At 44.7% G+C, this 57671-nt stretch carries 36 protein-coding genes and 2 pseudogenes (1 of these 38 only partly in view); 22 read left to right on the top strand and 16 right to left on the bottom strand.

The window, feature by feature from the left end; all coding sequences use genetic code 11:
* The 7 genes and pseudogenes from QUA27_RS16410 to QUA27_RS16380 all read left to right on the top strand — a co-directional run.
* Positions 1-3809: part of a trifunctional serine/threonine-protein kinase/ATP-binding protein/sensor histidine kinase coding region (locus QUA27_RS16410; RefSeq protein ID WP_333069114.1), annotated on the top strand (this coding region is incomplete at its 5' end). Its footprint begins 64 nt before the window's first position; the window shows 3809 of its 3873 annotated nt.
* 194 nt (positions 3810-4003) lie between these two features.
* Entirely contained in the window at positions 4004-10264 is a 6261-nt protein-coding gene (locus QUA27_RS16405) for an AAA family ATPase (RefSeq protein WP_333069113.1), read from the top strand.
* A gap of 127 nt (positions 10265-10391) precedes the next feature.
* Complete coding sequence (locus QUA27_RS16400) at positions 10392-13109, top strand: hybrid sensor histidine kinase/response regulator (RefSeq protein WP_333069112.1); 2718 nt, start codon at positions 10392-10394, stop codon at positions 13107-13109.
* A gap of 7 nt (positions 13110-13116) precedes the next feature.
* A complete protein-coding gene (locus QUA27_RS16395; protein WP_445251518.1) occupies positions 13117-14406 on the top strand; it encodes a hybrid sensor histidine kinase/response regulator in 1290 nt (429 codons plus the stop codon).
* A gap of 90 nt (positions 14407-14496) precedes the next feature.
* On the top strand, positions 14497-19920 hold the full coding sequence (locus QUA27_RS16390; RefSeq protein WP_333069110.1) for a trifunctional serine/threonine-protein kinase/ATP-binding protein/sensor histidine kinase: 5424 nt from the start codon (positions 14497-14499) through the stop codon (positions 19918-19920).
* A gap of 28 nt (positions 19921-19948) precedes the next feature.
* A pseudogene (locus tag QUA27_RS16385) lies at positions 19949-20128 on the top strand (ATP-binding protein); the annotation flags it as partial.
* A 78-nt stretch (positions 20129-20206) separates the two neighbouring features.
* Entirely contained in the window at positions 20207-26053 is a 5847-nt protein-coding gene (locus QUA27_RS16380; RefSeq protein WP_333069109.1) for a trifunctional serine/threonine-protein kinase/ATP-binding protein/sensor histidine kinase, read from the top strand.
* A 128-nt stretch (positions 26054-26181) separates the two neighbouring features.
* Here QUA27_RS16380 and QUA27_RS16375 read toward each other — a convergent pair whose 3' ends face one another.
* Together QUA27_RS16375 and QUA27_RS16370 are read right to left on the bottom strand one after the other, a co-directional pair.
* Positions 26182-28404 carry a sensor histidine kinase gene (locus QUA27_RS16375; protein ID WP_333069108.1) on the bottom strand — a complete coding sequence of 741 codons (2223 nt, stop codon included), beginning with the start codon at positions 28402-28404 and terminating at the stop codon, positions 26182-26184.
* A 412-nt stretch (positions 28405-28816) separates the two neighbouring features.
* The gene (locus QUA27_RS16370; RefSeq protein ID WP_333069107.1) at positions 28817-30295 is read right to left on the bottom strand and encodes a leucyl aminopeptidase; all 1479 of its coding nucleotides are present in this window, start codon (positions 30293-30295) and stop codon (positions 28817-28819) included.
* Positions 30296-30632: 337 nt separating this feature from the next.
* On the opposite strand from QUA27_RS16370, the gene QUA27_RS16365 reads away from it, so the two are divergent.
* Positions 30633-32834 carry a transglycosylase SLT domain-containing protein gene (locus QUA27_RS16365; RefSeq protein WP_333069106.1) on the top strand — a complete coding sequence of 734 codons (2202 nt, stop codon included), beginning with the start codon at positions 30633-30635 and terminating at the stop codon, positions 32832-32834.
* A gap of 143 nt (positions 32835-32977) precedes the next feature.
* Here QUA27_RS16365 and QUA27_RS16360 read toward each other — a convergent pair whose 3' ends face one another.
* The gene (locus tag QUA27_RS16360; RefSeq protein ID WP_333069105.1) at positions 32978-33475 is read right to left on the bottom strand and encodes a pentapeptide repeat-containing protein; all 498 of its coding nucleotides are present in this window, start codon (positions 33473-33475) and stop codon (positions 32978-32980) included.
* A gap of 109 nt (positions 33476-33584) precedes the next feature.
* On the opposite strand from QUA27_RS16360, the gene QUA27_RS16355 reads away from it, so the two are divergent.
* Positions 33585-33953 (top strand): phage holin family protein, encoded by a 369-nt coding sequence (locus tag QUA27_RS16355; RefSeq protein WP_333069104.1) that lies wholly within the window; start codon positions 33585-33587, stop codon positions 33951-33953.
* Between the two features lie 4 nt (positions 33954-33957).
* On the opposite strand, the gene QUA27_RS16350 is transcribed toward QUA27_RS16355, so the two are convergent.
* On the bottom strand, positions 33958-34746 hold the full coding sequence (locus QUA27_RS16350; RefSeq protein ID WP_333069103.1) for a cobalamin biosynthesis protein: 789 nt from the start codon (positions 34744-34746) through the stop codon (positions 33958-33960).
* Between the two features lie 120 nt (positions 34747-34866).
* Between QUA27_RS16350 and QUA27_RS16345 the strand changes: the two genes are divergently transcribed.
* Both QUA27_RS16345 and QUA27_RS16340 read left to right on the top strand, forming a co-directional pair.
* Positions 34867-35004 carry a hypothetical protein gene (locus QUA27_RS16345; RefSeq protein WP_333069102.1) on the top strand — a complete coding sequence of 46 codons (138 nt, stop codon included), beginning with the start codon at positions 34867-34869 and terminating at the stop codon, positions 35002-35004.
* A 12-nt stretch (positions 35005-35016) separates the two neighbouring features.
* Complete coding sequence (locus QUA27_RS16340; RefSeq protein ID WP_333069101.1) at positions 35017-35232, top strand: hypothetical protein; 216 nt, start codon at positions 35017-35019, stop codon at positions 35230-35232.
* A gap of 113 nt (positions 35233-35345) precedes the next feature.
* On the opposite strand, the pseudogene QUA27_RS16335 reads toward QUA27_RS16340, so the two are convergent.
* Positions 35346-35526, bottom strand: a pseudogene (locus QUA27_RS16335) (TetR/AcrR family transcriptional regulator); the annotation flags it as partial.
* Positions 35527-35601: 75 nt separating this feature from the next.
* Between QUA27_RS16335 and QUA27_RS16330 the strand changes: the two are divergent.
* The gene (locus QUA27_RS16330) at positions 35602-35964 is read left to right on the top strand and encodes a hypothetical protein (protein ID WP_333069100.1); all 363 of its coding nucleotides are present in this window, start codon (positions 35602-35604) and stop codon (positions 35962-35964) included.
* Between the two features lie 8 nt (positions 35965-35972).
* On the opposite strand, the gene QUA27_RS16325 is transcribed toward QUA27_RS16330, so the two are convergent.
* A complete protein-coding gene (locus QUA27_RS16325) occupies positions 35973-36494 on the bottom strand; it encodes a GNAT family N-acetyltransferase (protein WP_333069099.1) in 522 nt (173 codons plus the stop codon).
* Positions 36495-36518: 24 nt separating this feature from the next.
* On the bottom strand, positions 36519-37136 hold the full coding sequence (locus tag QUA27_RS16320; protein WP_015175723.1) for a TetR/AcrR family transcriptional regulator: 618 nt from the start codon (positions 37134-37136) through the stop codon (positions 36519-36521).
* Positions 37137-37418: 282 nt separating this feature from the next.
* Between QUA27_RS16320 and QUA27_RS16315 the strand changes: the two genes are divergently transcribed.
* From QUA27_RS16315 to QUA27_RS16305, 3 genes are all read left to right on the top strand, one after another.
* Entirely contained in the window at positions 37419-39014 is a 1596-nt protein-coding gene (locus tag QUA27_RS16315) for a M16 family metallopeptidase (protein ID WP_333069097.1), read from the top strand.
* A gap of 255 nt (positions 39015-39269) precedes the next feature.
* Positions 39270-40751, top strand: a complete 1482-nt coding sequence (locus QUA27_RS16310; RefSeq protein ID WP_333069096.1) for a M16 family metallopeptidase — start codon at positions 39270-39272, stop codon at positions 40749-40751.
* A gap of 799 nt (positions 40752-41550) precedes the next feature.
* Complete coding sequence (locus tag QUA27_RS16305; protein ID WP_333069093.1) at positions 41551-42795, top strand: geranylgeranyl reductase family protein; 1245 nt, start codon at positions 41551-41553, stop codon at positions 42793-42795.
* Here the strand turns inward: QUA27_RS16305 and QUA27_RS16300 are convergent.
* From QUA27_RS16300 to QUA27_RS16290, 3 genes are all read right to left on the bottom strand, one after another.
* Positions 42792-43208, bottom strand: coding sequence for a hypothetical protein (locus QUA27_RS16300; RefSeq protein WP_445251517.1), 417 nt, complete (start codon positions 43206-43208; stop codon positions 42792-42794). The two genes, QUA27_RS16305 and QUA27_RS16300, sit on opposite strands and share 4 nt — an antisense overlap.
* Positions 43209-43332: 124 nt before the next feature.
* Entirely contained in the window at positions 43333-44724 is a 1392-nt protein-coding gene (asnS, locus tag QUA27_RS16295) for an asparagine--tRNA ligase (RefSeq protein ID WP_333069092.1), read from the bottom strand.
* A gap of 116 nt (positions 44725-44840) precedes the next feature.
* The gene (locus QUA27_RS16290; RefSeq protein WP_333069090.1) at positions 44841-45206 is read right to left on the bottom strand and encodes a sll0565 family protein; all 366 of its coding nucleotides are present in this window, start codon (positions 45204-45206) and stop codon (positions 44841-44843) included.
* Between the two features lie 208 nt (positions 45207-45414).
* On the opposite strand from QUA27_RS16290, the gene QUA27_RS16285 reads away from it, so the two are divergent.
* Entirely contained in the window at positions 45415-45690 is a 276-nt protein-coding gene (locus tag QUA27_RS16285) for a DUF6439 family protein (RefSeq protein ID WP_333056391.1), read from the top strand.
* Positions 45691-45936: 246 nt separating this feature from the next.
* On the opposite strand, the gene QUA27_RS16280 is transcribed toward QUA27_RS16285, so the two are convergent.
* The gene (locus QUA27_RS16280) at positions 45937-46425 is read right to left on the bottom strand and encodes an ATP-binding protein (RefSeq protein WP_333069089.1); all 489 of its coding nucleotides are present in this window, start codon (positions 46423-46425) and stop codon (positions 45937-45939) included.
* Positions 46426-46842: 417 nt separating this feature from the next.
* Complete coding sequence (locus tag QUA27_RS16275) at positions 46843-47019, bottom strand: hypothetical protein (protein WP_333069088.1); 177 nt, start codon at positions 47017-47019, stop codon at positions 46843-46845.
* A 103-nt stretch (positions 47020-47122) separates the two neighbouring features.
* On the opposite strand from QUA27_RS16275, the gene QUA27_RS16270 reads away from it, so the two are divergent.
* From QUA27_RS16270 to QUA27_RS16260, 4 genes are all read left to right on the top strand, one after another.
* A complete protein-coding gene (locus QUA27_RS16270) occupies positions 47123-48031 on the top strand; it encodes an alpha/beta fold hydrolase (protein ID WP_333069086.1) in 909 nt (302 codons plus the stop codon).
* 128 nt (positions 48032-48159) lie between these two features.
* Positions 48160-49146, top strand: a complete 987-nt coding sequence (locus tag QUA27_RS16265; protein WP_333069084.1) for an aldo/keto reductase — start codon at positions 48160-48162, stop codon at positions 49144-49146.
* 260 nt (positions 49147-49406) lie between these two features.
* A complete protein-coding gene (locus tag QUA27_RS27430; protein WP_445251516.1) occupies positions 49407-49715 on the top strand; it encodes a transposase in 309 nt (102 codons plus the stop codon).
* Entirely contained in the window at positions 49715-50260 is a 546-nt protein-coding gene (locus QUA27_RS16260) for a transposase (protein ID WP_333069083.1), read from the top strand. Before QUA27_RS27430 ends, QUA27_RS16260 begins: the two co-directional genes overlap by 1 nt.
* A gap of 143 nt (positions 50261-50403) precedes the next feature.
* On the opposite strand, the gene QUA27_RS16255 is transcribed toward QUA27_RS16260, so the two are convergent.
* Both QUA27_RS16255 and QUA27_RS16250 read right to left on the bottom strand, forming a co-directional pair.
* Complete coding sequence (locus tag QUA27_RS16255) at positions 50404-50544, bottom strand: hypothetical protein (protein WP_333029071.1); 141 nt, start codon at positions 50542-50544, stop codon at positions 50404-50406.
* Positions 50545-50652: 108 nt separating this feature from the next.
* On the bottom strand, positions 50653-52344 hold the full coding sequence (locus QUA27_RS16250; RefSeq protein WP_333069081.1) for a transglutaminase domain-containing protein: 1692 nt from the start codon (positions 52342-52344) through the stop codon (positions 50653-50655).
* A gap of 422 nt (positions 52345-52766) precedes the next feature.
* Here QUA27_RS16250 and QUA27_RS16245 point away from each other — a divergent pair, with 422 nt between their 5' ends.
* Positions 52767-53633 carry a DUF928 domain-containing protein gene (locus tag QUA27_RS16245; protein WP_333069080.1) on the top strand — a complete coding sequence of 289 codons (867 nt, stop codon included), beginning with the start codon at positions 52767-52769 and terminating at the stop codon, positions 53631-53633.
* Positions 53634-54065: 432 nt separating this feature from the next.
* Complete coding sequence (locus QUA27_RS16240) at positions 54066-56225, top strand: ShlB/FhaC/HecB family hemolysin secretion/activation protein (protein ID WP_333069078.1); 2160 nt, start codon at positions 54066-54068, stop codon at positions 56223-56225.
* Positions 56226-56330: 105 nt separating this feature from the next.
* Here the strand turns inward: QUA27_RS16240 and QUA27_RS16235 are convergent, their stop codons facing one another.
* On the bottom strand, positions 56331-56729 hold the full coding sequence (locus tag QUA27_RS16235; protein ID WP_333069077.1) for an alr0857 family protein: 399 nt from the start codon (positions 56727-56729) through the stop codon (positions 56331-56333).
* A gap of 247 nt (positions 56730-56976) precedes the next feature.
* Positions 56977-57492 carry an HNH endonuclease gene (locus QUA27_RS16230; RefSeq protein WP_333069075.1) on the bottom strand — a complete coding sequence of 172 codons (516 nt, stop codon included), beginning with the start codon at positions 57490-57492 and terminating at the stop codon, positions 56977-56979.
* Positions 57493-57671 lie beyond the last annotated feature (179 nt).

Here is a 57671-nt window from a genome sequence, read left to right as displayed (position 1 = left end):
TGAATTTGTTGGTAGCAGATACGCTAAATTGTAAATCATCCCTTGCCCAACCTTTGACAAAATTAATATATCAAAAAACTCAGGGGAATCCTTTCTTTTCTACTCAGTTTCTCAAGGCATTACATGACGATAAGCTAATTAGTTTTAATTGGGAGATACGGCATTGGCAGTGTGATATTGCCCAAGTCACACCCTTAGCGTTCACTGATGATGTCGTTGAATTCATGGCATTGCAATTGCAGAAGTTGCCGCCAGAAACTCAGGAGGTTCTCACATTAGCTGCGTGTATAGGAGCGCAGTTTGATTTGAATACGTTAGTAATTGTCAGTGAGAAATCTGCGGGAATGACGGCTACGGCTTTATGGAAAGCATTGCAGGAAGGTTTGGTGATTCCCACGACAAAAATCTATAAGTTCTTTACCCAATTGGATAGTGATGAAGTTTTCAAAGCTTCAGCTAATCCCACTTATCGATTTTTACACGATCGAGTGCAACAAGCTGCCTATTCTCTGATTCCCGATGAGCAAAAAACCGCAACTCACCTCAAAATAGGACGGTTACTGCTAGAAAATTTATCGAAGATTGAGCTAGAGGAAAAACTGTTCGATCTTGTAGGGCATTTGAATTTAGGAATTGAGTTAATTGCTCAATCAAGGGAACGGCAAGAATTAGCTCAACTGAATTTGCAAGCTGGAGTGAAGGCGAGAAATTCCACAGCTTACGCCGCAGCAAGGGTTTATTTGCAAACGGGGATTGAGTTACTGACAGCTAACTGCTGCCAACATCAGTATGAATTAACTTTGAATCTGTATGTGGCATCGGCTGAAGTTGCCTATCTGAATGGTGACTTTGAGGAAATGGAACAGATGGCAGCACTGGTGTTGCGATCCGCTCAAACCATACTAGACCGAGTGAAAATTTATGAGATCCAAATCAGCGCACTGACAGCCCAGAGTCAGATGTTGGAAGCAATATCTGTCGGCAAAAATGCGCTGGTAGAATTAGGGGTTGAGTTCTCATCTGAACCTGATGAAGCCTTGACAGGCAAAGCACTACAAACCCTTGGCGCTCGCCTTCAGGGTAAACAGATTTCAGAACTGATTAACCTCCCTGCGATGAGCGACTCAGAGACAATTGCAGCGATGCAACTATTAGCCATGTTGTTTTCAGCGATTTTTTCAGCCTCTCCTGCCTTGCTACCTCTGTATTGCTCCACAATGGTGAGTCTATCTCTCCAATTTGGAAATGCGCCCGCATCAACAATCGGATATGTAGGTTATGGCATGGTGTTATCTGCTTTTTTAGGAGAAGTAAAAACAGGTTATGATTTCGGGCGATTGGCACTGAACTTAGTCAATCAGTTGAATGTACGGGAATTTAAGTCCTCGGCTTTACTGTTTTTTGGCGCTTTCCTCCAGCATCGTCAAGAACCACTGAGGGCAGTAATACCAACTCTCAAAGATAGCTATTTAGCGGGGATGGAAACAGGTGATTTCCTCAATGCTGGCTACAGTATAGCTATTTGTTTTTACGATCATCTATTCGGTGGAGTGGCTCTGGACGATTGGGTACTAGAAATAAAAAATTACTGTGTTGTCTTAGCGACTCTAAAGCAAGATTCTCCTCTGGCTTACCTAAAGGCAACACAACAGACGGCGCAGAACTTAACGGAAATTGTCAACCAACCGGATTTATTAATTGGTACTGCCTACGATGAAACTGTGATGTTTCCTAAGCAGTATCAAAATAACGAACTCACTGTCCTTGCTGTTGTTTATATCTATAAACTGATGCTTGCCTATATTTTTGGCAACTACACCCATGCCCTAGACTACCTTACCCAAGCTAACCGCTATTTGATGGGAGCGACAGGAATGATTCAAATTCCTGTTTTTCATTTCTATGCTGGCTTAACCTACCTGGCACTATGCTCTATGGAGTCAGAAATTGAGCAAGCAAACACTCTTAGCAGGATGGAAATTCATCAAACGAATATTACTCAATGGGCGCATCATGCCCCCATGAATCACCAACATAAAGTTGACTTAATCAAGGCAGAAAAATGTCGAGTGTTAGGACACAAAGCAGAAGCAAGTGAGCTATACGACAAGGCAATTTCTGGAGCCAAAGCCAACGAATACATCCAAGAAGAAGCACTGGCCAATGAACTAGCCGCCAACTTTTACCTCGACTGGGGTAAACAGCGCATTGCCCAGGAATACATGACAAACGCCTACTATGGCTATGCTCGTTGGGGCGCTAAAGCCAAAGTCGCCGACTTAGAAAAACGCTATCCTCAACTACTGGCTCCCATCTTCCAGCAAACCCGTTCTCCCCTCTCCCCTCACGAAACGATCTTCACATTGGGAAGTGTGACTTCCACCAGTTCTCCCAGTTCCAGCAGTAGCAGCGTCTCTGTAGCTTTAGATTTAGCTGCGATTCTCAAAGCTTCCCAAACTCTTTCTGCCGAAATCGAATTGGAAAAACTGCTGGCATCGTTGCTGAGAATCGTCATCGAAAATGCGGGGGCTGATAAATGCGTGTTAATGCTCTTGCAAGACTCGCGCCTGCTAATCAAAGGGTCAATTAGCGTGGGGATGGAGCCAGTCGTGTTGCAGCGCTTTCTGGTTGAAGACAGTCAAGAAATTCCTCTGAAGCTAGTTTACAAAGTCAAGCACGATAGGCGAACTGTTGTACTGATTGATGCGACGACCGATCCTACTTTAGCCAATGACCCATACATCATGCGTCAGCAGCCTAGGAGTATCTTGTGCAGCCCGATTTTGCATCAAGGTAAATTGATAGGCATTTTATATCTAGAAAATAATTTAGCGGCGGGGGCGTTCACGAGCGATCGCGTTGAAGTGCTGAATCTAATTTGCTCTCAAGCTGCCATTTCTTTGGAAAATGCCCGTCTTTATCAAGAATCCCAACAAGCTCTTACAGACCTCAAACAGGCACAACTAAAAATAGTCCAAAGTGAAAAAATGTCGGCATTGGGCAATTTAGTAGCTGGGGTCGCTCACGAAATCAACAACCCTGTAGGCTTCCTTGCTGGCAACATTACCCCTGCTTTAGATTACATTAATGATTTGTTTGGATTGCTCGATCTATTTGAGCAAGAATATCCTAATTACACTGCGGCAATTCAAGAGGAAATTGAAGCGATAGACCTCGATTATATCCGGGAAGACTTACCAAAGTTAGTGGGTTCAATGAGGGAAGGAGTGAAGCGAATCAAAGGCATCAGCACCAGTCTTCGCATCTTTTCCCGTGGCGATAGCGCTCGCCCCGTCCCCTGCAATATCCACGACGGGATTGATAGCACAATTATGATCCTCAAACATCGCCTCAAAGCTTCGGACACACGCCCAGAGATTCAAGTCATCAAGAAATACGGTGATTTGCCGAAAGTAGAGTGCTATGCAGGTCAGCTAAATCAAGTTTTTATGAATCTGTTGAGTAATGCGATCGATGCCCTGGATGAATCAAATAGTGGACGGAGCTTTGCAGAGATTAAAGCGACTCCTAATAAAATTACGATCGAGACTGAATTATCGGGCGATCGGCAGCAAGTTGTGATTCGCATCAAAGACAATGGGGTTGGCATTAATGAGGCGGTGCGAGAGAAGATTTTTGAGGATTTATTTACGACGAAGGAAGTCGGTAAAGGCACAGGGTTGGGATTGGCGATCGCACGGCAGATTGTTGTTGAGAAACACTCTGGTATTTTAGAAGTAAATTCAGCGTTAGGTCAAGGTGCAGAGTTTTTGATAACAATTCCCGTCAAGACAATAGAATCAAGATAGTTGTGATGCAGCAATGAATGACATCCTCCTGTGGTTCGTCCGCAGATCTCGTGCTGGGAAAGGTTGATATTAGAACAATATAGACCATTAGCCAATAAAGTTAAAAACATTAGTATCAATTGGGATGTTTCCCGATCTGATTGATAAGCTATAACTATAAGGTGTAGCCACAGAATTTTTTTGAGGACAGGAAAATGGATGTCATCACTCACCTACCTGGGTATCAGATCGCAGAACAAATCTATGCAGGCTCTCGCACCCTCGTTTATCGGGGTGTTCGAGAGAGCGATCGCACTCCTGTTGTCATCAAACTACTACGAAACGAATACCCGAATTTCAACGAATTTGTCGGGTTTCGCAATCAGTACACCATTGCTAAAAATCTTAACTTCCCCAGTATAGTTAAACCTCTGACTCTAGAAGTATACCATAATAGCTATGCCTTAGTCATGGAGGACTTTGGAGGAATTTCCCTATCTAATTATCTCCATATCGCCACTGATAAAAACCAACCTGCTAAATCTTTATCTTTAACAGAATTTCTAAATTTGGCACTGCAACTAACAGACATTCTCCACTATCTCTACCAAAACCGAGTCATTCACAAAGATATTAAACCCGCTAATATTCTGATTAATCCCGACACTAAACAAATAAAACTAATTGATTTCAGTATTGCATCTCTGCTACCACGAGAAACTCAAGAAATTCAGAATCCCCACATCCTTGAAGGGACATTAGCCTATCTCTCTCCCGAACAAACCGGACGAATGAATCGGGGTATTGACTATCGTAGCGACTTTTATGCCCTCGGTGTCACTTTTTATGAATTATTGACAGGACATTTACCATTTATCTCTGATGACCCGATGGAACTGGTGCATTGCCATCTCGCCAAAGAGTCAATACCGATACATCAAATTCATCCAAAAATCCCCATAGTTTTATCGCATATAGTCAGTAAATTGATGACCAAAAATGCTGAAAACCGCTATCAAAGTGCATTAGGATTAAAACATGATTTAGAAATTTGTTTAGCTCACTTAGAAAAAACTGGTAACATTGAAGCTTTTGATTTAGGAAAGGAAGATATTACAGACAGGTTCCTGATACCAGAAAAACTGTACGGTAGAGAAAAAGAAGTCGATCGTCTATTAGCTGCCTTTGAAAGAGTCAGCACAGGCAGTACAGAAATGATGCTAGTAGCAGGTTTTTCTGGAATTGGCAAAACCGCAGTCGTGAATGAAGTTCACAAGCCAATTATCCGACAACGTGGCTATTTCATCAAAGGCAAATACGACCAGTTCCAGCGCAATATTCCCTTAAACGCATTTGTGCTAGCCTTCAGGGATTTAATGGGGCAATTAATATCAGAATCAGATGCTCAATTACAAATATGGAAAAACAAGATTTTGACAGCATTTAGCGACAATGGACAAGTCTTGATTGATGTAATTCCTGAGCTAGAACGCATCATTGGTAAACAGCAAATAGCACCAGAAATATCGGGAAGTGCCGCCCAAAATCGCTTTAATCTGCTGATGCAGAAATTTGTGCAAGTATTTACGCAAGCCGAACATCCTTTAGTAATGTTTTTAGATGATTTGCAGTGGGCAGATTCGGCATCCTTGAAATTGTTGCAACTGTTGATGGAAGATACGGCACATTTATTGGTGTTAGGTGCTTATCGAGATAATGAAGTGTCTCCTACTCATCCATTTATTTTGACGGTGGATGAGATTATTAAATCCGGGGCAACGGTGAATACAATTACTTTGGCTCCTTTGCAACAAGATGACATTAATCAATTGATTTCAGATACTCTTAGTTGCGGATTAGAGATTGGCCAACCTCTGAAAAAACTGGTGTATCAAAAAACTCAAGGTAATCCCTTTTTTGCTAGGCAATTCCTGAAGGCTTTACATGACGATGGGCTGATTACTTTTGAGCCCCCTGTGTCCCCCACCCCCGTTTTATCCCCCCTTACCAAGGCGGGAAAGACGGGGGTACAAGGGGGGTGGCAGTGCGATATTGCTCAAGTGAAAGCCTTGGCAATTACTGATGATGTGGTAGAGTTTATGGCACTGCAATTGCAGAAAATGCCGTTTCCTACTCAGGAAATGCTTAAATTAGCCGCTTGTATTGGGTCCCAGTTTGATTTAGCTACTTTGGCAATCGTCAGTGAAAAGTCGGCGGAAGTTGCGGCTACTGCTTTATGGAAATCTTTGCAAGAAGGTTTGATTATTCCGACTACGGAAGCTTATAAGTTCTTTACTCAATCTGATAATGAGTCGGCTTCTAGTGCAGCGGCTAATCCGACTTATCGGTTTTTGCACGATCGCGTCCAGCAAGCTGCCTATTCTCTGATTCCAAACGAGCGCAAGCAAGCAACACATCTACAGATCGGTCAACTACTTTTAAGAAATACTGTTTTGGCAGAGCGTGAGGAAATCTTATTCGAGATTGCCAATCAACTAAATCGCGGTCGCTACTTATTAAACGATCCAGAAGAAAAGGAAAGATTGAGCCAATTAAACTTATTGGCAGGACGAAAAGCTAAAACTTCTACGGCATATACTGTTGCCTGTGAGTATATAACTACTGGCATGGAATTATTGAGAGAAAACAGTTGGAATATTCAATATAAATTATGCTTTGCGCTCCACAAAGAACGGGTTGAAGTTGAATATTTGAATGGCAGTATTGAGGCATCACAAATCTGGATCGATCGCACTCTCGAACGGGCAAAAACAGCCCTAGAAAAGGCAGAAATTTACAACTTGGCAATTATTCAATATACCCTACGAGCTGACTATCCAGAAGCTATTGCTGCGGGGATTAAAGCTTTATCTTTATTTGGTATTGATATTACCGATGAGGATTTTGAGGTGGTACGCGATCGCGAAATTGCGACTGCTCAAGCCATTTTAGAAAGCCGAGGGATTGCTTCTCTCAGTGATTTACCCATGATGACCGATCCTGAGAAAAAAATGGCTACAAAGTTAGCTATTGCTATGGGCCCGCCCACCTATCGATCGCATCAGCGTCTGTGGTCAGTCATTTGTGCCAAGGCTGTTAATTTGTGTTTGGAGTATGGTAATACGCCTGAAATAGGCTATATTTACCCAGCCTACGGTGGCTTACGTGGTTATGCTTTAAATAACTATCAAAATACAGGTGAGTTAATCGATTTAACGCTGCAATTAATGCCCAAGTTTAATAATAGTTCGGCTGAAAGTGTAGCCTATTTAATGATTGGTAGTTCTCTCCGTCATTGGTCTCACCCTCTTAAGTTAGCTAGCCAAGATTACAAAAAATCCTATCAAATTGGTTGGGAATCAAGCAATTTACAATATGCTGCTTATGCTTTTGGACACAATATGTACTGTCGTTTTTACCAGGGAGTAGAGCTGAATGAATTAGAGGCAGAAATTAATCAATCGCTGGCTTTTGCTCAACAGCAAAAAAATCAATGGTCTATCGATCTACTAACTGGTGGTCAAATGCTTGTAGCCAAGTTGATAGGAACAAAAACTTGGTCGAAAACTATAGAAACTGAGTATCTCCAACGCTGCCAAAAACATAAAAACTGGCAAGTTATCTGTATTTATAATATTCTTAAAAGCCAAATCCTCTACCTCTGCGATTGCCCAGAGTCAGCTTTAGAATCTGCCGAAAAAGCTGAAGCTGAGATTGTTAATGTTGCTCCCCAAGGCTTACTTCCCTATGCCAGACATCGCTTTATCTATGCTCTATTGTTATGCCAACGTTACGATCGAATACCACAGGCGAAACAATCCGATCTGTGGCAAAAGTTGATAGAGTATAAACAGCAATTAGCTGTTTGGGCGCAAAACTGCTCGGAGAATTTTAGCCCTGCCTCCGAGCTAATTTCAGCAGAAATGGCGCGTATTTCTGGAGATAAGTTATCGGCAATTGAACTGTACGAGCGCGCCATTTCCCTCGCAAAAGAGCATCAATTTCTCCACGAAGAAGCACTAGCTAATGAACTTGCAGCCAAATTCTATCTTAATTGGGGTAAAGAAAAATTCGCTCAAGCCTACATGATTGAGGCCTATTACTGTTATGCCCGATGGGGAGCCCAAGCCAAAGTTGCCGATTTAGAACAACGTTATCCTCAACTTCTCGATCCTCTCCTTCAGCCACCCCAATGGTCTACCTCTATCAAGGAAACTCTTACCCTGGAAACGATGGCTTATAACCGCTCTTCTAGCACAGCCTCGGAAGTTCTAGATTTGGCAACTCTGCTTAAGGCATCTCAAGCGGTTTCAGGGGAAATTGAACTCGATAAACTCTTGACTACTCTGTTACAAATAGTGATGACAAATGCTGGGGCAAGTAAATGTGTCTTACTGCTAAAACAAGATATTGAGTTACAGGTAGCAGCCTTTGTAGAAGAGGGACAAGAACCGCAGCTATTACCACCGATGCCTCTAGAATCAAGTCAGAATGTGGCGATCGCTTTGGTGAATACTGTTAAGCGGAGTTTGAGACCTCTGGTACTGGTTGATGCTAGGTTATGTACTGAGTTTTCTGGAGATAGTTACATTGAAAAATACCAGCCTAAAAGTGTGCTTTGTAGTCCAATTCTAAATCAAGGTAAGTTGATTGGGATTTTATATTTAGAAAATAATCTGACAATTGGAGCATTTACAAGCGATCGCGTCGAACTGCTCAATCTGCTCTGCTCCCAAGCAGCAATTTCCCTCGAAAATGCCCGCCTCTATCAACAGTCACAACAAGCTTTGACAGAACTCCGTGCCAGCGAAGCCCGCTTCCATAAGATGGCTGACAATATTCCAGGGATGGTCTTTCAATTACAATTGGCTGCTGATGGTGCTAAGTCTATAACCTACGCAAGTTCTGGTTGCATCAATCTGTATGAAGCTGAGTCAGAAATGGTTGTGGCAGGAATCATCAATGTCTTCGATGCAGTTTATGCAGGCGATCGCGCTGATGTTGAACAAGCAATTACCAAATCTGCCCAAACCCTGACCCCATTTAATCATGAATGGCGCAGTGTCACCCCGTCCGGCACGATAAAATGGGTGCAAGCGATATCCCAACCAGAACGACGAGGCGATGGGTCAACTGTATGGGATGGTGTTGTCTTTGATGTGAGCGATCGTAAACGCAGCGAAGCTGAATATAAAGCTGCGGAAGCAGCCCTGCAAATTTCCGAACAGAACCTCCGCACTATCTTCAATAACGTCAGTAGTGCCATCATAATTCACGATCTGGATGGCAAGGTGCTCGATGTTAATAACCGAGTGCTAGAAATGTTTGATGTGGAGCGAGAGCAAGCGCTGCAATGCTCGATATTGGATGACTATTCTACACCGGATAATCCGTTCCATCTGGTAGAAGACTGGTGGAGAAGGGTACTAGCCGGGGAAACGATTCAATTTGAGTGGAATGTCAGAAAAATTGATTCTAATACAGTCTTTGAGGTCTATGTCACCCTCAACCGCATCATCCTCGATGGCAAAGCTGTGATTCTTGGTAATGTGCTGGATATTAGCGATCGCAAACGCGCCGAAAATGAACGTCAACAAAAGTCAGAAGCTTTAGAAAAGACTTTACGAGAACTTCAACAAGCTCAAATCCAACTAATCCAAGGTGAAAAAATGTCAGCTTTGGGTAACTTAGTCGCTGGTGTCGCTCATGAAATTAACAACCCTGTCGGCTTCCTGACTGGCAACATTACCCCAGCCTTAGATTACATTAACGATTTGTTTGGATTGATCGATCTAGTGCAACAAAAATATCCCCACCTAGAGCCAGAGATTGAAAAAGAAATCGAAACCATTGAGCTTGACTATATCCGGGAAGACTTACCCAAGTTAATTGAATCGATGCAAGAAGGCGTGAAGCGAATTCAAGACATTAGTATTAGTCTGCGGACATTCTCGCGTGCGGATAGCGATCGCCCCGTAGCCTGTAATATTCACGATGGCATTGATAGCACAATTATGATCCTTAAACATCGTCTGAAAGCCAACGACACTCGCCCCGAAATCCAAGTCATTAGGGACTATGGCAATATCCCAAAAATCGAGTGCTATGCCGGACAATTAAATCAGGTATTTATGAATATTTTGGGAAATGCGATCGATGCTTTGAATGAATTAAATATTGGACGGAGTTATGCCGAAATTAAAGCCCATCCTAACCAAATTCTCGTCAAGACAGAATTATATGCCGATAGAAAACAGGTAGTAATTCGGATCAAAGACAATGGTATTGGCATGAGTGAAACGGTGCGGGAGAAAGTTTTTGATAATTTATTTACTACTAAGAGTGTAGGGAAAGGAACAGGATTGGGATTAGCGATCGCGCGTCAAATTGTAGTAGAAAAACATCACGGACAAATAAAAGTTGATTCTGTCCCTAGAGAGGGGAGTGTGTTTTCGATCACTATCCCTGTTATCTAAGGGAATATAATAGAATTCAATATTATATCAACCCATTTGAAACACTACCCAATTAACGATTGCAAAACATCAGGCTGGCTCACCTTATTTCGGTAAGTTTCCAAGTGAACCATTATCTAGGTCTAACATGAATCAAAATAAAACCATACCTTTAAGACTTGTGCTAGTAGTTCCGTTTGTATTGCAAGTCTTTGCCGCCGTTGGACTGACTGGCTATCTGTCCCTGCGAAATGGACAGATAGCCGTCAATGATGTTTCTAGTCAGTTGCGTGAAGAGATCGGCGATCGCATTAACCAGCAAGTCCTGAACTATTTGGAAAGACCTTATATTGCTGGACAAGCGATCGTCGCGGCTGCTCAAGAGGGGCAGTTAGATTTAACAGATGTCACCAAACTAGAACGGACTTTCTGGCAGTTAGTTAGCCAAGGTACGATCGAATTTATGCAAATTGGCTTGGCTGATGGCACGGGTATCACCTTAGAGAATACACCCAAGGACGGCATCGTTTCTCGTATTGGTTCCAAAGCGAATCTACCTCAGCGTAAAATCTACCAACTGAACGATCGAGGTCAACAAACTAGGTTGGTAGGAACTCAAGCAAAGTTTGACCCCCGGACTCGACCCTGGTATAAAACTGCACAGAAAGCCGGAAAACCAACCTGGTCATCTCAGCCCTATTTAAGCCAGGTGGATAAATTGGTGACAATTTCTCTATCTCAGCCAATCTACGACAACAATCGAGTATTGTTGGGAATTCAAAACTGTAACTTTCGGATTAGCAAGATTCATACCTTTCTCAGTCAGCTAAAGGTGGGTCAAACAGGACAAACATTTATCATCGATCACTCCGGCAACTTGATTGCCAGTTCAAGGATCGAAAATCCTTACATTATTGACCTTAAAAAACAGGATTTGCAACAAATTCCTGCCGTCAAGTCTGAAAATTCTGTAATTAGTGCCACAGCGCAAGCAATCCTCGATCGATTTGGTAACTTTAACGCCATTACACAGAGTCAACAGCTTGATTTTTGGCGGGCAAATCAGCATGAGTTAGTTCAAGTTTCAGCCATTCGAGACGAACGAGGTATCGATTGGCTCAGCGTCATTGTCGTGCCCGAATCAGATTTCATGGCACAAATTGATGCCAACACGCGCACCACTATTCTGCTGTGTTTGGTGGCGTTGGGTTTGGCAACTATTCTGGGCATCTATACTTCTCGCTGGATTACCAGTCCGATTCTGAAATTACAAAAGGCAAGTGAAGCGATCGCATCTGGCGCTCTTGACCAAACAGTGGCAGTTAAAGGGATTGATGAATTAGAAGCCCTGGCTGGTTCCTTTAACCAAATGGCAGGACAATTGCGAACTTCCTTTACAGAACTAGAAACTCGTGTAGAAGAACGCACCGCCGAACTTACTATTGCCAAAGAAGCTGCCGATAATGCCAACCAAGCCAAGAGCGATTTCCTCGCCAACATGAGCCACGAGCTTCGCACACCTCTCAACGGGATTCTCGGCTATGCCCAAATTCTCGAACGTACTAAAACTATACCCGAAAAAGAACGTCATGGTGTAAATATCATCCACCAATGCGGCTCTCATCTACTAACATTAATTAACGATATTTTAGACCTTTCCAAAATCGAAGCCCGCAAACTCGAACTTACCTCCAAAGCCATTCACTTGCCATCTTTCCTGCAAGGAGTAGTAGAAATCTGTCGAGTGCGTTCAGACCAAAAAGGTATAGAGTTCATTTATCAACCAGATACAAACTTACCCACAGGAATTCTAACTGACGAAAAACGACTCCGCCAAGTGCTACTCAATCTCTTAGGAAATTCGATTAAATTCACCGATAAAGGCAGCGTGACCCTCAAGGTAGATGTGATAGAATCAAATGCAGCGATGCCATTGCCTCAGCTTAAATTTCAAGCGATCGATACAGGAGTTGGCATCGCATCTGACCAAGTAAACAAACTATTCCAAGCATTTGAACAAGTAGGCGATCGTAAACGCCACGCGGAAGGCACAGGCTTAGGTTTAGCCATCAGTCAAAGAATTGTGGAATTGATGGGCGGAAAAATTCAAGTTGAAAGCCATCTGGGAATAGGCAGTAACTTCTACTTTGAACTAGCACTGCCGATCGCCACCGACTGGGCACAAAAAAGTTCCGTCAAAGACGGGCGCACAATTATCGGCTATGAAGGGCCACCACGCCACATATTGATCGTGGATGACCGTTGGGAAAATCGGTCAGTATTGGCGAACCTGCTAGAGCCTCTAGGGTTCACATTTACTGAAGCAGAGAATGGTCAAGAAGGCTTAGAAAAAGCTATAGAAAAACTGCCAGATTTAGTTATAACTGACTTAGCGATGCCAGTAATGGATGGCTTTGAAATGCTCAAACAGTTACGAAAATTGGAGGATATCAAGCATTTACAGGTGATAGTATCTTCGGCATCGGTGGCAGAAATAGACCAGCAGAAAAGCTTAGATATGGGTGGAGATGACTTTCTGGCAAAACCCGTTGATGCAGAGGAGTTGTTGACTTTGCTTGCCAAACATTTACAACTCATCTGGAAATATGATGTAACTGAGTTAACAACAAGCAATAATGAAGTATCCACGAAAGAACTAATTCCCCCATCGGCGGCGGACTTGCAAATTTTACTAGAACTGGCACAGGATGGCTTGCTCAGAGAATTGGCAGAAACCGCCGCTCAAATTGGGCAAAAGGATCAGCGCTATCAGCCCTTTATTCAGCAATTAATACAATTAGCTAAGCAATTCCAAACTGAGAAGATCGAGGAATTTATTCAACAACATCTCACTAATAATAGTTAAAAGTTGGATGGCTATGACTATGACCATAGGTTTAACTGGCTTAATTTTAATTGTTGATGATACTCCCACAAATTTGGATGTCATCTCGGAAGCATTGAGTAATGCGGGGTATAAGGTGGCGATCGCTACCAGTGGCGAACGCGCTCTGCAACAAGTTGAGCGGCGACCCCCCGATCTGATTTTACTGGATGTGATGATGCCGGGAATTGATGGATTTGAAACCTGTCAACGCCTTAAAGCTAATTCCAAAACTTGCGATATTCCAGTTATGTTCATGACCGCTCTGGCTGATGTAGACAACAAAATTAAAGGGCTTAACCTTGGTGCAGTAGACTACGTTACCAAGCCCTTCCAAGAACAAGAAGTGTTAGCGCGAGTGAAAACTCATTTACAGTTGCGTCTCTTGACTCAAAACTTAGAACAGCAAGTGGCTCAAAAAACTGCTGAATTAAAAGCAGCTCATATCCAAGTCATTCAACGCGAAAAATTGTCTGCTTTGGGCAACTTGGTGGCTGGTGTTGCCCACGAAATTAATAACCCCGTTGGCTTTATTTCTGGCAATATTCAGCCCGCTTTAGACTACATCAAAGATTTGTTTGGATTGCTGGATTTAGTTCAGCAAGAATCTGCTAATTTAAGTGTGGCAATTCAAGAGGAAATTGAAGCGATCGACCTCGACTACATCCGTGAAGATTTACCTAAGTTAGTTGGCTCGATGCAAGAAGGAGTAAACCGGATTAAAGACATTAGTATCAGCTTGCGGACATTCTCGCGTGCTGATAGCGATCGCCCCGTTGCCTGCAATATCCACGACGGGATGGATAGCACAATTATGATCCTCAAACATCGCCTCAAGGCAAACGACACTCGCCCTGAGATTCGGGTAATTAAAGAGTATGGTGATTTACCGGAAGTAGAATGCTATGCAGGACAGATCAATCAGGTATTTATTAATTTGTTGGCTAATGCGATAGATGCTTTAGAAGAATCAAATACGGGACGTAGTTATGCTGAAATCAAAATTAATCATAATCAAATTATTATCAAGACTGAATTATCGGCAGATCGGCAGAAAGCAATAATTCGTATCAAAGATAACGGTATTGGCATGAGTGAGACGGTGAGGGAGAAGATATTTGACCACTTATTTACAACTAAAGGTGTGGGTAAAGGCACGGGATTGGGATTGGCGATCGCACGGCAGATTGTGGTTGAGAAACACGGCGGTACAATCGAGGTAAATTCTGTATTAGGAGAAGGGACGGAGTTTACGATATCATTGCCTACAAACCGATGAAGTTAATTATGCGATCGGTGCATTTAACTCTTACACACAGAGGCGCACATTAATTTTTAGCAGCCAATATTTGAAATTAGGATAGCCAAAATGAATGCAGGTATAGATTTAACCAGTCCAATTGTCGGATACCGTCTAATCGAGCAACTGTACAGTGGTTCTAAAACCCTAGTTTATCGAGCCAGCCGAGAAACAGACGAGATTCCGGTTGTCATTAAACTATTAAATCGAGACTATCCCAGCTTCAGCGAACTGGTGCAATTCCGCAACCAGTACACCATCGCCAAAAATCTACGTCTGCCGGGAGTCGTTGAACCTTACAATTTAGAGTCCTACCGCCACAGCTATGCCCTAGTAATGGAGGATTTTGGCGGTATTTCTCTGCGAGACTACGCCCAAGAACGCAAGCTGACTCTAGCAGAAATATTGGAAATAGCCATTCAAATAACTGATATCCTTGACGGACTGTACCGCAACAGAGTCATTCACAAAGATATTAAGCCAGCTAACGTTCTGATTCATCCGGAAACCAAACAAATTAAACTCATAGACTTTAGCATCGCCTCGCTACTGCCGAGAGAAACTCAAGAAATTCAAAATCCCAACGTCTTAGAAGGAACCCTCGCCTATATTTCTCCCGAACAAACCGGACGAATGAATCGAGGCATCGACTACCGCACAGACTTTTATTCTCTGGGAGCCACCTTTTACGAAATGCTGGCAGGAAAACTGCCATTTGAATGTGACGACCCCATGGAGTTGGTTCACTGCCATATAGCCAAAAAACCTCCTGCAATAAACAGCCAAGAAATCCCGCAGGTGGTTTCGGATATTGTCATGAAGCTGATGGCAAAAAATGCCGAAAAGCGCTATCAAAGTGCCTTGGGATTGAAGTATGACTTAGAAAAGTGTTGGCAGCAGTGCCAAGGAACTGGAAAAATTGAAAGCTTTGAATTAGGAAAGCGGGATATATGCGATCGCTTCCTGATTCCCGACAAACTCTATGGACGAATAACTGAAGTAAAAACGCTCATAAAAGCCTTTGAAAGAGTCAGCGAAGGTGCAACAGAAATCATGCTAGTTGCAGGTTTTTCAGGAATGGGAAAAACCGCAGTTATCAACGAAGTTCATAAACCCATAGTGCGACAACGTGGTTATTTTATTAAAGGAAAATATGACCAATTTCATCGCAACATTCCCTTCAGCGCCTTTGTGCAAGCATTCCGCGATTTAATGGGGCAATTGCTATCCGAATCAGATGGGCAATTAGAAACATGGAAAAACCAGATATTAACTGCATTAGGAGACAACGGACAAGTCTTAATTGACGTAATTCCTGAGTTAGAAAATATTATCGGTAAACAGCCAGCCGCCCTTGAATTATCGGGAACAGCCGCCCAAAATCGCTTTAATTTCTTATTGCCAAAATTTGTGCAAGTCTTTACCAGTCAAGAACATCCGTTGGTCATGTTTTTAGATGACTTGCAATGGGCCGATTCCGCATCACTGAACTTGCTGAAATTATTGATGCAAGATGCTGGGTATCTCTTAATATTAGGCGCGTATCGAGATAATGAAGTCTTCCCCGTACATCCATTCATTTTAACAGTGGATGAAATTGTAAAAACTGGGGCAACGGTGAATACAATTACTTTACCACCCTTAAGGCAACCTGATATGAATCAGTTGGTGGCAGATACACTGAATTGTGAATCATCTCTAGCCCAGCCTTTAACAAAATTGGTCTATCAAAAAACTCAAGGTAATCCTTTTTTTGCTACTCAGTTTCTCAAAGCATTACATGATGACAAGTTAATTAGCTTTGATTTCGAGATTCAATATTGGCAATGCGATATTGCCCAAGTGAAGGCCTTAGCAATTACTGATGATGTCGTTGAATTCATGGCATTGCAATTACAAAAATTGCCAAGAGAAACTCAGGATAGTCTCAAACTAGCGGCTTGTATAGGGGCGCAGTTTGATTTGAATACCTTAGCAATTGTCAGTGAGAAATCACCAGACAGTAGCGCCACAGCTTTATGGAAAGCCTTGCAGGAAGGTTTGGTAATTCCTACTACCGAAATCTATAAGTTCTTTACCCAATCTGATAGCGAGGAAGTTTTTAATGATTCCGCTAATCCAACTTATCGATTTTTACACGATCGCGTCCAACAAGCGGCTTATTCATTGATTCCTGACGAGCAAAAACAGCAGACCCATTACCATATTGGGCAACTACTCCAACAAAACTTATCAGAGATAGAAAAAGAGGAAAAGCTGTTTGATATTGTCGGGCATTTAAATTTAGGAATTGAGTTCATGACTCAAGCAGAGGAACGGGAAGCCTTAGCCAGATTGAACTTAGCAGCCGGACAGAAAGCCAGAAATTCTACAGCCTATGCAGGCGCCAGAAGTTTTGTAAAAACAGGGCTGGAGTTACTCACAGATAACTGTTGGCAAACTCAGTATGAATTAACCCTGAATCTTTATGTGGCTGCGGCTGAAACGGCTTACTTAAATGCCGATTTTAATGGCATGGAAGAAATGGCAGCCCAGGTTTTGCGATCGGCGAAAACAATACTAGATAAAGTCAAAATATTTGAGATTCAAATCAACGCACTGACAACTCAGAGTCAGATGTTAGAAGCGATCGCTATCGGCACCAATGCCCTAGCACAATTGGGGATTGAACTCCCCTATGAAACTGACGAAGCATTGACACGCATTGCATTAGAAAACCTTGCCAACCAACTGGAGGGAAAACAGATAGAGGAACTGGTTAACCTTCCCGTGATGAGCGATCCTCGGACAATCGCGGCGATGCAATTGTTAGGCATCTTGTTTCCGGCTATTTTTATGGGAAATCCTGCCTTGCAGCCTCTGCTTTGTGCCACAATGGTCAGTATATCACTTCAATTTGGCAATGCACCAGCATCAACAATCGGGTATGTGGGTTATGGCATTGTGCTGTCTGGTTTTTTCGGAGAAATAGAAAAAGGTTATCGGTTTGGGCGAGTAGCACTGAGCTTACTAAATCAGTTGAATTGGCCAGAATTTAAATGTATCACTTTACTTTGGTTTGGCTGTTTTATTCAGCATCGTCAAGAACCACTGAGGGCAACAATCCCAACGGCGAAAGAAGGGTATTTAGTCGGAATGGAAACAGGTGATTTTCTCAATGGTGGCTACTGCGTCAGTAGTTATTTATATAATAATTTTTTTTCAGGGGTAGAGATTGATGATTGGCACGCAGAAATAGAAAATTATTGTGTTGTCTTAACGACTGTGAAGCAATATTCTCCTATGTTTTACGTGAAGATGACACAACAGACGGTGCAGAACTTGAGGGAAATTGTCAATCAACCGGATTTGTTAATCGGTCAGGCTTATGATGAAACCGTGATGTTTCCTCAGCATAATCAGAATAGAGAGCTTACTGCACTCGCTCTTGCCTATAACTACAAACTAATGCTTGCCTATCTCTTTGGTAACTACACCAACGCCCTAGACTACATTGCTCAAGCAAGCCTCTATTTGAGGGTGGCGGCAGCAATGATTCATACTCCGGTTTTCCATTTCTATGCCGGGTTAACCTACTTGGCAGTCTGCTCTACGCAGTCAGAAATTGAGCAAGCGAACAGTCTCGCTTTGGCAGAAACCCATCAAACCACTTTGGCTCAATGGGCACACCAGGCGCCGATGAATCACAAACATAAAATTGACTTGGTAGAAGCAGAAAAATGGCGGGTTTTAGGCAAGAATTATGAAGCTGGAGATTGGTACGATCGCGCAATTGCCGGAGCCAAGAAAAACGAATATATCCAAGAAGAAGCTTTAGCTAACGAACTAGCTGCGAAATTCTACTTAGAGTGGGGGAAAGAAAAAGTTGCACAATCTTACATGATTGAGGCGTATTACTGTTATTCCCGTTGGGGTGCAAAGGCTAAAGTCGCTTATTTAGAACAACACTATCCACAACTACTGAAAGCTATTCTCCAACCTGCTAACTTTGTAATCACATCTGGGACAACAATCAACCCTACCTGGATGGGAAGCCTAGCTAGCGTCAGTAGTAGCGAGAATGTATGGTTAGATTTTCCAGCAGTAATGATGGCGGCACAAGCTATTTCACAAGAAATTGAATTAGAGAAACTGTTAGCCACTTTGATGCAGATTACGCTGGCGAATGGGGGAGCACAAATCGGTTGTTTAGTGCTTCGCCAAGACCGACAATGGTTAGTCGTCGCTCAAACCGCACAAAAGCAGACAAAAATATTAGAAATTCCTCTGGAACAATATCAGGAAATTCCTCATAGCTTGATTTATGCGGTGGCACGAACTCAAGCGACGGCTGTTTTTGACAACTTAAGTATAGCAGACCAATTTGCAGGCGATCGCTATATTATCGCTCATCAACCTAAATCAGTTTTATGTACTCCAATTATTCGGCAAGGAAAACTCGTCGGTATTGTGTACTTAGAAAATAACTTAACACTGGGAGCATTTACTAATGAGCGAGTAGAAATTATCCAGATACTCGCATCTCAAGCGGCGATCTCTATTGATAATGCTCGTTTATATAAACAAATAGAGAAATATTCCCAAAGCTTAGAAGCAGAAGTAGCGCAAAAAACGGAAGATTTAAGCCAAAAAGCTTTTGATTTAGAGCAAGCATTTAAAAACTTACAACAAACCCAATCACAATTAATTCAGAGCGAAAAAATGTCATCTCTCGGTCAACTCGTAGCTGGCATTGCTCACGAAATCAACAATCCAGTAACATTTATTCGTAGTAATGTTGCACATATAGAGGATTATGTCAAAAATTTGCTTATTTTACTTGATATTTATCAACAAGAGTATCCTGAACCCAGTAGAGTAATTCAAGCGAAAATAGAAGAAATGGATTTAGAGTTTATCTGGGAAGATTTAATTAAAATTCTGGCATCTATGAAAGCAGGGAGCGATCGCATTAGCCAAATTATCCTTAGTTTGCGTAACTTTTCCCGCTTAGATGAAGCAGAGATGAAAGCAGTAGATTTACATACCGGAATTGAAAGCACTTTGCTAATTTTACAAACTCGCTTAAGACTGAGCGATGGCAAATCCGAAATACAAGTTATTAAAGATTATGGAAATCTGCCCCATGTCATTTGTTATGCTAGTGAGATAAATCAAGTATTTTTGAGTATTATCAGTAACGCTATTGAGGCTCTTCAATCAATTAATAAAATAGCTCAAAATCCTCTAATTAGGATTCAGACAGAAGTTATAGAAAAAGACAGGGTTAGAATTAAAATCTCTGATAATGGTGCTGGTATCCCGGCGAGTATTCAATCCAGAATATTCGATCCATTTTTTACAACTAAACCAGTGGGTAGCGGTACAGGTTTGGGTTTATCTGTTAGCTATGGTATTGTCAAAAAACATGGCGGTAAATTAACCTGTAATTCTAGAGTTGGAGATGGTACAGAGTTAGCGATCGAGATTCCTATCAGCTATATTAGAGCTTAAAGAAGCATCTTACTGATGCGCCCGTTGAGAGGTAAAACAAAAGATATGCGATCATTTATTTACAACTAAAGGTGTGGGTAAAGGGACGGGATTGGGTTTGGCGATCGCACGTCAAATCGTTGTCGAAAAATATAGCGGTTATATTCACATCAACTCTCGACTGGGAACCGGAACAAAATTTATCATCACTTTACCCACTAATGCCTAACAAAAAAGTTAAGTTTTTTCTCTTCTTCAGACCAATTTAACCGCTCGTTAACCCACCAATTACCAAATAACAACAACCATGAATAACTCTCACCAAAACCGCAACCCAAACACAAGCATTCAAATTCCTAACTATCAAATTCTCCAAACAGTTTATTCAGGAAGTCGCACCTTAGTTTATCGGGCTATCCGTATCAGTGACCGATTACCTGTCGTCATCAAACTGCTGAAAAACGAGTATCCCACCTTTAGCGAGCTGGTGCAATTCCGCAATCAATATACCATTGCTAAAAACCTTTGTCAACCGGGAATTATCCAAACGTATAGTCTCGAACCCTCTCGAAATGGTTATGCATTAGTCATGGAAGACTTTGGGGGAATTTCGCTTCAGGAATGGGCGATTAAAGGGAAAAACGCACTATCTTTGAGAGATTTTTTGGAAATCGCGATCGCTCTTTGCAATACCTTAGATATTCTCTACCGAAAGCGCATCATTCACAAAGACATAAAGCCCAGCAATATCTTAATTAATCCCGAAACCAAACAAGTCAAATTAATTGACTTTAGTATTGCGTCTTTACTTCCAAGAGAAACACCAACTTTGATAAATCCCGATGTATTAGAAGGGACACTTGCTTATATTTCCCCAGAACAAACTGGTCGAATGAATCGGGGGATTGACTACCGAACAGACTTTTATTCTTTGGGTGTGACTTTCTACGAATTACTGACAGGGAAATTACCATTTGAATCAAATGACCCAATGGAGTTGGTACATTGTCATATTGCCAAAGCAGCACCATTAGTACATGAAAATAACCCACAACTCCCCTCGGTAGTCTCAGAGATTGTCAGTAAATTGATGGCAAAAAACGCCGAATATAGATATCAAAGTGCATTAGGAGTGAAATACGATCTAGAAAAATGTTTACATCAACTACAAAAAACTGACACAATTCAGAGCTTTAAAATTGCACAACGGGATAGGAGCGATCGCTTCATCATCCCCGACAAACTCTACGGACGAGAAACCGAAGCAAAAACTTTACTGCAAGCATTTGAGCGAGTCAGTCTTGGTGCAACAGAAATGATGCTGGTAGCAGGTTTTTCGGGTATTGGTAAAACCGCCGTTGTCAATGAAGTTCATAAACCAATTGTTCGGCAACGCGGTTATTTTATCAAAGGAAAATTTGACCAATTTCAACGCAATATTCCCTTCTCAGCTTTTGTCCAAGCATTTCGGGATTTAATGGGGCAATTGTTAACCGAAAGTGATGTCCAACTAGAGCAATGGAAAAATCAAATATTAGAAACTGTCGGAAACAACGGTCAGGTAATTATTGAAGTCATTCCCGAATTAGAAAAAATCATTGGTGAACAACCACCAGCAGTAGAATTATCAGGAACTGCTGCCCAAAATCGCTTTAATTTATTGTTTCAAAAATTTACCCAAGTCTTTACTAGCGCCGAACATCCATTAGTGATATTTTTAGATGATTTACAATGGGCTGATTCAGCATCATTAAAGTTGATGCACCTATTAATGGTTGATACAGATCATCTTTTCATCATTGGTGCCTATCGGGATAACGAAGTCAATCCAGCCCATCCATTAATGCTGACTTTGAGCGAAATTCAAAAAAACCAAGCAGCAATTAATACTATTACTTTAACACCCCTTAGTCAATCCCAAATCAATCAATTAGTCGCTGATACGTTAAAAATAAACGAAACTTTGGCATTACCACTTTCACAATTAGTCTATCAAAAAACTAAAGGCAACCCATTTTTTGCCACCCAATTTCTCAAAGCCCTACACGAAGAAAATCTCATTCAATTTAACTTGGAGTTAGGCTGTTGGCAATGCGATCTGTCCGCAATTAATCAACAAGCATTGACCGATGATGTTGTAGAATTTATGGCGTTGCAGTTAGAGAAGTTACCCTTAGTCACCCAGAATATTCTGAAGTTAGCCGCTTGTATTGGCAATCAGTTCGATCTAGCAACATTAGCAATTGTTTCAGAACGATCGGAAGTAGAAACCGCAGCTAATTTATGGAAAACATTGCAAGAAGGTTTGATTTTACCGATCGGTGATGTTTATAAATTTTATGTAGGGGCAGAAAGTCAAGTCGTTACGTTAGAAAAATCTCAAAATGTTACCTACAAATTTTTACACGATCGCGTTCAACAAGCAGCCTATTCCCTAATTCCCGACCACCAAAAACAGGCGACTCATTACCAAATCGGACAACTGCTGCTGCAACAGATTTCCACACAAGCAAGAGAAGACCGTATTTTTGAAATCGTCAATCAATTAAATTATGGCATTTATTTAATTAGCGAACAAACGTCACGAAATCAACTAGCCCAACTTAACCTCCTCGCCTGTCGCAAAGCCAAAACTGCTACCGCCTATCAAGCAGCGGGTGAATATGCCGCATTAGGATTATCTTGTTTGGGAGAAAGTGCTTGGCAACAACAGTATGAAATGAGCCTCGCTTTTCATGAATTAGCTGCGGAAGTGGCAATGCTATGCGGTGACTTTGAAGCGATGGAACAGTTTATCGATATTGTCACCGAACAAGCACATTCTTTACTAGAACAGGTCAATGTTTACCGGATTAGAATTCAAGGTAAGACTTCCCAGCGCCAACTCAATGAAGTGCTGGCGATCGGCATTAATATCTTGCAACAGTTGGGCGCAACCATCACCGAATCACCCACACCCGCAGATATTCAAAAGTCAATCCAAGAAATTAGCGAACTGATTGGCGATCGCCAAATTGCAGATTTTGTCTACCTCCCTGTGATGACAGATGCGAACAAAATCGCCATTATCCAGATTGCCAGCAGCATCATGTCAGCAGCTTACACCTGTGGATCTCTGTTATATCCATTACTAGCTACCTTGTTAGTCAAATTATTCCTGCGGCACGGCAATATATCTGTTTCTGCTACTAACTATGCTTGTTACAGTCTGGTTCTCTGTAATATGCAGAAAAATATAGATTTAGCCGCACAGTTTGGAAAGTTGGCATTGAATTTGGCGGCAAAATTTGATGATAAAGCAACTAAACTGGAAGTATTTTTCCTGCTGGCAAGTTATATCCTCCACCGCAAATCTCACCTTAAAGAAATGTTACCCCTCTTGAGTGAGAGTTATACCCTTGGGCTAGAAGTAGGAAACCTGGAATACGCTGGATATGCTGTTCACAATTTCTGCTTAATTTCTTCTTGGTGCGGTCAACCCCTTGCTAAATTGGAGCAAGATACACGCACTTACTACAATGCTTTAGTGCAACTGAAGCAATGGGGAACAGCTAATTACTGTCTGATATATTGGCAAGTGACTTTAAATTTACTAGGTTTAGGAGAGCATCCCAGCATTTTGTCTGGTTCGGCTCTCCAAGAGACTGAATTTCTCCCCCTGCTGCGGTCTGCAAATGATATATGTGGATTATATATTTTCTACTCATATAAGTTGACTCTTTGCTTTTTGTTTGGCGAAGTTGAGCCAGCTAATAACAATGCCCTTGAGTGCAGAAACTATTTCATGTCGGGTGCGGGAACAGTTGCCGAACCGGCTTTTTATTTATATGATTCTTTGGTAGCCCTAGCACTGTTAAGTCAATCTTCAGAAGAGTTATCAAACGCATTAGAGCGGGTGGCACAAAACCAAACGCAGTTAAAGCACTGGGCGCACTATGCTTCGATGAATCACCAGCACAAGGTTGATTTAGTCGAAGCGGAAAAATGTCGAGTTTTTGGACAAAAAGCCGAAGCCATTGAGTTATACGACAAGGCAATTTTGGGAGCCAAAGAAAACGAATATATCCAAGAAGAAGCCTTAGCCAACGAACTCGCCGCTATATTTTATCTCCACTGGGATAAAGAAAAAATCGCCCAAATATATATGCAAGAAGCATACTACTGCTACGCCCGTTGGGGTGCAAAAGCCAAAGTAGCCGACTTAGAAAAACGCTATCCCCAATTACTGGCGCCCATATTACAGCAAACCCGTTCTCATCTCTCCACTCACGAAACTATCTTCACTTTGGGGAGTATTACCTCCACCAGTTCTGCCACATCCAGTAGTAGTGTTTCTGTGGCTTTAGATTTAGCTGCTATTCTCAAAGCTTCCCAAGCAATATCCGGTGAAATCGAACTCGAAAAGCTACTTTCATCGTTGCTTTCAATTGTCATCGAAAATGCGGGGGCTGATAAATGCGTGTTCATGCTCTTGCGAGACGATCGCCTGCTGATCAAAGGGTCAATTACTGTAGGGAAAGAGCCTGTCGTGTTGCAGCGCCTTCTGGTTGAAGAGAGTCAAGAAATTCCCCTGAAGCTGATTTACAAAGTCAAGCGTGACAGGCAGACTGTTGTGCTACTTGATGCCAGTGCCGATCTTACTTTAGCCAATGACCCGTATATCATGCGTCAGCAGCCGAAGAGTATCTTGTGTAGCCCGATTTTGCATCAAGGTAAGTTGATGGGCATTTTATATCTAGAGAATAATTTAGCAACGGGGGCGTTCACTAGCGATCGCATTGAACTACTTAACTTACTCTGCGCTCAAGCAGCAATTTCCTTAGAAAATTCTCGACTTTACGAGCGAGCGCAGAACTATGCTCAACAGCTAGAAGAGTCTCTGGAAGAGTTAAAAAATAGTGAAGCCCGCTTTCAGAAACTTGCCAATAACGTGCCTGGCTTGATTTATCAGATTCGGATTCAAGCCGATGGTTCTGCTTCAGTGCCCTACGTCAGTTCTGGATGTCAAACACTCTATGAAGTGGCGGCAGAGGATGTGATGCTAGGAAAATACAGCCTACGCGATTTTGAACATCCCGACGATCGAGCAGAGGGGTTTCGGGCAGTTATCGAGTCCGCTCAAACGCTCACCCCATTTCAACATGAGTGGCGGATTATTACTCCCAGTGGGAAAGTGAAATGGGTGAAAGCCGCTGCTCAGCCAGAACGTAGAGAAGACGGAGAAACCGTTTGGGATGGAATGCTGATTGATATTACCGATCGCAAGCAAGCAGAAGCAGGTGTGATTCAAAAATCACAGGAACTCGAACAGACTCTGGCAGATTTGCAGAACACCCAACTGCAAATGGTGCAAAGCGAAAAAATGGCATCACTGGGAAATCTGGTAGCAGGTGTTGCTCATGAAATCAATAACCCCGTCGGCTTTATTTGGGGCAATTTGAATGAAACCCAGCAAACGGTGCAAGACTTAGTGGAGCATCTCAATCTCAATCGCGATCGCGCCTCAGAAACAGAGCTTGCAGACCATGCCGAAGATATCGATTTAGACTATATCATCGAAGACTGGCCTAAAATGATTGACTCCATGAAAGTGGGATGTAATCGCATTAAAAGTATCAGCACTTCGCTCCGCACCTTTTCTAGAGCTGACAAAGACTATAAAGCGCCCTTCAACATCCACGAGGGCATAGATAGTACGCTCTTAATTCTCAAATATCGATTGAAAGCGAACGATGAGCGACCCGCCATTGAAGTAGTGAAAGACTACGGCAATATTCCGGCGATCGAATGCTTCCCCGGACAGCTTAACCAGGTGTTTATGAACATTCTCGCCAATGCGATCGATGCGTTAGATGAATCAAATACTGGTCGAAGTTTTGCGGAAATTCAGGCGAATCCCAACCGCATTACAATTACAACCTCACTAGAAGATAACCAGGTAAAAATTACCATTACTGATAATGGAAAGGGTATGAGTGAATCAGTCAAAGAGAAAATATTCGATCATTTGTTTACGACGAAAGCGGTAGGGAAAGGAACGGGATTAGGATTGGCGATCGCCCGGTTAATTGTAGTTGAGCAACACTTTGGTATGATCGAAGTCAACTCAACTTTAGGTCGCGGTACAGAATTTATAATTTCGCTGCCATGTTGAGCATTAGCTGGGTAATTTATAGCCTATTTGCGAATTTTTCTTAAAATTGAAATTTTTTTACACCCCACTTTACAATTTATAGTGAGCGATAAATTCTGCCAAAGTCTTGATACTTCCGTCGGACTAATTCATAAAGGAATCTCGATCGCAAATTCCGTACCTTCTCCTACGGTGGAACGGCAACTCAAGGCTCCGGCGTGTTTTTCCGCGACAATTCGGTAACTGATGGCTAACCCTAAACCAGTGCCTTTTCCCATCGGTTTTGTCGTGAAAAACGGGTCAAATAATCGACTCCGCACGTCTTCTGTCATGCCGATCGCATTATCGGCAATGCGGATGCAAATACTATTTTCGTTCAGGGCTTCTGTGCGAATCCTAATAGTTGGTTTCCAATCGTCGCCGCCGGCTACAGATCGCCTTTTTTGGTTGCAAGCATCTTCCAAGGCGTCAATACTGTTGCTAAGCAGATTCATAAATACCTGATTGAGCTGACCTGCATAACATTCTATTAAAGGGAGTTGACCGTAATCTTTGATAATTTTTATTTCTGGATAGTCGCCTCTGGCTCGAAGTTTGTTGTGCAATATTAAGAGGGTATTATCTATGCCTTCGTGAAGGTTAGTAGGTTTTTTTACCGAGTCGTCTAAACGCGAGAAATTTCGCAAGCTCAGAACTATTTCGCGAATGCGATCTGCTCCCATTTTCATCGAAGATAATATTTTTAGTAAATCTTCTGTCAGAAATTCTAAATCGATATTGTCAATACATTCTTGGACTTCTACCACGGGCTGAGGATAATGTTTTTGGTAAAGTTTCACAAGCTGCAACAAGTCTCTGATATATTGGCTGGCGTAGGAAATGTTGCCGTAGATAAAACTGACAGGGTTATTAATTTCGTGAGCTACTCCAGCTACCATTTGACCGAGACTTGACATTTTTTCGGTATGAATTAGGTGAGCTTGAGTTTCTCGAAGTTCTTTGAGAGCGATTTCTAGCTGCTGGGCTCTGTTGTTGGCGATCGCCTCGGAGAGCCGCAAAGCATCCTCCGCTGCTTTGCGCTCTGTCATGTCAAAAATGGCACCGTTGAGGGATAAAACTTCACCGTCTGCGTTGAAAAGGGCTTGACCTTTCTCTGCAACCCACCGCACATTTCCGTCGCAGTGCATCAGGCGATATTCGATGATGTAAGGTTGTTTTGTCTTAATAGCCCGATCGATAATTGTCTCGATCTGCTCAGCGTCATCGGGATGAACTATACTCGGAAAAGCCTGCACTGGTTTTTGCATAAAGTTAGCTGCAGGATAGCCGGAAATAGCTTCTATGCCACTGCTGATAAAAGTTAGGCTCGATCGCCCAGCAGCACTGCATCGGTAAACTGCACCGGGAATGCTAGAAACTAATGACCTAAATTCTTCTTCCCTTTCTCGCAAAGCTGCCTCAATCCGCTTGCGTTCGCTAATGTCACGAGCAAACGCGCACTGATATTCTTTGCCGTTAAATTCCAAATGGTTGATCGTAATTTCTACCGGAAAAATGCGACCGTACTTAGTGAGGTGGTGAACTTCAATATTAACTGAACCGCAGCGTTTTAAGACTTTCCAGTGCAAACTCCAAGCACTTTGGGGAAAATCTGGATTGATGTCGTGCACTGTCATCGAGAGCAATTCTGCAGCAGAATATCCCAATGAAGTGCACGCAGCGTCGTTGACGTACAAAAATTTACCGTCGGGCCCGATCCAGAATATCGCATCTGCCGATCGGTCGATCGCAAACTGAGTCAGTTGCAACTTTTCTTCAACTCGGTGGCGATCGGCAATTTCTTTTTCTAACTGTTGATTAAGCGAATTGAGAGCTAAAGCGCGATCGACAATAGTATCCGAAGGGTAAAAATGGAGGGCTTGTTTTGCCAATTCTTCTTTCTCTATATCATGCTGCTGCTGATTTTGTTCTACCTGTTTTAACGACTGTTGTTGAAGTTTTTCTTTTTGATTGAAACCAGACTCGGCAAGTGCTTTGGGCATGAGGGCAAGGGCGACTGCGACTAAAAACCACGCAATCAAAGCACTTGCAGCTTTGAGAGTTACTGACAGCCAATATATCGAGTGCCACAGCGTCCAAACTTCCGTCAATTTAGCAGCGCCCCAGGCAAAAAAAACAACGGCAAATACCCGGAAAATCTTGCGGTGAGAACCTTGGCGGGTAAAATAAACTAAAGATAGGGCGATCGAGCAATAAGCCAGTGCCGTCAGCGAGTCAAAAACAGCGTACAATCGCAACTCCGGCACCACGTTGCAGGCGAATGTAGAAGATACAGCAAGTGTGGAAAAAAAAATTGTTAATTGTTCTTGCATAAAGTTCAAGAAAAAATTTATCTGTACCAATGCAAATCAGATCAAATCTAATTATTTGATTTCGGCTAGGGAAATATTTACATAATTATATACTTTTTTCATTTTTTATGAAACAGCTATTTTTTCAGGAAATGTCAAAACTGTCGAGGTTGGGCCCTGGGAACGAAGCTTTTGCCAAGTATGAGCAATGGTGAGCGTCACGGCTAGCAACGCTTACGTTCCTCCCTGTAACGGAATAAATAGGTTCGCCTACCTCTTGATTCAGAAACATTTAAATTGTTAATGATCGCTATTAAATTTTCTTTTAGATTACTTAAGCAGTGAGCCAGGGGTTAAAAACCCCTGGCTCACAGATGGACTAACAGACTTTTAAGGCAGAGAAAATCTCAATTTTTGGGCTGGAAATCCACAATTAAGCGCCGCCCAGGGCCCACTGCACCAAAGTCCGAACTCCAAAACCGGTAGCCCCAGGGCCATTGTAACCATTTTCTTTGTCAGTCCAAACCGGGCCGGCAATATCTAAATGCGCCCATGCAGTATCCTTTACAAACTGCTTCAAAAATAGCGCCGCCGTAATCGAACCGCCGGGACGCGGGCCTGTGTTTTTCATGTCGGCGTGCAATGCTTTCAAGCCCTCAAAATACTTCTCTTCCATCGGCATTCGCCAAAATTTTTCGCCTGCCAATTCTGAGGCGGCGACTATTTCGGCAGCGACGCTATCTTGAGGACTCCACAAACCCGCGATATCGTCGCCTAAAGCAATTACGCAGGCCCCGGTTAGAGTTGCTAAATCGACAATCGCGTCAACTCCTAATTTATCAGCAAATACCAAAGCATCAGCCAGGGTTAAACGACCTTCAGCGTCGGTATTGTTGACTTCAATTGTTTTGCCGTTGGAAGCTGTAAGGATGTCTCCAGGGCGCATGGCACGGCCGCTGATCATGTTTTCAGTGACGGCGCTGATAAAGTGAACTTCTACATCTGGTTTGATGTGTCCGATCGCCTTTGCCGCTCCCAAAGTAGCCGCAGCGCCGCCCATATCTATTTTCATCATTTCAATGCCGCTGCCGGCTCCTTTGATGTTCAAACCGCCGGAATCAAAGGTCAATCCTTTGCCGACAATTGCTATTTTGCGGCGCGGTGTGCCTTCGGGTTTGTAAGTTAAGTGGATGAATTTGGGCGGTAAATCAGATGCTAGGGCCACGCCGAGAAAGGCTCCCATGCCTAGTTTTTCACAGTCTTCCCGCTCCAGTATTTCTAATTCTAAACCGCATTCGGCAGCCAGACTTTGAGCAGTTTCTGCCATGGTAATTGGGGTGACAAAATTGGCCGGCGCTGCGACTAATTCCCGTGCTAAAATAACTCCGGCAGTGATTTGACGGGCGCGGGCGATCGCACTTTCGGTACCGGCAAAACCGAGCAAATGAATTTGTTCGAGTTGCGGGCTTTTGTCTTCCTGTTCCGATTTGAAACGGTTGTCTTGATTCAAGGAGAGTTCTACACCTTCGACGATCGCGCTTGCTGTAACATCCGGCGCGTTTTTCCATACAGGAAAGCTAATTCCGAGGGTTTTGCATTTCTCCTTTTTGGCTAACTTGGCGCAAACGCCTGCTGCTTGCCGCACGGTGTCTAATTTTAAGTCCTCTGTTTTGCCCAAACCGACGATCGCAATTTTGCGAATGGGATTATTGCCGCCGACGCGGGTGATGGCGCTCGTACCCACTTTGCCCTTAAAATCTACTTCCAGTAGCAGCTCTTTCAAAGTGCCTGCCAGCTTTTCATCTAATTGTGCCAGATCGCCCGTGAGTTCCAGGGCGTCCTCAAATAGACCAATTGCCAAGGCGTCTCCGGTCCAAACAGAGCGGGGCGTATCGGTGACTAGAAATTCCATGTTTTGATTTACACTTTAGATTTTAGATTTTAGATTGTACTTTGTACTTGGTGGTTTGTGGTTTTTCCTTTGTGCGGGCAAATAGATCGATCGCACAAATTTTCCGCTCCACATCAAAATAAATTCTGCTACTATATCAGCCAAGTCCGCCTGCTATCGGATCTTCCACCAATCTCAATCATCTATTTGGGGGTCGGCTGTCCGTTTTTGCCCCACTCTTAACATTTATTTCTCGTTAAACAGGTCTCCTGCCTGTGATGGCGTGGAACACCCATCCTGCCTCTGATGGCTTTTGACAAACGATCGGTTATCTATTGTTATTCTCTTAAATTTTCCCATGCTAAAACGACGCCGGGCCCGATTTTCTGTTTTAATCAGCGTTTCAGTTTGCGTTATTGCGATCGGCTCTTTGGTTGCTGCGATGAAATGGATGGGTTTTGGCTCTGTCCAGAAGGCTCAGCAGCCCCTGAATGCAGCGAATTCCGAATCGGAAGTCAAGATGCTGGTATCGCTGTCACCGAGCGAGCGATCGGCAAAATTAGTTGAACTCGCAGCCAGTCAGTCTGAAAGTACGAACCCGCAGCAGGAAATCTCCCCTCAAAGCCGCGCCCGCTACCTGCTTGCCAGCGATTTAATCCAGCAAGGAAATGCGGCCAAAGCATTAAAATTATTGGACAAATTAGAGCAAGAATATCCGGTTTTAGCTGCTCACATTGCCCTAAAAAGAGCGCAAGCTTACCAATTGAGCGGCGACAAAGGCAAAGCCCAAAAAGCTTGGCAGGAACTCCTCAAAAACTATCCGAGCGACCCCGTAGCAGCAGAAGCTTTATATGTTTTAGGCAAGTCAAAACCGGAATATTGGCAACAGGCAATTAGTGAATTTCCTGGTCATCCCCGCAGCGTAGAAATTGCCCTCCGCAAGTTAAAAGAAAATCCTAATCAGCCGCAGTTGATGCTGCTCGTAGCAAAACACGGTCATTATGTCAAAGACTACGGGACAATTTTGGAACAACTTGTGCAGCGAAACAGCGCCGCTTTGAAACCGGAAGATTGGGAAGAAATTGCCTTTGGCTATTGGGAAAAACAAGATTACGGCAAAGGAGCTATTGCTTACGGGAAAGCTCCCCGCAACGCCAAAAATCTTTACCGAAAAGCTCGCGGTTTGTGGCTCGACGGAAAAATCCCGGAATCGAGAATTGCCTATCAAGAATTAGTGCGCGAGTTTCCCGATGCCGAAGATACTGGTTTGGGTTTAATTCGGCTATCGCGGCTGAGCGAACCGAAAGAAGCGATCGTTTTGCTCGATCGAGTTATTAGCAAATTTCCCAATTATGCCCCCGAAGCTTTGTTAGATAAATCCCAACTTCTCGACAAAGCACGCAGCGGTCAATCCGCCTCAGATACCCGCAAGTTGCTCTTGACAAAATACAATAATTCTGATAAAGCCGGCGAACTGCGGTGGACGATCGCCCAGCAGTTTGCCAAAGGCGGAGATTTAAAATCAGCTTGGCAGTGGGCGAGAGAATTAACCACCCACAATCCCGACAGCGAACAAGCTCCAGAAGCCGCATTCTGGGTCGGGAAATGGGCACAGCAACTCGGCCGCCAACAAGATGCCAAGACTGCATTTGACTACACTATATTACGCTATCCAGAATCCTATTTTGCGTGGCGATCGGCTGTACTTCTGGGCTGGCCCGTAGGCGACTTTACCACAGTCCGAGATTTGTCTCCCAATGTAGTGCGGCCGCCTCAGCGCCCCGAACCAACGGCCGGTTCTCCTGCGTTGAAAGAACTCTATCAATTAGGTCAAGATAGAGATGCCTGGACGCTGTGGCAAATAGAATTTATCGATCGCGTAGAACCAAGTATTGCGGAACAGTTTACCGACGGTTTAATGCGAGTTGCAGTCGGAGACAATTTAGACGGTTTGTGGATGGTTAGTAGTTTGCGGCAGCGCGATAAACCCGATGATAGAACCCAATACCTCGATCTCAGACAGCAACCGATTTATTGGCAAGCACTTTATCCTTTTCCTTACTTAGAAAGCATTGTCAAATGGTCGCAAGAACGCAAAATAAATCCAGTATTAGTAACCGCATTAATCCGTCAAGAATCCCGATTTATGCCTGCAATCAAATCATCAGTTGGCGCCACTGGTTTAATGCAAGTAATGCCCGAAACAGCAGCTTGGGTGGCTGACAAAATCAGCCTCAAAAAGTATTCCTTGGAGAATGTGGACGACAACGTTAAACTCGGTACGTGGTATTTGGATCACACTCACGACGAGTACAAGAATAACTCGATGTTAGCTGTGGCGAGTTATAATGCCGGTCCGAATGCAGTATCAGATTGGTTGAAGAGGTTTAATTTTAGTGACCCGGATGCTTTTGCGGAAAAAATTCCCTTTCCTGAAACGAAAGGATACGTAAAATCGGTGTTTGAAAATTACTGGAATTATCTGCGGATTTACAATCCAGAAGTTAATCAGTTAATGAGTGAGCATTATGCAGCAGCTCAGAAAAAAGCAAAGCCTTAGTAATTCTAGTTGAGGCTGTCAGGAACGGAATCTCCGGCCCTTTCCACAAACACCTTTATTTTGTGTATTGATTTTGTGGGGTGGGCTTCTAGCCCGCCCCTACCAATATTCCAGAAAGTGAAATTATGGAATGATACAATAAATCAGCGGCATCCCAAGGAATCACGAGTAGAAATCCCTGTTTGAGAATTAATACCGCTGGCTTTTGTGCACAATTCTTTAACTTGTGAGCCGTCCATAATTGCGTCGGTAAAGTCAGCGCCGGTAATATCAACTCCGTCAAAAGTAGAACGCAGCAAAATTGTTTCCGCTAAAATTGCATCACTTAAATCGGCATTAGTAAATTTAACTTGATCTATCATTGCATTAGTTAAATTGGCGCCGTGCAAATTCGCCTGCGTCATCACCGAAGCGCTCATAATTGCTCCCCGCAAATCGGCATTAGAAAAATTAGTCAAATCCATATTAGCGTTAGAAAACTCAGCGGACCGCAACATTTGACCGGAAAAATCGCGTCTTGTCAATTCGGCGTTGCTAAAGGACAACGGCGGAGCGTAATATTTAGATTGAGCTTGGGCTGGCTGCGGCAGGATGAAGATAGTTAGCGCCAAAAGGAATGCTGCTAGTTGCCGGATTTTCATAAGTCTGATATTCTCGCAAGGTGGGTATTTCGTAGTGTATCCCGAACTTTGGTCGATAGACTAAACAGTTACAATCTTAATTAATAGTGATGGAGATGGAAAAAAAGATATGCTAAGTTTTTTCTTAACTTGGATAGTAGCAGCGGTTTCGCTAATCATTACCGCTAACATTGTACCAGGTATTGCGGTGGTTAGCTTTCCGGCGGCGATGCTGGCTGCTGTTGTTATCGGATTGGTGAACGCGGTTGTCAGACCGATTCTTACATTGCTGACGCTGCCTTTGACCATTATTACTTTAGGTTTGTTTTTATTCGTTGTGAATGCAATTTCGCTTTCCCTGGCTTCGTGGTTGGCGGGTGCGTTCAATATCGGCTTTGTGGTTAGCGGTTTTTGGCCAGCTTTGTTTGGTTCGATTGTTTTATCATTTGTTTCTGGGTTGATTGGTCGATTTGTGAATGCCAATACTTTGTCTCAGTAATACATTATCCCAGATACTCGATCGGGGAAACTGCAACGGCTACTGTTACAGCAGAACCCCCCCTAACCCCCCCTTGTAAAGAGGGGGGATTTTGAGTGCGAAATATTTTTTTAGGTACTAAGAGGGGATGTGAACCGCAGATGAACGCAGATGAACGCAGATGGTGGATGGATATCTGCGTATCTTTGTGTTCATCTGCGGTTAAAATTTCTTCGATCGCACAAAGTGCCGCAGCTTCTGCTACGCTGGGCGTCCCGACTGCTTTTGCTGCAATATTTGAAGGATTGGGGACTTCTACGGAACTTAAAATGTCAGCCGCAAAGGTTTTTAATGGCCAATTTCGCTCTTGACAAAGTTCTAACAAGCCGACTTCACCTGCTTTAGTGTCTATTGTAGCAATACCTGCGATCGCACTTTCGGCTAAATGATCGGCACGGCATACTTGTTTAATTGCTGTTTCGATTAATTCTCGCCCTGTTCCGCGTTCGCAACCTATCCCTATCCACAACACTCTCGGATGCCACTGAACTTTTGGCAAAGCAGATTCCGGGGAAAATCTTCTCTGCGTGAAACTAATCCAAATTCTGGCTTTGATAGTTGATAGATTTTCCCCATCCCAATACAAAGAATGTTTTGCGGGCAGACTGTTTTGCCACAAAGTAGAACCAACTTCTTGAATTACTTCGACAGTTTCCCCTCTAGCCATAGCCGCCGCCACTCCTGTCCAGTCACCTTCCCCGCGCTGCCAGCCACTGGGAATGTCTAGCATATCTAAAGTAAATTCATCGCTCATTATTCAGTTATCTATTCTGTAGTTTCACTGCGACCGCAATCTTAAAAAAAATTTAACACTTTGTTTATTAAAAGTTTTGCTACAACTGTAGCATAAAATACAAAAAATCCAACATTTAAGATGGTAGAACTAAATCAGTTACTGTTAAAGTTTGAAAGCAACCTCAAATGGGAAGGAGTGATAAAAGAATGGATAGAGCGCCGGGAAAGTTGGGTTAGCGATGTGGCAGCATCAGTTAACCTGACATATCTAGCATAACTGCTAGTTGAATTGGAATCTTCTAACTTGCAGTGGGAATCGGTAGATATGCAGTCGCCAGAGCGTCGTAACCGTTGGGTAGAAGAATGTATTGGAGCATCGATTGTTCAAGAAGTATCAAGTTTATTGCTGGAACTTGAAACCAATACCAATTGGGAAGCGGTGACTGATGAATGGCAGCAGAATCGCGATAAATGGGTACAGCAAATGCACAAGTTTAAGGATTAGTTTCGAGGCGTCAGAATAGGTATAAATGCGTTTTTATAACCTAATATTTTCTAATGACTAATCGCTAATTCTTCCTCTTTCTGCAAAACCCTATTCTGAAAAATCTCTGCGAGTCATTCAGCCCTTTCCTGCATTTGCTGCCGAGAAGCATTCGGCTCCCTAATCGTATTTTGACTGAAGGGCGCGACTGCAAACATTCCCAAAAATACCTGAGCGACAATTTTCGGATTCATCTTTGGATAAACTTGTTTTTCCATCGCCGTTTCCAAATAAAGCCTCAGCCACATCGCTCATTATAAAAAACCAACAGTCTAAATCAATAAAATTTGTCCAAAAATAGCACAAACTGCAAACAAAACCCAATTTAATATGGTAGAATTAAACCAATTACTGTTAGAGTTTCAAGCCCACCTAAGCAGGGACGCAGTGACGGAAGAATGGAAAGAACGTCGCGACTGTTGGATGAGCGAGGTGTCAGCAGCAAGTGACGAAAAACACCTAGCGAAATTGCTAGCTGAATTAGAATCCAATTTTCAGCGAGAAGCGGTACAAAGTCTTTGGAAAATGATCCGTGAAAGTTGGGTAGAAGAATGTCATATAGCATCCACGCTGGAAGAAGTATCAAGTCTATTGCTAGAACTTGAAAGCAATACAACTTGGGAAGTAGTGACGGATGAATGGCAGGATAATCGGGAGAAGTGGGTGCAAAAGATGTACGAATTTATAGAGTAATAATTCACTTAATCAAAATCCACTTTCATTGTGAATGATGTCCCTCCTGTGCGGTTGATTGTCTCGCTTCCGTCAATTACTTTAAATCCACAGCGCTCGTACAAACTCAGGGCCCGATTTGAGCTTCTGACACTCAGGGAGACCGATCGATAAGATGCCTTTGCCGCTGACAGCAAACGAGCCAGCAACTGCGTTCCTACACCCTGATTTGTATATTCTGGAAGAACGGCGATCGCCAATTCCGGGATAGTATCGTCAACCCAGCCAAAGCCCTTGTCATCCCCTGTAAACAAACGCAGCCAGGCGGCTCCTACTGGCTGGCTCCCGTTCAATTCGATTGCTGCGAAGCCCAAATCGCTTGCACGTCCCCAATTCTGGACATATTTCGCAATTAAAGGATGATTGACAACAGCTTGCACCGTTGATTCACCTTCTTCTGCCATGTGCGCCGCTTCATACAGCATTTGCCAGAGAAAAGGCTCGTCTTCCTGCGTTAGCGGCCGAATAGAATAGTGCAAAACTTTGCTCATAACAAGTTTTCCCTGTTGCCGTAATTATTCATCTTTCTGCAAAACCCCATTCAGAAAAATATCTGCTAGTCCTTCGGCCATTTCCTGCATTTCTTGCACAGAAGCATTCGGCTCCATAATCGTATTTTGACTGAAACCCGCGACTGCAAACATTCCCAAAAATACCTGAGCGACAATCTTCGGATTCATCTTCCGATAAACTCCTTTTTCCATCGCCGTTTCAAAAAAAGCCTCAGCCACATTTGTCATTTTTCCGATGACTTCCAACTGAATTCTGTCGCGCAAATCCGGGTGAAATTGCGCCTCCAAAAAACACACCCGCATCATGTCGCTATTCTCGCGGATATTCAGCATCCGTCGCCGCATCACCTGAGCCACTGCTTTGTAACTGCCCATCTCGCTTAATTCAGTCAGCAAATCCGTCAGCAACTCCACCCATCCTTCCGTCGCCACCTCAATCAAAATCGCTTTTTTATTATCAAAATGCCGAAATAGCGTACCTTCTGCCACCCCCGCCGCCGCTGCTAAATCGCGAGTTGTCGTGCCGTCGTATCCGCTGCGGGCAAACAACCGCTGAGCGGCTTGTAAAATCCGCTTCTTGGTTTCTGTTTCAGAAGGAGGAGACTGATTAAAAATTCGCATGGCTTTGCAATCGGTAATTGGCGACTTGGATCTACGGTATCGGGACTGAATGGCTAAATTAATGTTAAGTTTTAAGTTGTGCGCGGCTTTGATCCCAAACTTAAAACTCCTCGCTCAACTCCCGACCCTTTTTGAGATTTGCTGTATCAGCCTAACATCTGCGGCGCAACAGATCGCTTATGCCTCCAAAAATCTTTATCCTTAAAAAAGAATCTCTGACCGCCGAGCACAAACATTTTTTGTTTGACAATCCAAAATCTCAATTCTAAAATCTAAAATCGAATGACCCCGCAGTTCCAAAAACCCCGTGAAGCGAAGCTATCCCGTAGGGAATCGCCCGTGAGCCAAACTCGATTCATCGCCTCCCTGCTGGCCGCTGTACTGCTGTGGTGGGGCATTTCTCCCGAAATCGCCCTCGCCCGCCCCAATCCCGCTAGTGGCTCCCAAGCAGTCTCTGTTCAACCGTCGCTCGATCGAGTAATCAGCCAAGTCAGCGAATTTAAGCTCGACAACGGCATGAAATTCATCGTACTCGAAAGGCCCAGAGCGCCCGTAGCATCGTTTCTGATTCACGCCGATGTCGGCGGCGCAAACGAACCCGACGGTCAAACAGGTGTCGCTCACTATCTCGAACATTTAGCCTTTAAAGGCACGCCAAAAATCGGCACTACCGACTACCAAGCAGAAAAGCCGCTCTTAGAAAAACAAGACCAACTCTTCGAGCAAATGCAAGCAGCCAAGGCCAGCGGCAAAACTGAAGAAGTCGCCCAATTAAAAGCAGAATTTGACAAAGTTGAAGCTGAAGCTTCGCAATTTGTCAAGCGTAATGAACTCGGCAAAATAGTGGAACAAGCAGGCGGAGTCGGACTAAATGCCGCTACTTCCACCGACGCCACAATGTATTTTTACAGCCTTCCAGCTAATAAGTTAGAAATGTGGATGTCGCTGGAATCCGAGCGATTTCTAGAACCAGTATTTCGGGAATTTTACAAAGAAAAACAGGTAATTTTAGAAGAGCGCAGGCTGCGAACCGAGAATTCTCCGATCGGACAAATGGTTGAAGTTTTTGCCAACAAAGCTTTCTCTGCTCATCCCTACCGCCGCCCCGTAATTGGCTACACTGAAGACATTCAAAACCTTAGCCGCAGCGACGTGCAGAAGTTTTTCGAGACTCACTACGTCCCCAGCAAGCTGACTGTGGCCGTGGTAGGAGACGTGAAAGCTTCGGAGGTGAAGCGACTGGCTCAAATTTATTTCGGTCGTTACAAGGCGAAACCAGCGCCTCCAGAATTGCAGATTGTCGAACCTCCCCAAACGCAAACTAAGGAAGTCACGCTGCAATTAAAAACTCAACCTTGGTATTTGGAAGGATACCATCGGCCTGCGATGAATCATCCCGACAATGCGATTTATGAAATGATTGGTTCTTTGCTCAGCGATGGCCGCACTTCTCGGCTTTACAAATCTTTGGTAGAACAACAGCAATTGGCGCTGGCGGCTCAAGGTTTTAGCGGTTATCCGGGGGAAAAGTATCCGAATTTGATGTTATTTTACGCTCAAACTGCTCCGGGCCGTACGGTTGATGAAGTAGCTGCAGCTTTAAGCAAGGAAATCGATAGCCTGAAAACGGAGCCCGTTTCTGCTTTGGAATTGGAGCGAGTGAAAACTCAGGCGAGAGCCGATTTATTGCGATCTCTCAATTCTAATATGGGCATGGCATTTGCGCTGGTGGACTATCAAGTAAACACCGGTTCGTGGCGAAATTTGTTCAAGGAATTGGATGCGATCGCGGCTGTTACTCCCGCTGACATTCAGCGTGTCGCTCAGGCAACTTTTCGCCCGGAAAATCGCACGATTGGTAAGCTTTTGCCACTGTAACCAGAAGGAAGAAGGAAGAGGTAAGAAGGAATAAGGAACACTCGTTTCCAGGCTCTGCCTGGGAACGCATATCCGCGAGGCTCTGCCTCGAATTGTCAACTTATGAAATAAAGGAAGAAGGCTCTTCTGCTTCGCTCAGGGTAAAAAGAGGGAAGAAGAAAGAGGGAATAAACACTGGTTTCCAGGCTCTGCCTGGGAACGCATATCCGCGAGGCTCTGCCTCGAATTGTCAACTTAGGAAACATTGGAGAAAGAATGAAAAGGACTAAATTGAGACTGAAAAAAGTAAAGTTATTTCTGCTATCGCTTTGCTTTTTTACTGTTTCACTTGGCACGTTTAATTTGTTACCTTCCTTTGCGGCGGCACCCAAACACTACGACGAATTAACATTTCCCCCGCTGGCAGAAATTAAACTGCCTAAGTACACTCGCTTCGAGCTGAAAAATGGCATTCGGGTGTATCTGATGGAAGACCGGGAACTCCCGTTAGTCGGGGGAACGGCGCTATTTCGCACGGGCGAGCGCTTTGAACCTGCCGATAAAATCGGATTGGGAGGTTTGACGGGAGAAGTGATGCGAACTGGTGGCACGAGCAGGCATACGGCTGATGAATTAAATCAGTTGCTAGAACAGCGAGCAGCTTCGGTAGAAACTGGAATTGATGTTGCTTCTGGTACGGCTAATTTTAGTGCTTTAGCTGAAGATGTGGAACCCGTGTTTGACTTATTTGCAGAAGTGATTCGGGAGCCAATATTTGCTCAGGAAAAGTTGGATTTAGCGAAGAACCAAACTCAAGGTGCGATCGCCCGCCGCAATGACGATCCTGACGGTATTACCGGCCGCGAGTTTCAAAAATTAATTTATGGCGATCGCAGTCCTTACGCGCGCACGGTAGAATACAAAACCCTCGCCAATATTTCCCGCGACGATTTGGTGAGTTTCTACCAGAAATATTTCCATCCCAAGAATATGATTTTGGGTATTTCTGGCGACTTTGATACAGCCAAAATGCGATCGCTCGTCGAGCAAAAATTCGGCAACTGGCAACCGACTCAAAGTGCAGAAGTGCCGCCGTTACCAACCGTATCGCCAGCAAAGGGCGGCGGCGTATTTTTGGTAAATCAGCCGCAATTAAGTCAAAGTTACGTGCAAATAGGACATTTGGGCGGAATGCTCAGCAGTCCAGATTACGGTACTTTGGACGTAATGAACGGGGTTCTCAACGGTTTCGGCGGCCGCTTGTTTAATAATGTGCGATCGCGCCAAGGTTTAGCTTATTCAGTGTACGCCGCTTGGAGTCCGAGATATGACTATCCGGGGGTGTTTGTCGCTGGAGGCCAAACGCGATCGGACGCCACAGTACCGTTTATTCAGGCAATTCGCGCCGAGATCGATCGTATCCGCACCGAACCAATTACTCCGGCAGAATTAGCTTTTGCTAAAGATTCCACCCTAAATTCTTTCATCTTCAAATTTGAAAATCCCAGTCAAACTTTGTCGCGATTAATGCGCTACGAATACTACGGTTATCCCGAAGATTTCATTTTTCGCTACCGCCGCAGCATCGAAGCAGCAACAATTGCCGACGTGCAGCGCGTAGCCAAGACTTACTTGAAACCGGAGAATTTGGTAACATTAGTAGTGGGAAATACGGAGGCTATTCAACCGCCGTTATCGAGTTTGGGAACTTCGGTCAAAGTGCAATCTATTGATATCACAATTCCCTCGGCGACTTAATTTACTTACTCGTTTACTCGTTACCAGGATCTGCCTGGTAAGGTATATCCGGAGGCTCTGCCTCCATTTTGGGAAGTATTTTGTAGGGTACGTCGCTTCCGAAAATTCGCTCTTTCTTTGGGGATTCTTGATGGCGGCGCACCTGACTATTGTGTGGTGCGTCGCTGTGAGATTGTCGCTCTTTCTTTGTAAATTTTCTTTCTTCGACGCACCCTACGGCTAACTACTGCCAAAAGTCCACAACGCGATCGGTTCCAACACACCCGGTGCGCCGCAATGGATGTGAAATGCGGTCACATTGGCCGCATCAACGCCCGACTCTTGGAACTCAAAATTGCCGGAACTCAGATGGCACGGGAACCGTAGCTTACCATAGGCTCTGGATTGCACCTTGAGTTCTGGATCGGCTTCTTGGGCGGGATGTAAATAGGCTTCATACTCGGTGAAAGACCGATCGCCAGCGGGTGGATTGGCCGCGATCGCGGGTTATAATAGGGTCATCAGGACTAACAATGTACAGGGAGCATCTGTGCGCAAGCTTTTGTAGAGCGAGATCTTGAAGTGATCGCTACATACTATAAGCCCGTGCGATCACTTCAAGATCTCGCACTCAAACAAAAAATGCTTTTTACTCTCGGCAGAGATGCTCCCAATGCACTGACCAAGACACCAATCAGAAATTTCATATTGCACTCCCTGATGAAGTTGACTAACTCTCCCAGTATGGAAACGGAATTCAGCGAAATCATTGGCAGTTTCTGATTAAATCGTACTGACTCAGAAGCATAGGAAAGACCGAATGACCCATTATGACTTGATTGTGTGTGGTGGCGGCCCAGCGGGGACGGTGGCAGCGGCAACGGCTGCCCAGCGGGGGTTGAAAGTTGCTTTGCTAGAAAAATATTCCTTGCCTCGCCATAAACCCTGCGGTGGAGGAACGCCGGTTGCCATCCACCAAGTCCTCCAGGATCTGGTTCCTGATGCAGTGGTGGAATGCAATGTGCGGTATATGCGGCATACCTGGCAGTTTGGCGATCCCTACCTGGGGGCGATGAATCTGCCCGATAGCGATGACCACTATTCTCTCTGGATGGTGCAGCGGACTCTGTTTGACCGAGCTTTGGCTCTTCGGGCTGTTCAGGCAGGGGTAGAACTGCGGGATGGGTTAGCGGTGCGATCTCTGGAAGTGGAATCAAGCCGGGTAACGGTGCGGGCAAAGGCCATGAAAGCCAATGGGGATTCCGGTCAAGGAGGGGAGTTTGTGGCAACGGCCTGCCAGGTGATTGGGGCAGATGGCGCGAATGGAATTGTGGCTAAGGTTGCCAAGTTGCGACAGAATCCGGCGATCGCCCTGGGCATGGAAATCGAACTCCCCCACGCATGGGATGTCGACCACCCCATTCTCAAACCCGACACGATCCATGTGGAATATGGTGCCATTCCCCGTGGCTATGCCTGGATTTTCCCAAAAGCCAATCACCTCAATATTGGCGCAGGCGTGTTCCATTCCCGCTATCGGGATGCCCGCCAGGATCCCAAGGCCCGTGGGGAAATTCAGCGCACGATTTTTGAATATATGGATCATTTGCAAATTCCCTACCAACGAGAAGCCTTGAAGTTTTATGCCCATCCCTTGCCCATCTGGAATGGCCGAGAACCCTTGCATACGGCCGATGGACGACTATTGCTAGCGGGTGATGCGGCGGGGTTGATTAACCCGGTGTTTGGGGATGGCATCCTCCATGCGGTCAGAAGTGGCGTGATTGCGGGCAACTGTGTGGCCGAAGGGAAGGTGCACCAATATAGCGATCGCATCCATGCTGAGTTTGCCACCAACTTCGACGCCGCCCGTCAGCTCGCCTTTATGTTCTATCGCTTTCCCAAACTTTGCTCTAAATATGGTGTCAAACATCCCAAAGGCACCCGACTCGTCACCCGACTCGTGAGTGGCGATCTGGAATTCACCGGCATCCTAGGACGAAGCATCCGGCGGATTTGCATGGGCTTGGTTCAAGATCGATTCAGACCATCGACTGAAAATTAGGTGGGCACTTGCAGAATCGGTTCGTAGAAGTAGAGCTTGCCGTAGGGAGGAGTCGATCGCGCCGACAATTCTGCGTAATCTTCGTTAGACAAAAACTCCATCACCACGGATACCGCCGCACCCTCCAGATTCGGCGTGTAACTGCGGCGAATCGTGCCCTCTGCGACTCGATGCACTTGCGGCACGTAAAACCAATCCGGTGCTTTGACTACAGTCGCTACCAGTCCAAAATTGGAACCGATTAGGGCGATCGGCCCAATAAGTCCAGCGGCTCCCAGAGCATCGGTGAGAGCGGCCGCAAGGGGTGGTTGTTGAATATTTTCCACGGGATCGTCCGGTAATACAAAATCGGCTGGTAACGCTTCCCAGGTGACAGTTGGTGCTTTGGAACTCGATGGGATTTGAAGAACCATTAGCTCATACCATTTTAGATTTTAGATTTTAGATTTTAGATTGGAAAAGAAGATGTTTGTAGTAAGGATTAAAGTCCTCCTAAAACTCGCTCGGACTTTAGTCCTCACTACAAACAATCCTCAACTAAAAATCAATGCTCAAAGGCGCTCTCGGAAACGGAATCACATCCCGAATATTCCCCATTCCCGTCATAAACTGCACTAACCGTTCAAATCCCAAACCAAAGCCAGCGTGAGGCACAGTACCGTAGCGGCGCAAATCCAAATACCACCACAATTCCTCCTTATTCATACCCTGGGCTTCCATGCGTCGCTCCAACACATCCAGCCTTTCTTCCCGCTGCGAACCGCCGATAATTTCCCCAATATTAGGAGCCAAAACATCCATGGCTCGCACGGTTTTCTCGTCCTCGTTTAAACGCATATAAAATGCTTTAATCCCGACGGGATAATCGCTGACAATCGTCGGCTTTTTAAATAAGTCCTCCGCCAAATAACGCTCGTGTTCCGACTGCAAATCCAAGCCCCAACTTACCGGAAAATCAAACTTTTTGTCGGCTTTTTCCAAAAGTGCGATCGCCTCCGTATAAGTAATCCGCTCGAACTGATTGTTAATGATATTTTGAGCAGTAGCCAAAACCGTCTTGTCAATGCGCTCGTTGAAAAACTCCATATCTTCCGGGCAATGCTCCAAAACGTATTTAAAAATGTATTTTAAAAACGCCTCAGCCAAATCCATATCTCCCTGCAAATCGCAGAAAGCCATCTCCGGTTCAATCATCCAAAACTCAGCCAAATGTCGCGAAGTATTAGAATTTTCCGCTCGGAAAGTAGGGCCAAAAGTGTAAACATTGCCAAAAGCCATCGCCATAACTTCCGCTTCCAACTGACCGCTAACTGTTAAATAGGCGCGCTTTCCAAAAAAGTCTTTAGCATAATCCACCTCTTGCGAATCAGTGCGCGGCACATTCTTTAAATCAAAGTTGGTAACGGCGAACATTTCCCCGGCACCTTCGCAGTCGCTAGCAGCAATAATCGGAGTGTGAACCCACAAAAAACCGCGTTCTTGAAAAAATTGGTGTACCGCCGCCGAACAAGCATTGCGAACTCGAAAAACAGCACCGTGGGTGTTGGTGCGCGGCCGCAAATGCGCGATTGTCCGCAAAAATTCAAAGGAATGCCGCTTTTTTTGCAACGGATAAGTTTGCGGGTCTGCATCACCGTAAACTTGCACTTGTGAGGCTTTTAACTCAATTCGCTGTCCCTTCGCTGGAGATGCTACCAGCACTCCCGACACTTCTAAAGATGCACCTGTATTCAGTTGTTTGAGTACATTTTCAAAGTCTGGCAAATCGGAATTTATGACTACTTGCAAGTTAGCCATCGCTGAACCATCGTTGACTTCGACAAAGGCAAATTCTTTCAATTCGCGTTTGGTACGAACCCAACCTTGAACAGTTACAGTGTCGTCGGGTTCACCTGCGCGCAAAATTGCTGCTATTCGTTGATTTGTCATATCCACTCCTGTTTATTTAATATTTTGCACCATATTTCTATCTTTTCTCTTCCTCTGCGCCCTCTGCGCCCTCTGCGGTAAATAAAAAAATCAAAAATCAAAAATCCCAACATTGTTCAACCTGCATAGGATTTCAAAATCCAACCGATCAAAATGCCGAGTCCTCCAAAGCGGACTGCTTGCCAAAAAGGTTGTTTTATGCTTCCCCAAGAAAACAGGCTGCTTTCTAAATTCAACTCGATAGTTTCCAATTCTTGCTCAATTTCCTGCAATTCTTTTTTGAGTTGCGGCAATGGATTTCGGCGTCCCGACTGGCGGATTTCTTCGCGCCGATGGCCGAGTTCGACTTGGCGCTGTCGATCGACCTGAATTTGAGTGTACCGTTCTTTGACTGCCGCGAGCGATCGCTCCACTGCTGCGAGCGCTTGAACAAACTCGCTTTCTTGCTCTTCGGGATTTAACTCTGACGGCTGTTGAGGCATTTCGATCTGCAAACCTGACAATAATAAATAAAAAAAACCGATTTCCAATTAAGTTGTTATTATATGCAGTATATTTTCTAAATTAACGAACTCTAGCTAAATAGACATAGGTATAGCAACTCGATCGGCATTTAAAACGTTTTTAATTGCTGAAACCATTGATTTTATCGCATTTTCCTTCTTCCTTCTTGCTTCTTCCTTACCACCTATGCTTGAAACTACACAAACAACCCAAACTGTCAACCTCAACGAGCTGAGCACGGTAGAACTAGCCCAAGCTCTAGCCGCGCGCCTCGCCATCCCCGAAAAAGATTGGCACCGCCTCAAAGCCAACCGTTCCGCGCGGGCCTGCGAACAAGCTGCAGCCGCTTTGGTCTTTTTGCTCAAAAAACAGCCCGAAGAAGCTCTCCCGCGCTTAAACCAAGCAGCAGGATGGCTGGATCGATCAATATCTGCTCCTCCCTGTCCCACCCACGGCAAATAATTTTGAGTATAGAGTCTTGAGTTTTGGTTTGATTAATCGCTCAAAACTTAGACAATCGCGCCGCTCGATCGAGCAGCGCGATTGTGAGTTCAAAAAATTTATACTTTTTTAACTCAAAAGTCACATTTTGCATTACGATCAGCTATCAATAGCCAGAGCGTTCAAATTCTCACTGCAAACTTCAGCCCGAGAACGAAAAATTTTCCAGGTCTAGCTGAGGTGAAAACTGCTGCTTTAATAGCAGTGCTAGCGCAAGCGAGGCAGTCGGTAGCGACTGGGAACTTCTTTGCACAGCCGTAACTCTGTACCTTCAGAATTCCACTCTACCCGATCGAATATTTGGTAAAGAATAAACAAGCCTCTACCGCATTCCTGTTCCACATTGGGTAGTCCAGAGTTATCTGCAACGTCCTCTGCTAGGAGACTGTCGCAATCATCGGTATAAAGGTTACAACTGCAAGGGGCATTAAAGCCAGAACCTTGATCCGATATCACCCACCAATATTGGTTTTGAACGATCGAAAAACGGACTCCAACAGTTTTACCGGGGTCTAATTTGTTTCCATGCTTAGCAGCATTTACCAAAGCTTCTTGAAGCCCCAACCGCAATTCCGCTTGCCAGTAATCTGGCACCTCTGCTAGGAGCAGATCCAAAATAGGACAAAGGTATAGAGTAGAAGCGAAGCTAATCGTAATCCAATTGCGTCCGACGGGACGAGGTGAAATAGCAATCACTCAGAAAACTCCCTAACTTTCAGGTGGATAAAGTTCACACCCTGCATAGTTGGCTCCCTAGTATTCAAAATGCTAATTAATTGAGCGGCGCAGCTCTACTTCTATATTAGAGTATCTAAGCAATTAAGAACAGCAAACAACGTCACAATATATTCAGCGATTCTGAGAAACTTCTGCTGAGAACCATCGGTAATTTTACTTATAACTTCTCCCACCCACGAAATTTTTGATTTCAGCTTTTGCCAACTCGCAACCAAACGGCTCGCTCCATCCCCCACGCCGTCAACACCTCTTGAACAAACGATCCCCACCTGGAAAAGCTCGCAAATAACTATAAAAAAGTCGATCCCTTGACCCTCGCCCATCAGGTTCGACCCTGGCCGCCAAGCTTTGCACCCATCGCCTCAGAGCTATCTCTTACCGCCACACAGCACAATCATCATACCTAGGTATGTTGCAGCAAAAACCCGATTTATTTTCCCAAATGCGATCGGGCAAAACATCTCCCATTGCTGCGCCCCTCACAAAATCAATATTCGTTACAAAACTTATTAATCCTGAGTGCGTAAGATTGCCAGCTCCCAACTCGCTCACATTGACGAATCCTTTGCTAGCGGAACTCCGGTGCCGATGCCAAACTTTATAAATCTGAGCGTCGCGATACAATAGTTAAAGTAAATAATTATTTCTTTACATCATGCAAACAACCCCAGCCATCACCGCAGCCCCCATAGCCGGCACTTACTGGCAGTGGCGGGGGCATTCAGTATACTACGTTCGATCGAGCGATCGGCATCCAGAACGCCCTCCCCTGCTGTTAATTCACGGTTTTGGAGCGTCCACAGACCACTGGCGCAAAAATATCAGCGGGCTGAGCAAAGACTTTGAAGTGTGGGCGATCGACCTTTTGGGATTCGGGCGATCGGCAAAACCCGAATTGCAGTACAGCGGCGACCTCTGGCGCGACCAACTCCACGACTTTATCACTAACATCATCGGCCGACCCGCCGTACTAGCCGGCAACTCCCTCGGAGGCTACGCCGCCTTGTGTGTAGCAGCCCAGCGCCCCGAATCAGCAGCCGGACTGATATTAATCAACAGCGCCGGCCCCTTCAGCGAACCGCAGCCCGCACCCGAAGCCCCGCCCTTGCAAAAAGCCATATCTGCAGTAGCTAAAACCTTATTTCAGCAAGATTGGGCAAGTTTTCTGCTGTTCCAGTACGTGCGCCAGCGATCGACAATTCGCAAAACTCTAGAAAAAGTATATCTCGACCAAAGCGCCGTCACAGACCAATTAGTAGAAGAAATTTACCAACCATCCTGCGATCCCGGTGCCCCCAAAGTATTTGCCTCCGTATTCCGAACACCCCAAGGCGAAAAAATTGACGTATTGCTGAGTCAATTAAACTGCCCGCTGCTAATGCTGTGGGGAGAAGGCGATCCGTGGATGAATTCTGCAGAAAGAAGCGCCAAATTTCGCAAACACTATCCGCAGTTGACAGAACACTTTATCAAAGCTGGTCACTGTCCCCACGACGAAGTACCAGAACAGATAAACGAACTGATTCGCGCATGGATAATTGACCAAGAGTCGATCGGCACATAGATAATTTTCCCCCGGCTATCTCCTCCCTCGGAGAGGGGGAAAATTATCCGATTTGCAGTAGAAACTTATGTATTGTGCCAACACAAACGCGGTTAATTTCTCTCACATATTCTGAGGAGATGGAAACAATGACCCGCAAAAAGACTCGGCGCAATTTTATATTGAGCAGTATAGCTGTTGCCAGCGGCATTGCAGGTGCTAAGGCGATCGAACAGCAGGATCGGGAAATCGCAGCCGCACCCAATAACCAGGGGGCAGCCACAGTAAAAATGTCAGAACGACTGTTAGGCAACACCGGGGTGAAAGTGCCGATTTTCGGTTTGGGGGGGGCCGGACAAACACCGCTGTCACAGCCGGGAAGAGAAGCAGAAGCGGCGGTGCAAATTGAACGCGCGATCGAACTAGGCATTCGCTATTTTGACACGGCGGCCGAGTACGGGCCCAGCGAAGAAAACTTAGGCAAAGTTTTGCCACCATATCGATCGCGCCTATTCCTAGCCACAAAAACCTCCGCCAGAGACAGAGATGGCGCGTGGAGAGACTTAGAGCGATCGCTCAAAAGATTAAAAACCGATCGACTAGACTTGTGGCAACTCCACCACGTCTCATTCCAAGCCGAATTAGACCAAATTTTCAGTACCAAAGGAGCAATAAAGGCGATCGAAGAAGCCAAACAGCAAAAAATAATTCGTTTTTCCGGCATCACCGGACACCACGAACCTGCTATCATTGTGGCCGGCTTGGATCGCTATCCTTTTGACACAACATTAATCTCCCTCAACGCCGCCGAAAAACATCACCCGCGCTCCTTTGTTACCAGCGCTTTACCAGTTGCCAAAGCCAAAAACATCGGCGTCATAGCCATGAAAATACCAGCTTACGGCAAATTATTTCAGAACGGTGTTTTAGATGGAATGCACCAAGCAATGGGCTACACGCTTTCACTTCCCGGCGTTAACTGCTGCGTCATCGCTGCCGACTCAGTAAAGCAATTAGAAGAAAACTTAAAAGTCGCCCAAGCATTCAAACCCCTGAACCAAACAGAAATGGCAGCACTTGAAAAACGCACCGCCGCCGCTTGGCAAGAAAATACATTTTTCCGACAGTGGACTTAAACTCCCCAATCCAAAATCCCCTTTTTCCTCTGTGTTCGTTGTGGTGTATTTATTGTGGCGCGGGCGTCTCGCCCGCGAAACCAAATCCGGGTTAAGTACCCTGTTTATTTTTTACTCTGGCGTTGCCCGGACATTGTTTGTGTTGTAGCTGTTTCAACAGCCGAATCATAAAGGGCGTGGCTACCAACCTATAGAACCCATTTGACATCTTTTACGGTCTTGTGATAACGTGACCGCCAAAGCATTATCCAGCAGCAGCCATGCCTTATTATAGCAGTCTAACGGATTCAGAATGGGAAACAATTGAACCCATACTACATGAGATATTGCCAAAAAAGAACCGAACTAGACCATGTAACTGGACAAAAAGAGAAATCTTAGATGGCATCTTCTATCAACTAAAAAATGGCTGCAATTGGCAAGACTTACCCAAGAACTTGCCCCCCTATTCCACTGTATATTGGCATTACAAGCAGTGGCGAATACAGGGAGTAATAGAAGAGCTGATGAGGGTATTACATGAGCAAGTGCGTGAGCAGGTCAAAAAAAAGCCAAATGGACTACATTGATGATTATAGACTCACAAGCCGTAAAAAATACTTGTAATGCTAGTATTGAGTCAAAAGGGTTTTGTTTCTACAAATCTACAAATGGTATTAAAAGACACCTAGCCGTTGATACACTTGGGTTGCCATTCTTTACCCACTGCACAAAAGCTAATATATCAGATGATGCTGGTTTGATTGAAATGTTGACTTTAAACATCAATAATTTTAAGTCCAAACCTCTAAATCTTCCGAAAATTACACTTCTACTAGACAATGGCTATCATCCCGAATATCTCACAAAAGAGTTAGAAAAAATTTATCCACAAATTATGACAAAAATCAAGTTTGAACTTTCAGAAAAGCCATCAAAAGCCGAAAAAAAAGCCCAAGGGAAATCAGGATTTGTCCCAGTTAAAGCAAGGTGGATCATTGAACGGTCAAATGCTTGGATGGAAAGATGTAAAATTTTGGTAAAGAACTTTGAGAGAACCTTGGCAGCGGCGACTGCCAAGCTCAACCTTTGTTTTATTAGGCTGATGATTAGAAGGCTTGCACCCTCTTGTTAGATGTCAAATGGGTTCTATAACGGTTATGTTACTGAACTTGATATCATCTGCGGTGAAAATATTTCAAATCAAAAAAACAAGGCGACCTGGTTGGGTCGCCTTGGTATGTATCATAAAATAGGCAGTTTGTCAACAGCAAACCGTTACTTTTTTTTCCGTTTAGCCTTATCTAACCGCCTGCGATCGCGCCACTCAACCGCCGTCAAATAAGCGACCCCGCCAGTCACGGTTAGCAGCAGTACAAATGCCACTAAAACTAGAATATTAGCAATCGAAAATTCCACAACCCCTCTTCCTCTGATTTTACATTTTATACTTTCGATTTTAGATGAAAAATGTTAACAATTAACAGTTGAATGTTGACGGCTAACTGTTAATTGTTAACACTCTCTTCAAACTGCTGGCAAATCTTCCAAAATTGTAAACCTCACATGATTAATTGCCAGACTCCCCACGGAAACATCCTCCTTGTTCAAAGGGAGACCGCCGCTCGTGAGACTTTGAAACCGAATTCCCTTGCCAATTTCTACGTGATACCAAGCCAAACCCATAAAAAATCGCAAAGGATAAGGACCTCTGTCTTGAATATCATCAGGATTAGATTCCATCGGCACCCAGCCAAAACCCGGAATGTAAAATTCCAGCCAAACGTGATTGAAATCCGGCTCCAGCGACACCCCTTTTCTGTCAGCAAAAGCCGGACACTTGTAGCGCCCGATCGTGCGGCAAGCAATCCCGTTTAACCTAGCCAAAGCCAACAACAAGCCCACGTACTCGCCACAAGAACCGATGCCGCGGCGTAATACAATATCGGGAGTGTCAATGTGAGGCCTAATTCCGTAAGAAAGTTGGTCGTAAACAAAATTGCGAATGCTCAGTAACTGCCTCAGAATATTAGTTTCTGAGCCAATGGCAGCCACAGCAGCCGATCGTACAATCTCCGTATCCATCGCCAAATTGTCATTATCCACCAAATACTTAGCTGCAAACTCCGGCGACAGCTTAGGAATCTTTTCGACATCCCGAGGCGACAACTGATACTTAATCGATCGAACTTCTAACAATGCCTTCCAGCCAAAAATTCGGCGTTCGCCAGGGTGCAGGCGATCGAACTTAAACACCGCCACCCGTTCCCCTTCCTGAATTTCCTCAGTAAAAGGCATTCCGATAGGCGTAACACTCCTTACCTTTTGCCGGTGAGTTTCCGAAGGCAAAGCAATCCGCCACTCCAAATTTTCGATTTCTACCTCATCGAGAGGAGACAGTTCCTCCACATAAGACATTTCCATCAAAAAACCGTTTGACAGAGCGTAGCGCTCGGCTTCATTGTAGTGAAAATACAAAGGCTGAATAAAAGTGCGATCGCGCTTTGTCAACTGAAAAGGATCTTCCGAATTCGGGTCATCCCGGATGTAAAGTTCATCCCCGGCATAAGCAACGTACAGAACCTCCTCTCCCGTTTCCGAATCCTTGTAAAAAGCCAAACCAGAAGGCGACTCAAAGGGAGTCAAAACGCTAAATTTAATCTCCCCAGTTCCCCGTTCCAAACAGTAAACAGTTTGCTCAGTTTTGTCGCAAACCCAAATTTCCTCATCCCGGACTGTGATATTTTCCACCCCAATACCGGGAGCGTAAAACCGAGTAATTTCCCGACCAGTTTTCAGGTCAAAAACCAGAATCGAGTTTAATCTCTGGCAAGTCACATAAAGCGTAGATTTCCAAACAGCAATCCCGTCAGCAGGATAAGAAAGTGAAACAAAATGTTCCGGTTTGAGTGCAGCGATCGCCCCGTCCCGAACTGCGCCCCGACAGCAACAAATATCCTCATCCCGCGCAAACCAGAGAGTATCTTCCGAAATAGCCAGCCCGGTTGCGCCCGCAAACTTAGCCGTTTGATAAGGATTCAAAACAGTAGTGTTGTCAGTTTCTCGATCGATCTCCAATAGCAGCCCTTCGGCGCGATCGACAGCGAACAACCTATTTCCTAAAAAAGCAATGCCGTGCAGTGCCAAGACTCCGATGGGTCTTACCATCCGCAGCCCCGAAGGCTGTTTGTCCGAGAGAACAGGTGAATCGAGATTCATGCTAAATTTCTTGCCGGTATTGTACAGAAAACTTGATTTGTAACTTGTAGCCGATCGCTTGAGGTTAACCAGCAAAATTGCCGAGTTTCCTGATATTCAGAATTGACGCATCAACCGGGTGTTTTTACGAAAAGACGCGTTGTATCCTCTGGCTAGAGTTAAAAGGACCCAAATATTAGTCTTTGTCAAAGTTGGGTTTAACAAGCTCAACCCAACCTCGTGCCGTGAATGGAAGTAAGTATAACTACTAAGCTACCACTGACAAAGGCGACACAGAATTCTATGTTGAGCACAGCGACCAAAATAATCGTATCTGCCTAAAGATATAAATTAAGTACAACAGATTACTATATCCGTCAAAACCTTGGATAGAATAAAACCGTGCAATAAAGTTCCTAGGTTCATCAAAAGGCAGGTTCGTCATGGCTTTGAAGTCTGCTCTAAATATCGGTGCTTTTTCATTAATTCTGTCTTTAGAGGCAGTTGCCGCCGGTAGTTTCTTAATACCAGCAGAGGCTCTCAACAGCCCCGCAAACATTGTCAAGCGCCCCTCACCACGGCAGCTACCCCTCAACTGGCAAACAGTTCAACCCCCTGAAACCAGCGGAAGCAGACCGAACATTCAGCCAACGGGTTCCACGTGGAATACCTTTCAACCGCCGGAGGACGGAGTACCCGGAAGGCGTGAAGGGGGAGGAACCCGCGGCTTAGAATGCCCCACGGCCACAACTGCCTTAACTGCCTTGATTCCCCAATCAACTATGGGGCAAACCATATCAGCAAAGCCAACATTTTTCTACTACCTTCCTATAGCCCTCGACAAAACAGTTCAGTTTGAGTTAGCAGACCAAAGAGACAAAACACTGTACAAAAAAAGTTTTCGCATGGTAACTAGCCGTGCAGGTGTAGTTAGCGTCAGCCTCGGCTCCGACGACAACTCGCCAACCCTGGAAGTTGGCAAAAACTATCAATGGTACTTTACTATCAAATGCAACCCCAAAAATACAAGAGATGATGTTCTCGTTTCCGGGTGGATCAACCGCACCGCACTCGCCCCAACCGTGCAAACAGAGTTGGATCGATCGCCCGATCTCGCCAAGCTCAGTATCTTCGCCCAACAAAGTCTCTGGTACGAGTACCTGGCAACTCTAGCTCAATTGCGTATCGAGTCTCCCAGCGATGCCAGTTTAGCGCTCAAGTGGTCAGCAGTGCTCAACTCAGTCGAACTCGGCAAAATAGCCCAAGAACCCTTAGTCACAAGTGAATTAACACCTATCACCAGAAAATAATTAAACAGCAGTTTCAAAAAAGAATGCAACGGTAGGCAAGCCCCAAACGGTGATAGCCATCAGTCAGTCGATTTTAGATTTTAGATTTTAGATTTTAGATTTACTTGTTGCATTGAATCTGGAATCTCGAACAGGAGTCTAAAATTTTAGGATCTACGCTGATGAGCGTTCGGGGCAGGGTATCCGTTTTTAGGCGAGTCATTGCCAAATCTCAAATCTCAAATGGTATGACTGGTGCAGCAAGTACGACAAACTCGGTTTAAAGCGCGGTATTTGGCAGCGCCACAGATGATTTTTGGCTGTTGCGGGTTGTTTGGTCGATCGTGCTAAATAAATTAAAATTTGTGTACCGATCCGCAAGCAGTTCGGACTTCTGGCATCTTGAAAGGCGGACTGTGAAGATTTTGATGGTCAAATTTCGCCTAATACTAAATGATAAACTGGCATAGTCAAGCAGCCGACAAACTTATTTTAGAGAAATTATTAATTATGCGCCCGAATGCAAATATTGCACTATTTCGGTTGGGGATTTCACTTCTAACTTCGCTCCCGATGGTTTGCTTTTACACCAATAAAGCTATATCCCAAACCAACGATATTTCTCAGTTGCCCGTCGCCGCTGACAATTCAGCAAATACGGGCAATCAAGTATTAGCACTGCAAAAACTGGAAATCAAGCAGGATGAAACAGCGACCAACTTAAATCAGCTTCGCGATTCCATCGAGACCAACCCTGAACCAGAAATACAATCGAACCCCGCCGAGAACAGCCAAGATGCCTGTTCTACAATCGATGAAGCTGCTTGTGGTGCGGGCATCTTGCCCGAACAAACAAATCTGGTTGACAACGATCCCCAATGTCAGAACCAGCTAAATTGTAATCATGTTTTAGCTCAGAACCCGCAGACGCCACCGGGAAACCTCCCGCCCGACTTAAACCGCGAGCGACTACCAGATCCGCTGTTACCGTCGCCGCCGACTCAGCCAGATCCAAATCGCGATCGATTTCTGCAACCGGCCCCGCAGCCTTCCCCAGAACCTCCCCAAGTACCGCCCACAGTAGGGCCGCAGTCTCCGTCGCCAGTTCCCCCAACCCTGCCCAATACACCAATTCAGGTGCAGAAAATTCAAGTAGTTGGCAGCACAATTTTAAGCCAAGACGAAATTAATGCCTTAGTCAACCCCTTAGAAGGCCGTTCTACCACCCTAGAACAGCTCAAACAAATCGCCGACAAAATTACCGAAATTTACCTCAATCGTGGCTACATCACTTCGAGAGCAGTCTTGCCACCCCAAACTATCACCGCAGGGGTAGTCCAAATTCAAGTTATCGAAGGCAAGCTAGCCCGAATTGAGGTAGAAGGAACTAAAAGATTGCATCCGAGTTACATCCGCAGCCGGATTCGACTCGGTGCCGGAATGCCTTTAAGCACAGCTTCATTAGAAGACCAACTCCGGCTGCTGCGAGTCGATCCTTTATTTGACAATGTAGAAGCCAGTCTGCGGGCTGGGGATAATGAAGCCGAGAGCATTCTGATCGTCCGAGTCTCGGAAGCTAATCCATTTCAGCCTACTTTCAGCATTGACAATTACTCGCCTCCCAGTGTCGGTTCCGAAAGATTGGGAGTTAGTTTGCGGCACCGCAATATAACAGGAAATGGCGACGAACTTGCGGCGGCTTATTATCGATCGCTCGGCGATTCAGATGTGTTTGATTTCACCTATCGCGTGCCCCTAAATGCGATGAACGGGACTTTGCAATTGAGGGCAGCACCGAACCGCAACAGTATAGTACAAGAACCTTTTGACGCTTTGGACATTTCGGGAAAATCGCATTTATTTGAAGTTAGTTACCGCCAGCCGTTGCGGAGAACGCCGATCGAAGAATTTGCCTTGTCTGCCGGTTTTACTTATCAGACAGGCAGAACTTTTTTGGGTGGCGAACCGTATTCTTTTATCGACCCGAACTCCAGTAGTGTCACCACTACGAGCGCAATTAAGCTGGGACAGGACTACATTCGGCGCGACCCGCAGGGCGCTTGGGCCTTGCGATCGCAATTTACGATCGGCACTAGCTTGTTTGAGGCTACTCAAAAAGAAGGTTCTGACCCGGACGGACAATTTTTTAGTTGGCTGGGTCAAGTGCAGCGAGTACAGCGATTGAATGACAAACATTTATTAATTTTGCAGGCAGACTTGCAGTTGTCAGCTAATAGTTTGTTGCCTTCCCAGCAATTTGTAATTGGCGGCGGGCAATCTTTGCGCGGCTACCGCCAAAATGTCCGTTCTGGCGATAACGGCTTCAGAGTTTCTATCGAAGATCGGATTACTTTGCAGCGCGATGCTTCGGGAAATCCCAAACTACAATTAGCTCCATTTTTGGATGCAGGTACTGTATGGAATGTTGCGAACAATCCTAATAAATTAACCAATCAGACATTTTTAGCCGGTCTGGGTTTGGGGGTAATCTGGGAACCGATACAGCGAGTGAACCTGCGGGTAGATTACGCTTTCCCTTTGGTGAGAATTAGCGATAAAGGCGACAATCTGCAAGATAAGGGAATTTACTTCAACATAATTTATACGCCTTAAGGAGAGAGGGGAGGAGGGAGAGAGGGAGAGTGAAGAGTGGGGAGTGGGAGAAAGTAGAAGATGAAAAAAATATTTCCCTCTTCCCTCTTCCTTCCACATCCGATATTAATCGCCGACTTCCCCGACAACCTCCGCAGCAGCCTGAGTTTCGAGCCAGAGATTGAGCAGCAAGAGCTCCGCCCGATCGCCCAACACAGTCGCAAACACGCCGTCAGCCCCCTCGGACACCTCAGAAATCCACGTACCGCGCAGAGTCACTTCTACAAAGTCAGTATCAGCAACACAAAGCTCGATCGCATCATTGTCGTTTCGGCGGGCCTCAGATTCCAACAGAGACAGCGCCGGCAAATTAGCGGGCAGCAAAAATGCCGCAGTGCTCGGTTCGACGCTGATGCTTTGACCAACTCGCATAGCCAGCACAACTCGCAGCGCCACTAACTGTTCGGGAGATTGAGCCAAACGCTCGAGGTTAAAGCCCGTTTCAGTGTAAGTCAACTTCAGCATATTGACAGCCCTAAATTTGGAATTGAAAGTTTAAAATTGAAAATCGGGAACTGGGCATGGGGAATAGGGCATCGGGCATTGGGCATCGGGCATCGGGCATTGGGCATTGGCCATCGGGCATTGGATAGGTCGGAATGAAAAGTTTGCTATTGGGACCTAAAATCCTTTTCAATTACAGGACTTAATTAGCTATTAACTATTAGCTATTACCAATTACCTGTTTGGCCCATGCCCTATTCCCCATGCCCTATTCCCCTATTTGATATTCGTGCCAAAACAGTTCGGCAAAAGCAACAGTGGGGTGTATAGGAGCCTTTGGCTTAGTTCGCAGAGACATTCCGGCTTCTATGGGAGTTCGATCGCCCTTACGAGAGTTGCACCGTTCGCAAGCCGTCACCACGTTGTCCCAAGTATGCGGGCCGCCCTTCGATCGAGGCATCACGTGATCCAGCGTCAAATGCCGATTGCTACCACAGTATTGGCAAGAATGAGCGTCCCGGCGCAGAACTTCCCGGCGATTGACCGGGGGAACTTTCCACAGGCGTTCCCTGTTACCAAAAGTCAAGCGGATTTGTTCGGGTACGTGGATGCTGGTGCTGGGCGATCGCACCACCCAGCCGTTGCCGATGCTAAAATCCAGAGGTTCAGCCTTGCCTGTTACCAAAAGTACGATCGCCCGTTTGATGTTGACACGGCTCATTGGTAGGTAATTCTGAGAAAACACCACCACAGATTGCCTCAATACATCAGTTATTACGGTCACGGCTTGCTCCTCCTCATCAATTTTGGATTTTAGATTTTGAATTTTGAATTTTGCTTCCTTCGTCAGCATTGGCTACATCTGGTTTTTTCCCAGTTCCCCAAGCGGATCGAATTTCTCAAATATCCAATCAAATGCCCCCGCTTCTCTTACTTAGAAGCGGGGGCTAGAAAAACTGCTAA

The organism is Microcoleus harperi Pol14_C6 (assembly GCF_036701295.1).
In the GTDB taxonomy this organism is placed as follows: domain Bacteria; phylum Cyanobacteriota; class Cyanobacteriia; order Cyanobacteriales; family Microcoleaceae; genus Microcoleus.
The sequence above is the reverse complement of the archived record's forward strand: the minus strand, read 5'-3'. Positions and strand labels throughout refer to the sequence as shown.

Excerpts from the sequence above, each read along its gene's own strand:
- QUA27_RS16405 (WP_333069113.1), top strand. The coding sequence starts at position 4,004 with ATGGATGTCATCACTCACCTACCTGGGTATCAGATCGCAGAACAAATC.
- QUA27_RS16400 (WP_333069112.1), top strand. The coding sequence starts at position 10,392 with ATGAATCAAAATAAAACCATACCTTTAAGACTTGTGCTAGTAGTTCCG.
- QUA27_RS16395 (WP_445251518.1), top strand. The coding sequence starts at position 13,117 with ATGGCTATGACTATGACCATAGGTTTAACTGGCTTAATTTTAATTGTT.
- QUA27_RS16390 (WP_333069110.1), top strand. The coding sequence starts at position 14,497 with ATGAATGCAGGTATAGATTTAACCAGTCCAATTGTCGGATACCGTCTA.
- QUA27_RS16380 (WP_333069109.1), top strand. The coding sequence starts at position 20,207 with ATGAATAACTCTCACCAAAACCGCAACCCAAACACAAGCATTCAAATT.
- QUA27_RS16375 (WP_333069108.1), bottom strand. The coding sequence starts at position 28,404 with ATGCAAGAACAATTAACAATTTTTTTTTCCACACTTGCTGTATCTTCT.
- QUA27_RS16370 (WP_333069107.1), bottom strand. The coding sequence starts at position 30,295 with ATGGAATTTCTAGTCACCGATACGCCCCGCTCTGTTTGGACCGGAGAC.
- QUA27_RS16365 (WP_333069106.1), top strand. The coding sequence starts at position 30,633 with ATGCTAAAACGACGCCGGGCCCGATTTTCTGTTTTAATCAGCGTTTCA.
- QUA27_RS16360 (WP_333069105.1), bottom strand. The coding sequence starts at position 33,475 with ATGAAAATCCGGCAACTAGCAGCATTCCTTTTGGCGCTAACTATCTTC.
- QUA27_RS16355 (WP_333069104.1), top strand. The coding sequence starts at position 33,585 with ATGCTAAGTTTTTTCTTAACTTGGATAGTAGCAGCGGTTTCGCTAATC.
- QUA27_RS16350 (WP_333069103.1), bottom strand. The coding sequence starts at position 34,746 with ATGAGCGATGAATTTACTTTAGATATGCTAGACATTCCCAGTGGCTGG.
- QUA27_RS16345 (WP_333069102.1), top strand. The coding sequence starts at position 34,867 with ATGGTAGAACTAAATCAGTTACTGTTAAAGTTTGAAAGCAACCTCAAA.
- QUA27_RS16330 (WP_333069100.1), top strand. The coding sequence starts at position 35,602 with ATGGTAGAATTAAACCAATTACTGTTAGAGTTTCAAGCCCACCTAAGC.
- QUA27_RS16325 (WP_333069099.1), bottom strand. The coding sequence starts at position 36,494 with ATGAGCAAAGTTTTGCACTATTCTATTCGGCCGCTAACGCAGGAAGAC.
- QUA27_RS16320 (WP_015175723.1), bottom strand. The coding sequence starts at position 37,136 with ATGCGAATTTTTAATCAGTCTCCTCCTTCTGAAACAGAAACCAAGAAG.
- QUA27_RS16315 (WP_333069097.1), top strand. The coding sequence starts at position 37,419 with ATGACCCCGCAGTTCCAAAAACCCCGTGAAGCGAAGCTATCCCGTAGG.
- QUA27_RS16310 (WP_333069096.1), top strand. The coding sequence starts at position 39,270 with ATGAAAAGGACTAAATTGAGACTGAAAAAAGTAAAGTTATTTCTGCTA.
- QUA27_RS16305 (WP_333069093.1), top strand. The coding sequence starts at position 41,551 with ATGACCCATTATGACTTGATTGTGTGTGGTGGCGGCCCAGCGGGGACG.
- QUA27_RS16300 (WP_445251517.1), bottom strand. The coding sequence starts at position 43,208 with ATGGTTCTTCAAATCCCATCGAGTTCCAAAGCACCAACTGTCACCTGG.
- asnS (WP_333069092.1), bottom strand. The coding sequence starts at position 44,724 with ATGACAAATCAACGAATAGCAGCAATTTTGCGCGCAGGTGAACCCGAC.
- QUA27_RS16290 (WP_333069090.1), bottom strand. The coding sequence starts at position 45,206 with ATGCCTCAACAGCCGTCAGAGTTAAATCCCGAAGAGCAAGAAAGCGAG.
- QUA27_RS16285 (WP_333056391.1), top strand. The coding sequence starts at position 45,415 with ATGCTTGAAACTACACAAACAACCCAAACTGTCAACCTCAACGAGCTG.
- QUA27_RS16270 (WP_333069086.1), top strand. The coding sequence starts at position 47,123 with ATGCAAACAACCCCAGCCATCACCGCAGCCCCCATAGCCGGCACTTAC.
- QUA27_RS16265 (WP_333069084.1), top strand. The coding sequence starts at position 48,160 with ATGACCCGCAAAAAGACTCGGCGCAATTTTATATTGAGCAGTATAGCT.
- QUA27_RS27430 (WP_445251516.1), top strand. The coding sequence starts at position 49,407 with ATGCCTTATTATAGCAGTCTAACGGATTCAGAATGGGAAACAATTGAA.
- QUA27_RS16260 (WP_333069083.1), top strand. The coding sequence starts at position 49,715 with ATGATTATAGACTCACAAGCCGTAAAAAATACTTGTAATGCTAGTATT.
- QUA27_RS16250 (WP_333069081.1), bottom strand. The coding sequence starts at position 52,344 with ATGAATCTCGATTCACCTGTTCTCTCGGACAAACAGCCTTCGGGGCTG.
- QUA27_RS16245 (WP_333069080.1), top strand. The coding sequence starts at position 52,767 with ATGGCTTTGAAGTCTGCTCTAAATATCGGTGCTTTTTCATTAATTCTG.
- QUA27_RS16240 (WP_333069078.1), top strand. The coding sequence starts at position 54,066 with ATGATAAACTGGCATAGTCAAGCAGCCGACAAACTTATTTTAGAGAAA.
- QUA27_RS16235 (WP_333069077.1), bottom strand. The coding sequence starts at position 56,729 with ATGCTGAAGTTGACTTACACTGAAACGGGCTTTAACCTCGAGCGTTTG.